This is a genomic window from Streptomyces monashensis (assembly GCF_001866665.1).
Taxonomy (GTDB): domain Bacteria; phylum Actinomycetota; class Actinomycetes; order Streptomycetales; family Streptomycetaceae; genus Streptomyces; species Streptomyces monashensis.
On the sequence record NZ_MLYO01000072.1, the window covers coordinates 57672 to 113408 of the forward strand.

Consider the following 55737-nt stretch of genomic DNA (forward strand, 5'->3'; position numbering starts at 1 on the left):
GAATCCGTAGTGGACGTGCCCGCTGCCGCCGGGACCGGTGGCGGGCGGGGTCGAGGCGTCGGTGAGCCAGTCCTTGATCTGGGTGGGTTCGGTGCCGCGGAAGGCGATGACGATCATCCGGTCACCGGCCATCGTGTACGCCTGGGTGTCCTGCAGCGGGAACGGCGGGGTGAACCGGGTCCGATGGTGCCGCACCCGATCGAAGCCCCACTTCGCGGCCTGCGCCTCGATGGTGGCCTCGTCCTTGTACGCGAGATCGGACGCGCGGGCGAGCCAGTAGGCGCGTTGCACGCTGTAGCCCGTCGAGGTCTGGTCGAAGGTGTCGGACATGGCCATGGGCGGGGCTCCTTGCGGGTGGGGGATGCGAGGGGTGTGGTGAGGGCCGGCCGCGGACGACCGGCGTGCCGAGCCTCAGCGGCCCCTCGCACGGACGTGCAACGCGCGGGCCGCGCGTGGGCCGAGCCACCGCTTGAGCCGGCGCAGCACCTCCAGTTGCCCGGCCGCCTTGTCGAGGCCGTAGTAGAGCTGCGGGGGGACGTACGGCAGGAGCGGTGAGTGGCGCTGGCCGAGCAGGGCGAACATCCGGTGCGGGGGCAGGTCGATGTAGCGCGGGAGGTTCTCGTACCAGCGGGCGCTGTAGCGGGCCGCGCTCTGGACGGACAGCAGCTCGGACAGGCGCCGGCGCTCGTAGGCGGTGAGCGCCTCGGGCAGAACGGGGTGCGTGCGCAGGGCGTCGGCGAGGCACATGGCGTCCTCCAGGGCGAGGGTGGTGCCGGCGCCGATGGAGTAGTGGGTGGTGTGGGCGGCATCGCCGAGCAGCACCAGGTTGCCGTGGTGCCAGGTGCGGTTGGTGAGGGTGCGGAAGTTCAGCCAGCCGGCGCCGGGGCGGCCGATGAGACCGTGGCCGTCGAGGACGTCCGCGAAGAGCTTCTCGAGCACCGCGAGCCCCTCGGCCTCGTCCATCCGGTCCAGGCCGAGACCGGTGAAGGTCTCCGGGGAGCATTCGACGACACAGGTGCTGTGCGCGTCGCTGTAGCCGTAGCCGTAGGCCCAGATCCAGCCGTGCGGAGTCTCGGCGAAGGTGAAGGTGAAGGCGTCGAAGACCTTGGTGGTGCCCAGCCAGATGTAGTGGTTGCGGCCCTCGGCGATCTCGGTGCCGAAGACCTCGGCGTGCCGGGTGCGCAGCGCGCTGTGCACGCCGTCGGCCGCGACGACGAGGTCGGCGTCCGCGGGCGGTTCGGTCAGTTCGCTCTCGTACTCCAGCCGTACGCCGAGCGCGCGGGCCCGCTCGGCGAGCAGGTCGAGCAGCCGGTGGCGGCCGATGCCGAAGCCCTCGTCGCCCTGGTGACGGGTTGTCAGATCCCGGACGTGGGCGACGCCGTCGCTCCAGCGGACCGAGGCGCGCTCGACCGCCCGCGCCACGTCGGGGTCGTGGTCCTGGAGCCGGTCGAGGAGGCCGCGCCAGTACGTCACGCCCCAGCCGTACGTCGACCCCTCGGGGTTGCGCTCATGGACGGTGATGTCGTGGGACGGGTCCTGCCGCTTGAGCAGGATGGCGAGACACAGGCCCGCGGGCCCGCCTCCGGCGCAGACGACCTTCACAGCCATACCCCTGCCTGACACTGAACGTGGTCGAACGGGACCGCAGGGTAGCAGTGCGACCAGGCCTTTCGATCGCGTCAGTTTGGCGTGGTGAGCAGCATCACTCGGACAGACGGAACCCGCGAAAGATCACCGGAAAGGCGGTCGGCGCGGCAAGGAATTCCCCGTTCCGGAGGAGATCGCCCGTCTGGCGCGACAAGATCAACTTCGTTCAACCCTGTACGACATATGGCCAATTGTCTGGATCATGGCCAACCGGTTCCGGGAGATTTCTCCCCGTACCCGCCCCCTCGATAGGCATGCGTCGTCACCACCGGAAGCACCCTTCAGGAGGACCCTCATGCCCGACATCAGCCGTCGCCGCGCGCTCACCGCCGCGGCAGCCCTGGCCGCGACGGCCACCGCCGCGACCCTCGCCGCACCCGCCGCCTCGGCCGCCGGCCACGAGCACCCCATGCCGATGCCTCGGCACCCCGAGAACTTCGACGAGGTCTACAAGGGCCGCCGAATACAGGGCCGCCCGATGAGCGGGGGCGGCCACCACGCCGAACACGGCGGCGGAGTCGAGGTGTTGGTCGACGGCGTCGAGCTGCACGTGATGCGGAACGCCGACGGCACCTGGATCAGCGTCGTCAGCCACTACGACCCGGTGGCCACCCCGCGCGCCGCGGCCCGCGCCGCGGTGGACGAGCTCCAGGGCGCCCCGCTGCTGCCCCTCCCCGCCAACTGACCCGCCCCCACAAGGACTTCCGGAGCAACGCGGACCATGACCGTACGCAAGAACCAGGCCACCCTGACCGCCGACGAGAAGAAGCGGTTCGTCGACGCCGTGCTCGCGCTCAAGCGCGGTGGGCGCTATGACGAATTCGTGCGCACGCACAACGAGTTCATCATGTCGGACACCGACACCGGCGAGCGGACCGGCCATCGCTCCCCGTCCTTCCTGCCCTGGCACCGCAGATTCCTGCTCGACTTCGAGCGGGCGCTCCAGTCGGTGGACTCCTCGGTCGCCCTGCCGTACTGGGACTGGAGCGCCGACCGCACCCCGCGCGCCTCGCTGTGGGCGCCGGACTTCCTCGGCGGCACCGGGCGCAGCTCGGACGGCCGGGTGATGGACGGCCCGTTCGCCGCGGCGGCCGGCAACTGGCCGCTGACCGTGCGGGTCGACGGCCGTACGTTCCTGCGCCGCTCGCTCGGCACGGGCGTGCGCGAGCTGCCGACCCGCGCGGAGGTGGAGTCGGTGCTGTCCATACCGACGTACGACATGGCGCCGTACAACAGTGCCTCGGACGGCTTCCGGAACAACCTGGAGGGGTGGCGCGGGGTCAATCTGCACAACCGGGTCCACGTCTGGGTCGGCGGGCAGATGGCCACCGGCGTCTCCCCCAACGACCCGGTGTTCTGGCTGCACCACGCCTACGTCGACAAGCTGTGGGCGCAGTGGCAGAGCCGGCACCCGGGCGCGGGCTATGTGCCGACCGGCGGGACGGCGGACGTCGTCGACCTGGACGAGACGATGAAGCCGTGGAACGACGTGCGCCCGGCGGACCTGCTGGACCACACGAAGTTCTACACCTTCGACAGCTGACGACCGGGTCCGGCCGACGGCGGCCGGTCAGGCCTCGGCGGTACGGCACTCCGGGTGGCCCCAGCCCTGTGCGTTCTTGGCGATGGACTCGCCTGCCGCGTAGGAGCGGCCGCACAGGCAGCGGCCGGGGAACTTCGCCTTGATCGTGCGCGAGGACGTGCCGGTGGCCGTCCCGCCGCCGGTGCGGCGGGGCGCCCTCTTGCGCGGGGCCGCGGCCTTCGGGGTGTCCGGCGAGGCCGGCGGCGCCGGGGAGCCGAGCGCGCTGCCGGCTTCCTCCTGCACGGAGGCCGCCTGGCTGGCCGCGCGGTCGGCGAAGTCGTTCAGCGGGTCGCCGTCGACCTGGTGGGCGGGCACGTAGCGGAACTCCACGGACCGGCCGTCGAGCAGCTCGTCGATGCGCACGACCAGGTCCTGGTTGGCGACCGGCTTGCCGGCGGCGGTCTTCCAGCCGTTGCGCTTCCAGCCGGGCAGCCAGGTGGTGACGGCCTTCATCGCGTACTGGGAGTCCATGCGGATCTCCAGCGGCACGTCCGGTGCGACCGCCGCGAGCAGCCGCTCCAGAGCGGTGAGTTCGGCGACGTTGTTGGTGGCCCGGCCGAGCGGGCCGGCCTCCCAGCGGGCGGGGGTCCGCTCGTCGTCGGAGACCACCCACGCCCATCCGGCCGGTCCGGGGTTTCCCTTCGAAGCCCCGTCGCACGCGGCCACCACACGTTCACGCATACGCACGATCATGCCATGGGTGCGTGGACCACCGCTCCGGCGCCTTCGGCCTCACACCTCCTTGACCGACGGCATCTGCCCTTCGGTGGTCGTGACGTCGATCACCGAGAAGTTCGCGCCCTGCGGATCGCTCAGCGCCGCGAACCGGCCGAAGGGGCTGCTCATCGGCCCGAAGCGGAGGACGGCGCCGAGCTTGACGGCGCGCTCGACCGCCCGGTCGCAGTCGTCCACGGTGAAGTAGACGTTGATGTACGAGGGCACCTCGGGCGGGAAGTCGTCGGTCATCTTCATCCGGCCGAGGACGGGGTCGCCGCCCACGTCGAACATCCGGTAGTCGACGGCGTGGTCCTCCATCTGCTTCATCCGGTAGGGAAAGACGGCGGACAGGAAGGTGTCGGCCTTCTCCGGTTCCCGCGTGAAGACCTCGGCCCAGCAGTAGGCGCCCGGGGTGCCGGTCGTCTCGAAGCCCTCGTGGCTGCCCGCCTGCCAGACGCCGAACACCGCTCCGCTGGGCTCCCGGGCCAGGCACATCGTGCCGAAGTCCCCGACCCGCATCGGTTCCATCAGCACCTCCCCGCCGTTGTCCCGGACCTTCTGCGCGGTGGCGGCGGCGTCCGGCACGGCGAAGTACAGGCACCACTGCGACTGCCCCTCCTGACCGGGCATGGGCGGGACGACGGCGGCCACCGCCCTGCCGTCCACAAAGGCCTGTGTGTAGTTGCCGTACTCCGACGACGACTCGCCGAAGGTCCAGCCGAGGACGTCGCCGTAGAAGCGCTTGGCTCCCTCGACGTCACTGAACATCGCGTCGGCCCAACAGGGCGTTCCCTCGGGTTGCACGGCCATGCTGACGACCCTCCTGGTGCGGTATGTCCGGACAGTCACGCTTGCCACCCCGCTGTTCACGCTAGCCATGCCGCCGTCGGCCCGCGCGCCGAGCGACCGGAGCCGGAGCTGGACCACGGGCATTCACGGACAGTCATGACATGGGCGCTCCAGGTCACCCTTGGGGGTGAACAGCGCGCGCGAAACCCGGCTGCGGAGGCGAGCGGAAGCATGCATTCAGCCGCACGCCGCAGGTTTGACACAAACGGCGGGTTTGCACAACCCGCGCGCGCAGCCGCCCCCTTTCACGCCTTACCCGGTGATCATCCGGCCTGTTTGGCTGGGCGTGCGCAACGCCACTGGCACACCACTGCTCCATCTCGTCACCCCCGTTCCGCCCTGCCTGGAGGGAAAGTGTCCACACCGGACAGCGCCACCGGTTCCGTCGTCGAAGAACCCGCCCCCGCACCGGACGGACAGCTCAGCAGTCTGAGCACCCGGGCGGCACGCCAGCTCACCACGACCACCAAGTCCGAACCCCAGATGCAGGCCATCACCTCCCGATGGCTGCTGAAGACGCTGCCGTGGGTGGACGTGAAGGGCGGCACCTACCGGGTCAACCGCCGTCTGCAGCTGCGCACCGGGCGCGGCCGGGTGCACTTCGAGCACAACGGCGCCGACGACATCCGGGTCGTCCCGGAGACCCTGACCGAACTGCCGGTCCTGCGCGGCTATCCCGACGGCGAGGTGCTGCGGGAGCTCGCGGGCCGCTTCCAGCCCCGCGAGGTGCGCGCCGGGCAGGTGCTGTTCGAGGCCGGCCAGCCGGTGACCGAGGCCTACCTGGTCGTGCACGGCCGGTTCACCCGCTACACCAACGGCAAGTACGGCGACGAGGAGATCACCGGGGTCGTCTCCGCCGGCGACCAGATGGGCGACGAGGCGGTCGGCCAGTCCGACCCGCTGTGGCTGTCCTCGGTGCGCGCCGACACCGCGGGCGTGGTGCTCTCGCTGCCCTGGACCGCCATCCAGGAGGTCACCCAGCGGGTGCCGTCCCTCGCCGCGCATCTGCAGGCGTACGTCGAGCAGCAGCGCATGCCCATGAACCGCAAGGGCGAGGCCGAGGTGCCGGTGCAGGCCGGCCACACCGGCGAGCCGACCCTTCGGGGCGGTTTCGTGGACTACGAACTCGCCCCGCGCGAATACGAGTTGTCGCTCACCCAGACCGTGCTGCGGGTGCACACCCGCATCGCCGACCTCTACAACGACCCGATGGACCAGACACAGCAGCAGCTGCGCCTGACGGTCGAGGAGATCCGCGAGCGCCAGGAGTGGGAGCTGGTCAACAACCGCCGGTTCGGACTCCTGCACAACGTCGACTACGGCCAGCGGATCAGCACCTTCACCGGCCCGCCGACCCCGGACGACATGGACGAGCTGCTGTCCATGCGGCGCAGGACCAAGGTGTTCCTCGCCCACCCGAAGGCGATCGCGGCGTTCTTCCGGCAGTGCAACCGGCGCGGTCTGGTGCCCGGCACCGCGAGCGTCGACGGGCACGAGGTGCCGGCCTGGCGCGGGGTGCCGATCTACCCGTGCAGCAAGATCCCGATCCGCGACGACCACACGACCAGCATCCTCGCGCTGCGCACCGGCGAGGCCGACCAGGGCGTCGTCGGCCTCTACCAGACGGGCATCCCGGACGAGTTCCAGCCCGGCCTGAACGTCCGCTTCATGGGCATCAACGAACAGGCCGTCATCAACTACCTGGTCACCGCCTACTACTCGATGGCCATCCTCGTCCCCGACGCGGCAGGGATCCTGGAGAACGTCCAGCTCGGCCGGACCGCCGACTGACGGCCTGGAGCGCGCCATGAACACACCCACCACCGCTTACACGCTGCCCGGGCCACCGAACCTCGCCCAGGCCCTGCGCCCGGTGCGGCGCACCGGAGTGATCCCCGGCCTGCACTGCCGACCGGCCGTGCCCGCCGACCCGGAGAAGGCCGCCGAGATCGACCGCCGGCTGGAGGAATGGGCCCGGGGGCTGGACCTGTTCCCCGAGTCCTGGACGGGCGACTTCTCCGGCTTCCAGTTCGGCCGGGCCGTCGTCCTGCAGCACCCGGGCGGCCTCGACCTGGACCGGCTCACCGCGGCGGGCAAGCTGTTGCTCGCCGAGAACATCGTGGACTCCTGCTACTGCGAGGAGGACGAGGGGCGGGGCGGATCGCGCAGCGGCCTCGGCGGCCCGCTGATCATCGCCCAGTCGGCGCTCGACCCGTACCACGGCATCCCGGAGCTGGAGGCCGAGTGGCGCGAGGGCATCGAGGCCGACGGCCCGCTGCGCTCTTACCACCACGCCCTCGCGGACTACGCCACCTTCGCCACACCCAGCCAGACCGGCCGGTTCGTGCACGACATGGCCCGGCTGCACATGGGCTATCTCGGCGAGGCCGCCTGGATGGAGGCCCGGTACATGCCACGGATCTGGGAGTACCTGGTGATGCGGCAGTTCAACAACTTCCGCCCCTGTCTGTCACTGGTCGACGCGGTGGACGGCTACGAACTGCCCGAGCAGGTCTACGCCCGCCCGGAGATCCAGCGGATCACGGCCCTCGCGTGCAACGCCACGACGATCGTGAACGACCTGTACTCCTTCACCAAGGAGCTGGCGAGCGATCCGGACCACCTCAATCTGCCGCAGGTGGTCGCCGCCAACGACCGGCGCGGGCTGAAGGCGGCCTATCTGAAGTCCGTCGAGATCCACAACCAGGTCATGGAGGCCTTCGAGGAGGAGTCGGCCGCGCTGTCGGCCACCTCGCCCGTGATCGCGCGCTACGCCGGGGGCCTGGCCGCCTGGGTCTCCGGCAACCACGAGTGGCACGCCACCAACACCCACCGCTACCACCTGCCCGACTACTGGTGATCCACGCGATCACCGGTCGTAGTCCGGCTGCACCGCAACGCTGTCATACGTGTCCAGAGGAGTTTTCGTTGACCACCGCCCCCGCCCGCACCACCACCGTTCCGGTCCCGACCCAGTCCATCTACCAGACCCGGGTCGCGGACTACTGGAACGCCGAGGAGAATCCGGTCAACCTCGAACTCGGCAGGATCGACGACCTGTACCACCATCACTACGGCATCGGTGAGGCCGACCGGTCGGTGCTGGAGGAGCCCGACCCGGAGCTGCGCAAGGAGCGCATCACCAGCGAGCTGCACCGGCTAGAGCACGCCCAGGCGGAGCTGCTGGCGTCCCACCTCGGCCCACTCACGCCCGCCGACCGGGTCTTCGACGCCGGCTGCGGCCGGGGCGGCGGCAGCATCGTCGCGAACCTGCGCCACGGCTGCCACGCCGACGGAGTCACCATCTCGGCCAAGCAGTGCGACTTCGCCAACGAGATGGCCCGCAAGCGGGGCGTCGACGACAAGGTGCGCTACCACCACCGCAACATGCTGGACACCGGCTTCGAGACGGGTGCGTACGCGGCCTCGTGGAACAACGAGTCCACGATGTACGTCGAGCTGGAGCTGCTGTTCGCCGAGCACGCCCGGCTGTTGCGCCGCGGCGGACGCTATGTGACGGTCACCGGCTGCTACAACGACACCTACGGCCGGGCCTCGCGCGAGGTGTCGCTGATCAACGCGCACTACATCTGCGACATCCACCCGAGGTCGGAGTACTTCCGCTCGATGGCGAAGAACCGGCTGGTGCCGGTCCATGTGGAGGACCTGACCGCGGCGACGATCCCGTACTGGGAGCTGCGCAAGCAGGCCGACCACCTGGTGACGGGCATCGAGGACGCGTTCCTGGACGCCTACCGCAATGGCAGCTTCCAGTACCTGCTGATCGTGGCCGACCGGGTCTGATCCCGAGGTCGAGGGGGGCGGGGTGCCGAGGTTCGCCTCGGCGCCCCGCCGGCCCGGTCGTACGGCAGTCGCCCTACTCCCCCGCGTACGCCTTCTCCAGGGCGGCGACGTCCAGCTTGCCCATGCTCATCATGGCGGTGGCGACGCGGGCCGCCTTCTGCGGGTCGGGGTCGCTCAGGAGGTCGGTCATCCGGTCGTAGACGACCTGCCAGGAGACGCCGTACCGGTCCTTGAGCCAGCCGCAGGGGCCGGGCTCGCCGCCGCCCTCGGTGAGCCCGGTCCAGTAGGAGTCGATCTCTTCCTGGTCGGCGCAGAGGATCTGGAAGGAGATCGACTCGTTGAACGTGAACTGGGGGCCGCCGTTGAGGGCGATGAACTTCTGGCCGTTGGCCGTGAACTCGACCACCAGCACCGATCCGGCCGGACCGGGCCCGGCCTCGGTGTGGCGGGTGACATGGCCGATGGACGAGTTCTTGAAGACCGACACGTAGAACTCGGCGGCCTCCTCGGCCTTGCCGTCGAACCAGAGACAGGTGGTGAAACCGTCGGTGGTCATGAGTACCTCCTGGGCGGGGAACGCGGTCATGAGTACCGACCGTTCCGCACGGCAGAACTCATCGGCCGCGGCGGAACCGGGTCAGGCCGCCAGGCAGAGCACGCCGGACGGGCGGTGCGGTACGGCGGCCGGGCGCCGCTGGACGCTGGTGCGCAGCGTGAGCTCGCCGTGTGCCAGGGACAGCAGGTCGCCGAGGCCCAGTCCGAGGGCGTGCGCGGCGGCCGCGAGGACCTCCGAGGAGGCCTCCTTGCGGCCGCGCTCGATCTCGGAGAGGTAGGGCAGCGAGATCCGGGCCGTGTCGGCAACGTCCTTCAGCGTGCGGTCCTGCGCCCGGCGCTCGCGCCGCAGCACCTCTCCGACCAGATCACGCCAGAGGGGCTCTTTGCCCTCCCCCGGTTCCGTCTCGGGCGCCTGCGGGCGGACGGGTGCGGGCCGCAGCGGGATCACTCGGGCTTCGTTGCTCACCTGGTTCGTCACCCACGTCAGCCTAGGAGGCGCAGGCCGCGGGGCAAGGGCTCGGCGTTGCGCCCTGAGGGAAACCGGCTCAGCGCCGGAGCACGAAGCGGGCACGCACCCGCTTGCCGACGGGGACGCGCTCGGCGGTGACCTCCACGGCCAGGGCGTCCACGATCTCCAGACCGTGCCGTCCGACGCGTGCCGGGTCCCTGGGGTAGCGGTGGGGCAGCGCGGAGCTGCTGTCGTAGACGCACACCGTGACCGCGCTGTCCGTGCCCTCCAGCTCCAGGATGTACGGGCCGTTGCTGTGCCGCTCGGCGTTGGTGACCAGCTCGCTCACGAGCAGGAGCAGTTCGCCGTCGGCGCCGCGGTCGGGCGCGGCGCACCACTCGGTCTTCAGCTGCTCCAGGAACCGGGCCGCGAAGGCCCGTGCCTCCGCTATGGAGCCGGGCTCACCGGTGTAGTGCTCGGCGCGCCGCAGCGGTTCCACGGGTACATCGAAACCAGTCGGTATCACGTCCCCGCCCACGTACTCGGTCATGCTGTCTCTCTCGAATGCCGGTCCGGCCTTTCGTCCGTTGCACCAGTCCTGCTACCCCGAGCCGGGCGCGGCAGTCCCCCGAAGCGTTCGCCGAGCGCGCACAGTGGCGATGCTCACCCTCCGGACGGGCTCGGGGACGGTGATGCCGGCCCGGCGGAGGGGGACGAGGAGGGCGACTCGGCCGGCGACGACTCCGCCGACGCGCCGGCGGAGGGCGGAGACGACGAAGGCGACGGTGACGGGGAGGCCGGCGGGGACGTACCCGGCGACGTGGGAGGCGAAGCGGGGGATGCGGGAGACGAGAGAGGGGCGGACGGCGAGGACGACGAGGACGACGAGGACGACGGAAGGGCACTCGACGGTGTCGGGGACGGGGTCGGGGTCGGTGTCGGGGTCGACGGGCTCGGCGTGCCCGGCGGGGACGGGCAGTGCTGCGCGCCGGGCGGGCACGACGGGGAGGGTGACGGGGAGGCCGGCGGGTTCCAGGGGTGCGGGTCCTTCGGCGGCGCGGTGTGCTGGTCGTGGTGCCAGCCCTGGTCGCCGTGCGGGCGGTGGATCCAGTCGTCGTGGTGGGGGTCGTAGAGCACGAAGACGTCGACCACCGTCGGTGCGGGCGTCACGACGACCACGTTCGAGGACCGGTACGCCGGCCAGCGCGGCCCCACCAGCCGGGGCGTGTTCTTCTCGGCGACCGGCGAGGTCAGCGGATTGCCGCAGGCACAGCGCACCCGGGGCACGCCGTGGCTGTCCACCAGCACGGCGGTGCCCGCCTGGAGCACGGACTGGTAGCTGGTGGCGGCGCCGTCGCGGTAGCCGTGGTTGGTGACGCGCGTGTCGACACGCAGCTGGACCGGGGTGAGCGAGCGCAGATAGCCGGGTACGCCGGACGGCGGGACACCGGCCACGGAGGCGAACGCCCTGGTCTTGGCCGAGTCCGCCTGGAGGGCTTTGACCTGCTGCCCGACGTCGCAGGCGGCGGCGTTCTGGGTGCCGCCGTACAGGCCGGGCGCCCCGCCCTGCACGCCCTGCACCGCGCCCGCCACAGCGGAGGGCGCGGCCGATGCGGAGGCGGGGGGCGGAACGGAACTCCGCTCGGCCGTCGATGCCGTGAAGGGATCCTGCCCGGCGCTGGCGGCCGGCTGGAGGAAGACCTCGCCGCGCTTCGCGGACGAGCCGCCACCCGAACGGGTGAAGACGACGGCGAGCACCACGGCGGCGGCCACGACGGCGCCGAGGGCGCTGAGGGCGCCGATGCGCGGTATCGACTTCCACCACGGCCCGTGCGGCTCCTCGGGCCCGTCGGCGCCGCCCGAGGGCCCGGCGGGCGGGCCGGAGGGCGGCTGGGAGGAGCCCGACAACGGGCCGGGGGGCGGTCCGGAAGGGCGGTCGGAGGACGGAGGTTCGACGCTCACGAGCACCTCTTCCCGGCGCGGTTCCGTTGGGTGCCTTCAGTTCGTTCAGCGGCACATTGAGCCCATTGTGTGTCGCAGAGTCGCGACGGTCGCAAGCCGACGGGCGGGACGCGCGGCCGCTGCTTAGCGTGAAGGGTGTGAGCCCTCCGACCGCCCCCGAGCGGCCCGTCGCCCGCCACGGCTGGGCACAGGCCCTCGGCACGGTGCTGACCGGACTGGCCGTCATGGCACTCGTGGCGGCACTCGGACTGTGGGCGGCCGGTGCGGCGGATCTGCCGGACGACGCGTTCCCGAGGGTGGTGGTCGCGACCCTGGTGACGGCCGTCGGCGGCAGCGTCGAACTGTCCGGCGACGCGGGGGTGCTGGCGGAGAGCCATGCCGGGCTGACCGTGATCCCGCTGTCGGTGACGCTCGTCGGCGCCCTGGTGATCGGGGCGGGCTTTCTGCGCCCGCTGCGGCACCGGGCGGTGGCCTCGGCCGCGGAACTGGCCGGCTGGGCGGCGCGGCTCGCGGTGCTGTGGCTGCTGGCGCTGATCGGGCTGGCCCTCGGTGCCCGGCAGACCTTCGCGGTCGACGTGGGCAGCGGCACTCTCAGCGATCTGGCCGGCCTGTTCAACGCCGCGCCGAAGGTCGGGTTCACCACGGACGTCCCGCTGACCGTGCTGTTCGGGCTGCTGTGGCTGGCCGGCGTGCTGCTGCTGGCGGTGCTGGTCGCGCGGGGGGCTCCGCTGCCGGGGCGGCTGCTGCGCTGCCAGGAGTCGGTACGCCCGGCGGCGCACGCGGTGGTCGTGCTGCTGCTCGGCTACGTCGTCGTCGGCCTCGTCATCGCGCTGATCACCGCGGCCAGCCGGGGGCACGTCGCCGCGACCCTTGCGCTGGTCCTGCTCGGCCTGCCCAACCTGGCCTGGCTTGCCCTCACCGTCGGTCTGGGCGCCACCTGGAACGGCCGCGTGGACGGCCCGTTCGGGCTGCCGGTGCCCCATGTCCTGGACGAGTTGCTGCGCACCCCGGGCGCATCGGAGCTGAATCTGCGTACGCTCACCGCCCACGACGGCCGCTGGTGGTGGCTGGCGGTCGTGGACGCGGTCCTGCTGCTGGCCGTCGCGTTCCGGATGGCGGTGCGCTCACCTGCCCGGATCCGGCTGTGGCAGCACGCCCTGCACCTGGCCGTCGCGCTGGCGCTGGCCGTGCTGATGATCTGCCTGACGGGCCGTGTCTCGGCGCACTACGGACTGTCCCTGCTCGGCATCGGCAACCTCGGCGGCGGGCTGTCCGGCGAGCTGTTCCTCGAGCCGCGGCTCTGGCAGGCGGTGGGCCTGGGCGCCCTGTGGGGCCTGGTGGCCGGGCTGCTGGGCGGGCTGCTGGCGCTGCCGGTGCGCCGGCGGGGCGAGGTCGGTGAGCCGCCCGCGTCATGAGCCGCTCCGCACGCCCACGTCGTTCACGTCATTCACGTCACCTCTTCGCTCACGTGGGGAACATCGGCTCGGCCCAGCGCGGGGGCCGTGGAGCGTCGGTGACCGTGCGGTCCGGGCCCGAGCGCGACTCCGTCTCGGCGGCCCGGGGGCCGTCGGCCGCAGGCTGCGCGGCGGTGACCGTGGCGGCCGCGGCGGCCCGCAGTGCGGCGACGAAGTCGAGGCAGGTGTCGTACCGCTCGGCCGGGCTCTTGGCGAGGGCCCGGGCGAAGACGGCGTCGACCGCCGGGGCGAGGCCGGGGCGGGCCGCGCTCGGCGGGGGTGGTTCGTCGTACTGGTGGGCCCACAGCAGCGCCATGTCGTCCTCGCGCCGGAAGGGCGGGCGGCCGGCGAGGGTCTCGTAGACGACGCAGGCGAGCCCGTAGACGTCGCAGCGGCCGTCGACGGGGCGGCCGGAGATCTGTTCGGGCGCGACGTAGTCGAGGGTGCCGACGAACTGGCCGACGCTGGTGAGACCGGTCAGAGACAGGGACTTCTTGGTGAGCCCGAAGTCGGTGAGGTACACGTGCTCGGGGTGGTCGCGGTCGGTGCCCTCGGCGATCAGGATGTTGCCGGGCTTGACGTCCCGGTGGACCAGGCCGTGTTCGTGGGCGGCGTCGAGGGCGGAGGCCACCTGTCCGGCGATGCGCACGGCGTCCGGCACCGGCAGCACGCCGTGCGCGTCCAGCAGATGGCGCAGGTCGCTGCCGGAGACGTACCGCATGGCGATGTAGAGCACCCCGTCCGTCTCGCCGGCGTCGTAGACGGGCACGATGTGCGGGTGGTCGATCGCGGCGGCCACCTGGGACTCGTGGGTGAACCGTTTGCGGAAGGTGTCGTTGCGGGCAAGTTCGGGCGCGAGCAGTTTCAGCGCGACCGTGCGGTCCAGGCGCAGGTCGTGGGCGCGGAAGACGACGGCCATGCCGCCGCGCCCGATCTCGCTCTCGACCCGGTAGTTCGCCACCGTCCGGCCGATCAGTTCCGCGGGCCGGCCGGAGAACAGGCTGGTCTCGCGGTCCATCAGGGCTCGCCGTCGGGCGTCACCAGCCGGGTCGGGGCGTGCCCGGGCCCGGTGTCGCCGGTGACCGCGCGGTCGGTGGCGTAGGTGGTCAGCCGGCGGCCGTCGCCGTACATCCAGCGGCTCTCCTCGGGGTCGTAGAGCCAGACGGCCTCGCCGTCGACGACGATCCCGATCCGCAGACCGCGGGTGCGGTCCGCGAAGTCCTCGCCGGCGAGGGAGCCGGCCGCCAGCTCGTCCACGGCCGAGCGGTAGGCGGCGAGGGCCTCGGCGGCGCGGGCCAGCAGGGGCCGGGGGTCTGCGGCGCCGGGCGGACCGTCGGCGACGGGCGGGTCCTCGGGTACGGCGACGAGCCCGCGCCCGTCGACCCAGGCGGCCCAGCCGTTGGCGCAGCCGATGTGCGCCCAGTCGCCGCGCCGCCCCAGGAGCTGGACCGGCAGCAGGGGGTCGAGGGGCACGGTGGGCCGGGCCGGGTCGGGGGCCTCCCAGGCGGGCATGCCGCGCGGCGGGACGACGTGCGTGGGCCGGAATCCGGGACCGGGCGCTCCGCTCATCGGGCGCCTCCTTCCGCGTGGGGGTCGTGCTGCTTCCGGATGCGGGGCGTCGTGCCGCACGTCCGCCCGCTGCTACTTCCGCATCACGGCCGGCTCCTGCCGGCGCAGCAGCCGGGCGACGGCGAGGCCGCACAGGGCGGACAGCACCAGCAGCATGGCCAGGTCGAGCAGCCAGACGCCCGGCGTGTGCCGGAAGAGCGGGTCGGCGGTCAGCTTGCCGGGGACGAGCCGGGACAGCCCGACCGTGCCGGCCATGGCGCCGAGCGCCCAGCGGGAGGGCACGAGCCAGGACAGCTGCTCCAGACCGGGCACGCCGTGGAGTGTGAGCAGGGCCCCGCAGAAGACGACCTGGACGATGGCGAGGAGCACCAGCAGCGGCATCGTCACCTCCTCCTTGCGCACCAGCGCGGAGACGAGCAGGCCGAGCATCATGGCGGTGAACGCGAGCAGGGCGACGGCCAGGGTGATCTCGGCGAGCGGCGGCAGCAGTACGCCCCTGCCGCCGGGGGCGTCGAGGTCGACGCCGAGCAGGGCGACCAGGGTCAGGACGACGGCCTGGGCGACGGTGACCGTGCCGAGGACCACGATCTTGGACAACAGGTACGCCGATCTGGGCAGGCCGACGGCGCGTTCCCGCCGGTAGACGGGGCGTTCCTTGACGAGTTCGCGCACCGCGTTCGCGGCGCCGGTCAGCACGGCACCGACACACAGGATGAGCAGGGCGTTCATCGCCGTGTCCGGGGTGAGGCGCCCGCCCGCCAGGGCACGGGCCATGGCGCCCATGACGAACGGCAGGGCGGTCATGACGACGAGGAAGGTGCGGTCGGCGCTCAGCACGGCCGTGTAGCGGCGGACCAGCGTGCCGAGCTGGGCGCCCCAGCCGCGTGGCCGGGGCGGCGGTGCCGGGCCGGCGGGGGCCGGTCCGGGGTGGTGGGGCTGGGTGGTGGCCTCGGTGACGTAGTGCCGGTGGAACGGCGATGCGCGGTACTGCCCGGCCCAGTCGCGGTCCGGTTCGCGGTCGAAGGCCTCGAAGGCCTCCGGCCACTGCTCGTGGCCGAGGAAGGCGAGGGCGTCGTCGGGCAGGCCGTAGTACGCCACTCTGCCGCCGGGGGCGAGGACCAGCAGGCGGTCGCAGCCGCCGAGGCTGAGCACGCTGTGGGTGACCACGACGACCGTGCGGCCGTCGTCGGCGAGGCCGCGCAGCATGGTCATCACCGAGCGGTCCATGCCGGGGTCGAGTCCGGAGGTCGGTTCGTCGAGAAAGAGCAGCGAGGGTTTGGTGAGCAGTTCCAGGGCGACGCTGACCCTCTTGCGCTGTCCGCCGGAGAGGCGGTGCACGGGCTGGTCGGCGCGGTGTTCGAGGCCGAGTTCCCGGATGACCTCGCTCACCCGGGCCTCTCGCTCGGCGGGGGCGGTGTCCTCGGGGAAGCGCAGTTCGGCGGCGTAGGTGAGGGCCGCGCGCACGGTGAGCTGGGGGTGCAGGATGTCGTCCTGCGGGACCAGACCGATGCGCCCGCGCAGTTCGGCGTAGTCGCGGTAGAGGTCGCGGCCGTCGTAGAGGACGGTGCCGCGGTCGGCGGGCCGCTGTCCGGTCAGGGCGTTCAGCAGCGTGGACTTGCCGGCGCCGCTCGGTCCGACCACGGCGAGCAGGCACTTCTCGCCCACCGGGAAGGACACGTGGTCGAGGAGCACCGTGCGCCCGCCGTCGACGGTGACGGTGAGTTCCTGCACGTCGAGGGAGACCTCGCCGGTGTCGACGTACTCCTGGAGTTCCGTGCCGACGACGCAGAACGCGGAGTGTCCGACGCCGATGATGTCGCCGGGGCCGACGCGGGCGCAGGTGACCGGCCGGCCGTTGAGGTACGTGCCGTTGTGGCTGTCCAGGTCGGCGATCTCGTACGTGCCGTCCGGGTGGGCGCGCAGTTCCGCGTGCCGGCGGGAGACGGTCAGGTCGTCCACCACGAGGTCGTTGTCGGGGGCCCGGCCGATGCGGACGGTGCGCGGGGGCAGCGGGCGGACGCTGGTGGGGCGGCGGAAGGTGCCGGTCAGTCGGGGCTGCGATACGGCGGAGGGGCGGTCGGGGGCGGGTTCCGGGGCGTCGGCGGGCACCGCGCGGGGGCCGTCGGCGGGACTGCCGAAGCGGATCTCGCTGCCGGGGCGGACGGCCCAGTGCTCGATCCTGCGGCCGTCGGCGTAGGTGCCGTTGGTGCTGTGCTGGTCGGCCAGGGTCCAGTGGTCCTGGTCGCAGCGCAGCACGGCGTGGTGCCACGAGACCCGGGCATCGTCGAAGACGATGTCGCTCAACGGGTCGCGTCCGACGTGGTAGTCGCGCCCCGGGCTCATCACCGTGGAGCCCGTGTCGGTCTCCAGGACGAGTTCGGACGCCGTCGGGGCGACCGGCCGCTCCGCCATGGCCAGAATTCTACCGATTCACCCCTCTATGAGCCTCCCGGCCCGCTTCGCTTCCCCGCTCAGGGCTCATGGACACGTGTCAGGCGACGGGCACGACGAGGGCGGGCAGGGTGCGCTGCATCCGGAGCGCGTCGACGGACTCGGCGAGCAGCTCGTACTCGGTGGTGTCGTCGCTGGCGGCGATCCGCACCAGCCGGCCGCCCGCCAGTTCGTCGGCCACCTGCTCCTGCCGGACGTCGTCGGCGCACCAGGCGCGCAGCAGCGTGGGCACGTCGGCGACCGTCTCGGCGACGGGCACCAGCGCGCCCACGGGGAAGGAGGAGTGCTCGGGGCTCGGGTCGAGCCGCTCGGCGATCCACGACGCCCGGTCGCGTAACCACCACAGGGCGAGGGCCAGTGTCGGCGCGCGATAGGTGCCGAGCGGTACGCCGACGCGCCGGCCGTCGCACATGCCGTACGCCGTGACATGGCACAGGAATTCGTCGTGCACGTCTCACTCCCCCGTCGCCTCGCTGGTGTGCCGGCCGAAGCCCCGCCTTCCCGTGCGGCTCCTGTGCGGTGAAGTGCTCCTGACGTTCGAGTATCGCCTCTCCCGAAACACTGTCACCATGTCTTTCCAGCCAGCCTGTTGGCATATTCGCCGCCCGTTCTGGCCGGAATGCACCGAGGTGCGCACGGCCCCGGCATGACCGGAGAGGTAATCGACCCGCCCCGGCGCCCTCCGGCATGGTGGTCCCACCGGATCGGCGAAACCCGGGATCCGGACCCGACCAGCACTGACGACCTCGATGGAGGCTGATTCACCATGTCCGTGAACACCGACCGTTACGAGACCGCGGCCGCCCGTTACTTCGAGGCCTGGAACGCCATCGAGCCGGAGGCGCTGAAGAAGGCGGTCGCCGCCGCGTGGACCACGGACGGCGGTTACACCGACCCGCTCGCCGACGTCCGCGGCCACGAGGGCGTCGCGGCCGTGATCACCGCCGCCCACGAGCAGTTCCCGGGGTTCGTCTTCCGCCCGCTCGGCACGGTGGACGGCCACCACGACACCGCGCGCTTCGGCTGGGAGCTGGTGGGCGAGGACGGTTCGGCGCCGGTCGCCGGGTTCGACGTGGTCACCCTGGACGAGGAGGGCCGCATCCGGCAGGTGCTGGGCTTCCTGGACCGGGTGCCGCAGGGCGCCTGACGCCTCGCGGCCGACGGCCTGCGCGAGGGGCTGTCCCTTCGGGCTGCTTCCCCCACACTGAGTGGCATGCATCTGCGCATCGAAGGCCACACCCTGCCCGGCCGCGCCTGCGGGCCCGGGCCGGACTTCCCGGGGGTCAGCGGGATCGAGGTGGCGGTCCAGCGCAAGGACCGGCCGGCCGAGCTGCTCGATCCGCAGCCCGGCGACGCCCCGACGGTGACGTGGACGCTTCCGTGCACGTTCGCCGCGGACGGCGGGCTGCGCGGCCCGTACGTGCACAACCGGCTCGGCGGACGCTTCGTCTACCTCTCCTGGGTCGGCAGGCAGCCGCAGGAGGAGGCGTCCCGGATGTTCCGGCGCGCCAAGCTGATGCTCGCGGACGTTCCGCCCGAGGTGCTCGCCGAGGCGCGGCGGCGCGGCACGCTGGTGGGCCGGCTCGCCCTCACCGACGCCAAGGGCCGTCCGCTGTGCGGGCGGGTGGCGCCCCCGGCGGTCGTGTGGAGCGCGGGCGAGCCGGCACACACGTGAGCTTCCGTCCCGCTGCCCCGCGGCGGGGCTAGGGCCTGTCGTCACATTCCCGTCGTCGCCCGAAGGGCGGCCTCGCGGCGTCCGGTGCGTGCTCTGGGGTCCCCCCGGCCGAAGGCTGGGGGGAGTGCCGGGCGGAAGTCCTCGTACCGGACGTACTCGGGCTTTCGCCCGGTGCGGCGAGTGGGGGTGCCCCCTCTGGGGGAGTGCAGGCGTCGTGGGGCAGACGGGAATGTGACGACAGGCCCTACGGACGGACGATCGCGTCGATCCGGGTCAGTTCCTCCGTGTCGAAGTCCAGGTTCCGGATCGCGCCGACGCTGTCCTCGACCTGCCGCGCGCTGCTCGCGCCGACCAGCGCGGAGGTGACCCGGCCGCCGCGCAGCACCCAGGCCAGAGCGAGCTGGGCCAGGGTCTGGCCGCGGGACTTCGCGATCTCGTCCAGGGCGCGCAGCCGCGCGACGAGGTCCTCGGTCACGGCGTCGGAGTTCAGGAAGGGGCTGTCGCTCGCGGCGCGCGAGTCCTCGGGGATACCGTCGAGGTAGCGGCCGGTGAGCAGGCCCTGCTCCAGCGGGGAGTAGGCGATGGAACCGACCTGGAGTTCGTCCAGGGCGTCGAGCAGGCCCTGGTCCTCGGGACGCCGGTCCAGCATCGAGTAGCGCGGCTGGTGGATGAGGAGCGGGGTGCCGAGGCCGGCCAGGATGCGGGCGGCCTCGCGGGTCTGCTCGGCGGAGTAGTTGGAGACACCGACGTAGAGCGCCTTGCCCTGCCGCACCGCCGAGTGCAGGGCGCCCATCGTCTCCTCCAGCGGAGTGTCCGGGTCGGGGCGGTGCGAGTAGAAGACGTCGACGTACTCCAGGCCCATCCGCTTGAGACTCTGGTCGAGCGAGGAGAGCAGGTACTTGCGCGAGCCCCATTCGCCGTACGGGCCGGGCCACATGAGGTAGCCGGCCTTGGTGGAGATCACCAGCTCGTCGCGGTACGGCGCGAAGTCGGCCGCCAGGGCCTCACCGAGCGCGGACTCGGCGGCGCCGGGCGGCGGGCCGTAGTTGTTGGCGAGGTCGAAGTGGGTGATGCCCAGGTCGAAGGCGCGGCGCAGGATGGCGCGCTGGGTCTCGACGGGCCGGTCCGGGCCGAAGTTGTGCCACAGGCCGAGGGACAGCGCGGGGAGCTTGAGCCCGCTGCGTCCGGTGCGCCGGTAGGGCATGTCGTCGTAGCGGTCGGGGTGTGCGGTGTGCAACGCGACTCCAGAGGGGTGGGCACAGGGTCTGCCAGGGCCACTCTCGCGCGCACCGCACGCAGCGGTCCAACAGGAGAATCCGATGGAATTGTGCGGCTAGGCTTCTCAATCATGGAACTGCGCCATCTCCAGCACTTCGTCGCGGTCGCCGAGGACCAGCACTTCACCCGGGCCGCCGAGCGCCTGATGGTGTCGCAGTCGGGGCTGTCCGCCTCGATCCGGGCGCTGGAGCGGGAGCTGCGGGCGCCGCTGTTCGTGCGGACCACGCGCCGGGTGACGCTCACCGAGGCGGGCCGGGCGCTGCTGGCGGAGGCCGAGCGGATCCTGGCGCAGGTGCGCTCGGCGCACGAGGCGGTGGCGGCGGTGCAGGGCGTGCTGCGCGGCACACTGGCGCTCGGCACCGAGCAGTGCATCGCCGGGGTGCACGTGGCACGGCTGCTGGCGGGCTTCCGGGGACGGCATCCGGACGTGGAGATCCGGCTGCGGCAGGCGGGCTCGGGCGCGCTGGCCGAGGAGGTCGCGGCCGGGCGGCTGGACCTGGCCTTCGCCTACCGCACGCAGGCGGACTCCGATCAGCTGCGCTCGGTGGCGCTGACGGGCGAGCCGATGACCGTGCTGTGCCATCCGGGCCACCGGCTGGCGTCGACGGGCGCGGCGCTCACGCCGGAGGACCTGGCCGGGGAGGTCTTCGTCGACTTCCATCCGGACTGGGGCCCGCGCCGTACGACCGACGCCGCGTTCGCCGCCGCGGGCGTACGGCGCACGGTCGCGCTGGAGGTCAACGACGTGCACAGCCTGCTGGACCTGGTGGACGAGAACCTGGGGATCGCGGTCGTGCCCCGGCACTTCCGGCACAAGCGGCCCGCGCTCACGGCGCTCCCGCTGAAGGGCGCGGACGAAGCGGCGTACGAGACGGTCGCCCTGCTGCCGCCGGACCGCGCCACCAGCCCCGCCGCCCGCGCGCTGGTCGCTCTCCTCGAAACGGGAGGCGGGACAGGGGGGTTCGCACCACCCCGGGAGGGGTCCCGGGCCTCCTGATCCGGGCGGCCCGCCGCAGCGCGGCTCGGCGGGGCTCGCGGCGGGGGCGCGCTCGTGGGCACGGGCACCGCAACGAGCGCCGTACCGACAGGCACCGCAAGAGAGTTGACACCACGTCACTATCTCTTTCAGAAGGAGTCGTTCGCCCCGGTCACCGAGGAACGAGGACTTCGCCTGCACCACACACGTCGTCCCGCACCGGGGGCGGATCCTCGCGCTCCAGGAGAGCGGCCCGCCGCCGTACGAACTCGACGGCGAACCGGGCACGGTGGGCACGCACGACTTCCGGGGCACGCTGCGGGGCGCCTTCGCGGCGTACGCCAAGTACGACGCGGTGGCGGGTGCGCCGATGATGCACGACTTCGCGCTGACCGGGCGGTACGTCGTCGTCTTCGACCTGCCGGTCACCTTCGACGCGGCGGCGGCCGACCGCGGCGCACCGGTGCCGTGCGTCCGGAACCGGAAGCACCCGACCCGGGTGGGCGTCATGCCGCGTACGGGCGGCCCGGTGCGCTGGTTCGGCATCGATCCGGTCTCCTGCTCGCACACCCTCAACGCCTATGACGAGGGTGGGTCCGCGTGGTGATCGACGTGATGGCCTGTCCGGCGCCCTTCCACGTCGCCGGGCGCGGCTCGGACGGGCCGTACGACGCGCGTACGGCCAGGCTGGAGCGCTGGACCGCCGGCCTGCGCCTCGGGCGGGTGCGGCAGCGGGTGCTGGACGACCGGCCGCAGGAGTTCCCGCGGGCCAACGAGGCGCTGGTGGCGCGGCGGCACCGCTACGGCTGCACGGCGGCGGCCGCCGGGATGACCGCCGCGTATCTGACGCCGGACGGTGGCACCCCGCCCGACGACGCCTTCTCCGACGCGCTCGTCCAGCACGGCCTGCTGCGCGGCACGACCCAGGTGCACCGGCTGCCGAGGGGCGCTGCGGCGGGCGAGGCCGTGTTCGTCCCGCGCGATCCGGACGACCCGCGGGCGGCCGAGGACGACGGGTACGCCCTCGCCCACGTCCACGATCCGGACCAGGGCCCGGCCGACCCGGTGATCCTCGCGGCGCAGGACGTCACCGGCGAGCCGGTGGCGCGGATCCACCTGCCGGGGCGGGTGCCGCTGGGCTTCCACGGAAGCTGGATTCCGCACGCGTGAGGGCGGCGGATGCGCGATCGTGGACCGTATGCATGCCAAGGACATCCTCATCGACGGCTACGGCCGCATCCAGGAAGAAGTCCACGCCGCCCTCGACGGCCTCGGACCGGACGAGCTGAACCACCGCCCGGCGACCGCCGCCAACTCCATCGCCTGGCTGGTCTGGCACCTGACCCGGGTCCAGGACGACCACGTCGCCGGCGCCTTCGACCTGGAGCAGGTCTGGCTCGCCGACGGCTGGGAGAAACGCTTCGGTCTCGGCCTGCCGCCCCGCGACCACGGCTACGGGCACACCCCGGCCCAGGTCGCCAAGGTGCGGGTCGACTCCGCGGACCTGCTGACCGGCTATTACGACGCCGTCCACGAGCAGACCCTCGGGGCGCTCAAGGGGCTCGCCGCCAAGGATCTGGAGCGGGTCGTGGACGAGGGCTGGGATCCCCCGGTGACGCTGGGGGTCCGCCTGGTGAGCGTCCTGTCCGACGATCTCCAGCACGTCGGACAGGCCGCCTACCTCAGGGGGCTGCTTCAGAGCGCGGCCGCGTAACCCGGCAGGACCACGTCCTCGATGAGGGCCACGCGCTCGTCGAACGGGATGAACGCGCTCTTGAGGGCGTTCACGGTGACCGTGCGCAGGTCCTCGAGAGTCCAGCCGGCCTCCTCGACCAGCAGGGACATCTCCCGGGTCATCGTCGTCCCCGACACCAGCCGGTTGTCGGTGTTGAGGGTGACCCGGAAGCCGAGGTCCTTCAGGGCCGTGATGGGGTGCTCGGCTATCGAGGTGGCGCAGCCGGTCTGGAGGTTGGAGGTGGGGCACATCTCCAGCGCGATCCGGCGGTCGCGCACCCAGGAGGCGAGTCGGCCGAGCTTGCCGGCCGCGAGGTCGGGGATGTCCTCGGTGAGGCGGACGCCGTGGCCGATGCGCTGGGCGCCGCACACCTGGACGGCCTGGTGGATGCTGGGCAGGCCGTGCGCCTCGCCGGCGTGGATGGTGAACGGCACGTTCTCGCGGCGCAGGTGCTCGAAGGCGGCCAGGTGGTCGGCGGGCGGGAAGCCGTCCTCGGCGCCCGCGATGTCGAAGCCGACGACCCCGGCGTCGCGGTAGGCGACGGCCAGGTCGGCGGCCTCGCGGACCCGGTCGAACATCCGCATCCCGCACAGCAGGGTGCCGACCCGGACGGGGGTGCCGGCGGCGGCCGCCTTGGCCATGCCGGCGGCGAGGCCCTCCTGGACGGTCTCCACGACCTCGGCGAGCGACAGCCCGCCCTTGGTGTTCAGCTCGGGGGCGTAGCGCACCTCGGCGTAGACGACACCGTCGGCGGCGAGGTCCAGCACGTACTCCTCGGCGGTGCGCAGCAGGCCCTCGCGGGTCTGCATGACGGCGAGGGTGTGCTCGAAGGTGGCGATGTAGCGGACCAGGTCACCGGAGTTGGCGGCCTCGAAGTACCAGGCGGCCAGCTCGTCGGGGTCGGTGGTGGGCAGGGTGTGACCGATCTCCGCCGCGAGTTCGACGACGGTGGCGGGGCGCAGGCCGCCGTCGAGGTGGTCGTGCAGCACGGCCTTGGGGAGCCGGCGGAGGGTCTCGGTGTCGATGCGGGGCACGGTCATGGCAGGGCGTTCCTCGGCGAGTGGTTCAGCGGTGATCAGGTGGTGGGCTGGAGCAGGTCCCAGCGGTTGCCGTACAGGTCCTGGAAGACGGCGACGGTGCCGTACGGCTCGTGCCGCGGGTCCTCCAGGAAGGTCACTCCGGCCGCGGTCATGCGGGCGTGGTCGCGGGCGAAGTCGTCGGTGTGCAGGAAGAAGCCGACCCGGCCGCCGGTCTGGTCGCCGACGCGGGCCCGCTGGTCCTCGCCCTTGGCGCGGGCGAGCAGCAGACCGGTGCCGGCTCCGGCACCGCCGGGCTCCACGACGACCCAGCGGGATCCGTCGGGGCGCGGGGCGTCCTCGGCGAGTCGGAAGCCGAGGGCCTCGGTGTAGAAGCGGATGGCCTCGTCGTAGTCGTCGACGACGAGGGTGACCAGGGCGACGCGGCGCATCGGGACCTTCCGGCGGGGGGTGGTTAGCGGGTGAGGTTATACGTAAAACTTCGTGGGCGCCAGTCCCGTTCTACGCGCGTTGCGGCGCAGTGTTCCCCGTATGTTGCCGCCGGGCTGCCGCGGGGTCTCTGTCGGCCGGTGGTCCGGGTCAGGGCGTCTCGTCGCCCTGGGCGATCTCCACACGGTGGTGGAAGTCGGCCATTCCGGCGACCGAGGCCACGCAGGAGACGGCGGTGCAGGCGAGGAGGAGGGCCGCGATCGTACGGCCCGTACGCGGGGCACGCGGGGCGGCCAGCAGGGCCTGGACGCGCTGCGGTACGGGACCGGAGGTCGCGGCGGCCACGAACTCGGGGCGCTCGGTGCGCGCGGAGTGCCCGGCGAGGGCCGCGCGGGCGATGGCGCGGGCGGTCAGCTTCCGGTCGCCGACCCGGGCCGCCGCGGCCTCGTCGGCGGCCCGCTCGGCGGCGAGGCGGATCGACTCGCGGACGGGGCGCAGGGCCGGGTGGCAGTGCGCGGCGAGTTCGGCGGCGGCGAGGAAGTAGTGGTGGCCGCCGTCGTTGTGCGCCCGCTCGTGCGCGAACAGCGCCTCGCGCTCGGGACCGTCCAGGCTGCGCAGCATCGCGGTGGTGACGACGATGCGGTGCGGGCGGCCCGGCAGCGCGTAGGCGTCCGGGCGGGACGAGTCCACCACGCACAGGTCGCCCGCGGCGGGGCCGCGCCGGGCCTGCGTGCGCGCGACGCGGAAGGCGCGGGTCTGCCGGAGCACGGACCGGACCAGGGTCCAGCCGCACACGGCGAGCACGCCGACGGAGGTCGCGGCGGCCGGCAGGACGACGAGGTCCGAGGCGGTGTGCAGCGGGCGGACCAGTTCGCCGAGCGCGGCGAAGCGCGGCACCTTGAACAGCCCGATCAGGACGAACGAGCCGAGCGCGGCGAGCGAGCAGCCGGCGAGGACGACGGCACAGACGGTGACGGCCCACAGCGCGACGACCGGGGTCAGCCGGCCCAGCGCCCGGCGGGCCAGGGCCGGCAGGGCGAAGGGCAGCAGCAGGGGCAGCAGGAGCAGTGCGGTCATCGTTCGTCGGGTTCGAGCAGGTCCCGCAGGACACGTTCGTCGTCGGGGCTGAGCTGGGCGACGAACCGGGCGAGCACGGTCTCGCGGTCGGTGTCGCGGTCCAGCTCGCTGTGCATGCGGCGCGCGGTGAGCCCCTGGGCGTCCTGCACGTCCCTGACCGGGACGTAGGCGAATCCGCGCCCCTGGCGGTACCGCTCCACGACCCCCTTGTCGTGCAGCCGGGTGAGGATCGTCGTCACGGTCGTCCGCGCCAGGTCCGCGCCGAGGCGCGACTGGACCTGGCCGGGCGTCTGCGGCCCTCCGGCGGCCCACAGCGTGGCCATGACACTCGCCTCGAGTTCACCGGCCGGCCGGCGCTCGTCCTTCGCCTCGGTCATGGAACGTTCCTCACCCCGTCTACGTATGCGGCCAGGGAATCCGTCTACACGATGGTAGTCAACCCCGCCCCCGTACGGCCCGGGCGCCCGCCTCGTCCCTTACCCGCACAAGACGGGCGGGCCCGGGGCGGCCGGGCGGATCCCCCTGCCATGCCGGCTCGCCCCGGTATTGCGCTCATGTCAGCTCGCGCCGGTGTGCAGGGCGTCCAGCCGCGCCAGCTCGTCCGCCGTCAGGCGCAGCGCCCCCGCCGCCACGTTCTCCGTGAGGTGGTCGGGGTTGCCCGTGCCGGGGATGGCGAGGACGTGCGGGCCCTGGTGGAGGGTCCAGGCGATGCGGATCTGGGCGGGGGTCGCTCCGTGGGCGCGGGCGATGGCGCGCACCTCCTCGGCGTGGGAGTCGGCCGCCGCGTGGGCACCCGCCTCTCCGGCGACGGCGTAGAAGGGGACGAACGCGATGCCGTGCTCGCCGCACAGGCGGAGCATCTCGTCGTCGACGGGGTCGGGCCGGTCCAGCGCGTAGCGGTTCTGGACGCTGACCACCGGGGCGATCTCCAGGGCCTCGGTGAGGTGGCGCGGTTCGACGCCGGAGATGCCGAGGTGGCGGACGAGTCCGGCCGTGCGCAGTTCGGCGAGGGCGCCGAAGTGCTCGGCGACGGACTCCTGGCGCATCCGGCGCAGATAGACGAGGTCGAGGTGGTCACGGCCGAGCTGGCGCAGGTTCTCCTCGACGTGGCCGCGCAGTTGGTCGGGGCGGGCCGAGGTGCCCCACTCTCCGTAGTAGTCGCGGAAGGGTCCGACCTTGGTGGCGATGACCAGGTCGTCGGCGTACGGCGCGAGGGCGGTGTTGATGAGCTCGTTCGCGGAGCGGGTGGCCGAGAAGTAGAAGGCGGCGGTGTCGATGTGGTTCACGCCGAGCTCCACGGCCCGGCGCAGTACGGACAGGGAGCGCTCCCGGACGCTGGGAGTGCCCAGGTGGAACGCGGCGCTGCCCGTCAGCCGCATGGCTCCGAAGCCGATGCGGTGGACGGGCAGATCGCCGAGCCGGACGGTGCCGGAGGCCTCCGCGGTGATCGTTTCAGCAGTCATCCGGCGGAGTGTCGCACATCCGGCCGTCCACGCAAGCGAATTCGGTAGGGCGCCGCCCCGGGGCCGTCTCAGCCGAGCGGCTTGTCCAGGACCGCCTTGCGGTGGCTGAACGTCTCGATGGAGTAGCGGCCGTGGTAGTTGCCCATGCCGCTCTCCCCCACGCCGCCGAACGGCAGGTCGGAGACGGTGAGATGGGCGAGGGGCAGGCCGTAGCCGAGGCCGCCGGAGGAGGTCTCGGCGGCGATGCGCCCGCGCGTGCGCTCGGACTCGCTGAAGACGTACAGCGCGAGCGGCTTGTCGCGGTCGTTGATGAAGGCGATCGCCTCGTCCAGGCCGGACACGGTGACGATCGGCAGGATCGGGCCGAAGATCTCCTCCTGCATGACCGCCGACGCCGGGTCGACGTCCGCGAGGACGGTCGGGGCGATGTACTTGGCCGTACGGTCGCTCACGCCGCCCACCGCCACCCGGCCCGAGCCGAGCAGCCCCGACAGCCGGTCGAAGTGGCGCTCGTTGACGATGCGGCCGTACTCCGGGGACTTCGCGGGGTCGGTGCCGAACAGCGCCTCGACCGCCCGCACCAGCCTGGGCTCCAGGGCGGCGGCGGTCTCCGGGTCGGTCAGCACGTAGTCGGGGGCGACGCAGGTCTGTCCGGCGTTGAGGAACTTGCCGCGGGCGAGCCGGTCCGCGACCACGTCCAGGTCGGCGTCGCGGTCCACGAACACCGGGGACTTGCCGCCGAGTTCGAGGGTGACCGGGGTGAGGTGCTCGGCGGCGGCGCGCATCACGATGCGGCCGACGGTGCCGTTGCCGGTGTAGAAGATGCGGTCGAAGCGCTCGGCCAGCAGGGCCGTGGTCTCCGGGACGCCGCCTTCCACCACGGCGACCGCGTCGGTGTCGAGGTAGGCCGGGATCAGCTCGGCGAGGGCGGCCGAGGTGGCCGGGGCCAGCTCGCTCGGCTTGACGACCACCGCGTTGCCGGAGGCCAGCGCGCCGACCATGGGGGCGAGCAGCAGCTGTGCCGGGTAGTTCCAGGGGGCGATGACGAGGACGACGCCCAGCGGGTCGTACTGCGTCCAGGCCGTCGCGTCGGCGCCGAGGTGGGCCGGGACGGGCGCGGGCTCGGGGCGCAGCCAGTCGGCGAGGTGGTCCAGGGTGTGGTCGATCTCGCGGATCGTGAAGTCGATCTCGGTGCGATAGGCCTCGGTGGCGCTCTTGCCGAGGTCGGCGTGGAGGGCGGCGGCGAGGTCGGCGCCGCGTTCCGTGAGCATCGCGCGCACGCGGCGCAGCTGCTCGGTGCGCCAGTCGACGGGCTTGGTGCGGCCGGTGGCGAAGGTGGCGCGCAGCCGGGCCACGGTGTCGGCGGGCTGCTCGATGGCGGGGTGGTTCACGGATGCCTCGCTGGTGGTGCCGGGCGGTTACGGCCCGAGCCTAGGACTCAATGGATGCAGTTGCCAACCTTTCAGGTCCTCAAGTTAATTCCTCCAGACAGAAGTGATCACGCTCACACGCCCAGGCCATCCCCGCGCCACTCCGGATACGCCCGTCCCGATCGGCCCCCGCCCACGGATCGCCCGGAAAAGTCCGGAACAATCCTCGCCATGACCACCACCGCGCATCCGCTCGTCACCCGCGCCCGCCGGCTCGCCGCCGAGCTGCTCGTCCCCGAGGCCGAGCGGGTGGACCAGGAGGGGGTGCCCGCGAGCCACATCGCGGCGGTGAAGCGGTCTGCGCGCACTGGCGGCCGGCTGGGGCACGCGAGCGGGCGTCAGCGTCGTCGCCGTGCCCCCTGGGCCACCGCATGCGTGAGGACCGTGGCGGCCGCGGCGAAGCCGAGGCCCTGGGCCAGGTCGCGAGGCCGGGCGGGGCGCAGGACGCCGGAGCGGCGCAGCCGGCCGCGGGCCCAGACGGTGAAGGGCAGGACGACCAGGGGGGTGGTCGCCGAGCCCGGGGTGTAGCCGCGCATGGTCGCCGCCTGTGCCAGATGGACCAGGCCGTGCAGGCCGAAGGCGTTGAGCGCGGTCTGGTACACGGCGGAACGGCCCCCGGTCCGGTGGCCGTCGGCGACCGCGGCGGCCAGCACGGCCGCCATCGCGGCGACCGCCGTGCGGAACTCACGCGCGTCCACGGCCTCCAGCCGCCGCCACGCCGCCTCCGGCACCCGGGGGAACCGCTTGCGCAGCTCGGGCACCCGCGTGCGCACCCAGCGCGGCACCATGACCAGTTCCTCGGTGTCGTGCAGCGCCCAGGCGGCCAGCAGGCCCCACGTGACGGCGGCGGAGACGTCGTTCTGTTCCCTTGTCATGAACCAGCAGTCTGCCAGGGGCAGTTGGTCCGGTCGGTCAGCCGGTGAACGGCACCTGCGCGGAGGGAACGGACGCGCGGCCGTCGGGGTGTGTCCACAGCCCCTGGGCGGCCAGCCGGGGCAGCACGCCCTCGCCGAACCAGTACGCCTCCTCCAGGTGCGGATAGCCGGAGAGGACGAACTCGTCGATGCCGAGCGCGTGGTACTCCTTGATCCGCTCCGCGACCTCGTCGTGGCTGCCGACCAGGGCCGTGCCCGCGCCGCCGCGCACCAGGCCGATGCCGGCCCACAGGTTCGGGTGGATCTCCAGGCTGTCCCGGCTGCCGCCGTGCAGCGCGAGCATGCGCTGCTGGCCCTCGGACTCGCTGCGCGCGAGCCCCGCCTGCACGGCCCGGACGGTCTCCGGGTCGAAGCCGTCGAGCAGCCGGTCCGCCTCCGCCCAGGCCTCGGCGGCGGTGTCCCGGGTGATGACGTGCAGGCGGATGCCGAAGCGCGGGGTACGGCCGTGCTCGGCGGCCAGCGCGCGGATCCAGGCGACCTTCCCGGCGACCTGGGCGGGTGGCTCGCCCCAGGTCAGGTACACATCGGCGTACTTGGCCGCGACCTCTCCGGCGGCGGACGAGGAGCCGCCGAAGTACACCTCGGGCACGGGGTCGGGCAGCCGGCTGAGCTTCGCTTCCTCGACGCGCAGGAACTCGCCGTCCAGGTCCACGCTCTTGCCGTCCCACAACTGCCGCACGATGTGCAGGAATTCGCCGGTACGACGGTAGCGGGCGTCCTTGTCGAGGAAGTCGCCATAGGCGCGCTGTTCATGGCTCTCGCCGCCGGTGACGACGTTGAGCAGCAGCCGCCCGCCGCTCTGCCGCTGGAAGGTGGACGCCATCTGCGCGGCGAGCGTCGGCGAGACGGAGCCGGGCCGGAAGGCGACCAGGAACTTCAGCCGCTCCGAGTTCTGGCTGACCATGGCGGTGGTCAGCCACGCGTCCTCGCACCAGGCGCCGGTCGGGGTGAGCGCGGCGGCGAAGCCGAGCTGCTCGGCGGCCCGGGCGATCTGGCTCAGGTAGGCGACCGTGGGCGGCCGGTCCTGACCCGACGCGGTCGCCGGGGTGCCGTGACCGCCGCCGACGACATGGCGGCTGTCGCCGTTGGTGGGCAGGAACCAGTGGAAGGTGAGGGACACGTGGGTCTCCGTTCTCGGGTGTCCGTCGCAGCGGGCCACGGCCCGTCGGAACGGGCCGTGCCGGGGCCGTCTTCGGCCAGGGCTCGGGGAAGAGGAACGTCCGCTGCTGTCGGCTCCCCTGACGTCGCATCACATCGGCGTGGGCGAAGTGGATGTGCGGGATCCGGGCAAGGCTCGCGTCGGCCGTGCCGAGCAGTCGGAAGACCCCGCGAGGCCGGCTGCGGCGACATCGGTGCCGCCACGGCCGGCGGGCACGGTGACGGCGAGCAGCCCGGAGCGGGACAGCCGGTCCGGTTCATCCCGGGCCAGGCGCCGCTCGGTGTCGCCGGCCATGACGTGTGCGCCGGTCATGGGACGGCTCAGCTCGCCGCCGCCAGCAGCGGGGTCCGGCCGAGGGCGGCGGAGAACTGGTCCACCACCTGCCCGAGCGCCTCGGCGGTGGCCGGGGCCACGGCCAGCGAGCCGTCCTCGCGCACGGTGATGTCCTTGTCGAGGGTGAACCAGCCCTGGACGATGTGGGCGGCGCCCATGGAGTTCAGCACCGGGCGCAGCGCGTAGTCGATGGCGAGGACATGGGCGGTGGAGCCACCGGTGGCCAGCGGCAGCACGGTCTTGCCGGTGAGCGCGTACTGCGGGAGCAGGTCGAGGAGCGCTTTGAGTACGCCGGAGTACGACGCCTTGTAGATGGGCGTGCCGATCAGGACGCCGTCGGCACGGGCGAACTGTTCGGCGGCCCGGACGATGGCCGGGTGACGCACGTCGGCGCCGAGCAGGGCCTCGGCCGGAAGGGTGCGGACGTCGAGCGCGATCACCTCGTGCCCGTGGGCGGTCAGCCGCTGGTCCAGGTGGCGCAGCAGGCGGCCGGTACGGGAGGTGGCGGAAGGGCTGCCGGAGACGGACAGGACGGTGGCCATGGATGCCTCGTTTCTGGGTGCGCCGGGCGCCCGTGCGCGGACGGGTGCCCGGAAGGAAGGCGGTCAGGAGTGGCCGTGGAGGCCGAACTCCGGTGCGCTGCGGCGCCGGTAGCGCTCGTCGTGCCGGCACTCGGCGCCGCAGCCGGCCACGTACCGGACCTGACTCAGGGCGTGGTCGAACCCGTTGTCCTCCCGGTGGGCGAATCGCAGGGGCGCTGCGGGCATGCGGAACTCCTGGTGCGTCGTGCTTTCGGGCACGCCGAATTCAGGCGCGCACACGATTCCCGCAAAAGGCGCGGGCGCACCTCAACGAATGTGCGGGCATGGTGAATTCAGGCGAGAAAGAGGAGAGGGGAAAAGAGAGAGCGCGGCGGATCGCAGAGGGAGATCAGGCCGCGGCGCGACAGGAGGCGCTGGAGACGCGCGCGAGGTCGACATGGCGTCGCCGCGTGAGGTCCAGTCGCATCGTCATGCCGTCGATCGTGGCAGCCGGGGGCGACGGCCGTCAAGGAGAACCCGACCGGTCTCGTATCGCGGACCATTGAATTTCACGAGGGTGTGACAGGAAAACCCTTGAACCGGATCCATCCGGCCCCGCATTCGGCGGCGGTGCGCACCGAACAGCTGGAAAATACATGGAACTGCTGCCGCACATCGTGAACGTGCTGGAGGCGGTGGACCGACTGCGGGCGGCGGCCGGCGAGCAACGCCGCATCAGCCGCACGGTGCGGGTCGGCACGGTCAGCGCGGCGACCGTGCCGCTGCTCGTCCCCGTCCTGCGCGTGTTCCGGGCCGCGCATCCTTTCCCCCGGGTCGAGGTGGTCGGCCCGTACTGCCGGACTTCAGCGTCGGCGGCGACCCGCTGGAGCGCTCCGGCGTCCCCGCCTGCCGACCGCTGACCGACGACACGACCAGGGTGCTGCTGACACTCCAGCGCCGCCGCGCGGAGTCGGTACCGCGGTCGGCCCGCGACCTGCACGCAGCTTTCGTCCGGCGGGCGCGGGGACTGCCGGCGGGGTGACCGGCGGAGCACGGCCGAGTCGTCGAAACGCGCGGCGGCCTTCTCCGGCGAGGTGCGAGCGACCGGCGGAGCGGCTTCCGGAGTATCGCCGTCGCCCCGACTTCCCGGCGTGGCGAGCGCCGTCGGACAGCGACTCCCCCGCGCCCGTCTCCGGCGCGCTGCGCCGCCCTCGCGCCGCTTCCCGGGCCACGTCCTCCCGGGCCCGGACGGACCCTCGTCCGCCCCGCCGCCCGCGCCGTGGCCCGCGCCCGCGACCTCGTCCTCGGAGCCGCGCCATGACCGTCCCGATCGTCCTGTTCACCTCCGATCCGCGACTGCACCCCCACCCGCCGCTGCGGGCCGCGACCGCCCAGGGCCGCCAGGTCGTTCCGTTGTTCGTGCGCGATCGGGGCGTGCCGGACACCGGGTTCGCGGTGCCCAACCGGCTGGCGTTCCCCGCCGACTGTCTGCGGGACCTGGACGCCGGGCCGCGCGAGCGCGGCGGGCGCCTGGTGGTGCGCTCCGGCGACGTCGTCGAGGAGGTGTGCGCGCCGGAGGCGGCGGCCGGTGCCGACGAGGTGCACATGGCGGCCGAAGTGAGCGGGTACGCCCAGCGCCGCGAGCGCCGGCTGCGGCGCGCGCCGGAGGCGGACGGGAGGGGGCTGCCCGTACACGACACGCCGGCCCAGGCGGTCGCGCCCGGCGCGGTGACGCCGGCCGCCTCGGGCCATTTCGCGCTCCTCACACCGTACTTCCGCCGCTGGGCGGCGCGGCGGCTGGGCGACCCGCCCGGTGCGCCGCGCGCGGTGTCCGTCCCGGACGGCATCGCCTCCGGGGAGTTCCCCTCCCGTAGCGGGCTGTCGGGTGTCGCCCCATCCGCACGTCGGCACGCGCTCCCCCGTCGAACTCGCCCACCGTGCGCGGAAGGCGGGCGGCCCCGGCGCGGAGGCGTTCGTCCGGCAGTTCGCCTGGCGGGACTTCCACCGTCAGGTACCGGCCGCGCGGCCCGCCACGGCGGACGCCGACTGCCGCACGCGGCACGACGACTGGTGGTCCGAGCACACCGCCCGCGCGGACACCGCGGCCTGGCGAGAGGGCCGTACCGGCTGTCCGATGATCGACGCGGCGATGCGCCGACTGCGCCACGAGCCGGATGCGCAACCGTGGGCACCCGCCGACGGCGAGCTGCCCGACGAAGACGCCGTACGTCGACTGGGGCGTGGGAGTACGGCACTTCCCGTCTCCCAGAGCAGGCGGCACGATCCCGACGGCGCGTACGTCCGGCGCCGGGTGCCCGAACTGGCCGGTGTCGCAGGAGCCGAGGTGCACGAGCCGTGGCGACCGCGCGGCCGGGACCGGGCGGAACTCGGAGGCCTCCCGGACGCGATCGCCGACCTCACCGACGGTCCGGCCCGCTTCCGTCGGGGCCGGGCGCCGCCCCGGGACGGAGACAGGCCGCAGAGACCTACACATAAAGCCGAAATAAGGGCAAAATGGAAGGAGGCGGTGCTCACCTCACACCGCGCCAGACACGGCCTGGCCTGCGAAGTCAAAGGAGACGAGTCATGGCCAACCTGCACAGGGGTGATATGACGACCCACCCCGATGTCTCCGAAATGCGGGAACGCTACGCCCGCATGCTCGGTGGTCGCGATGTGGCGCTCGTGGACGGGCCGGTCTTCCTGCTCGGCCTCTACTGCGCGGCATCCCCGTGGATCGTGCACTACACGACGAGCCAGCCCGCACTCGTGGCCCACAACCTGATCATGGGCATAGCGATAGGCCTGCTGGCTCTCGGCTTCACCCGGGCCCCCGAGCGGATGTACGGCCTCAGCTACGCCATGTGCGCCCTGGGCATCTGGATGATCATCGCCCCCTGGATCGTGGGCACGGGCCCCGACCGGGGCGTGATCATCAACAACGTCGTCATCGGCGCAGTGGCACTCGTGCTCGGACTGGTCTGCGCCGGTACGGCGGCAAGGAGCGCACCCAGGCCGTAGCAGCAGGCGCGAGCGACACGAGAGAGCGAGCGGACACCGAGGGACGAGGAGGAACAGCCGACCGGATGGGGCCGGTCCGCCGGGCGGGCCGGCCCCATCGCGTGCGCTCAGCGGCTCGGCACCAGCCACGGCTCCTGCGGCAGCGTGCGCCCGGTCTCCAGCAGCGACTTGAGGTTGGACAGCACCGCCGGCCAGCCGGCGCCGACCTGCGCGCGCTCCTCCTCGTCGCCGAGGTCCTCGTGGACCACGGTCAGCCGGACGATGTCCTCGTACGGCTGGATCTCGAAGGTGACCCGGGAGTGCCGGTCCTCGCGGTCCTCGTCGGCGGGCGCGGCCCAGGTGGTGACCAGCCGGGCCGGCGGCTCGCTCTCGACGACGCGGCCGACGACGTCCTCGACGCCGGAACCGTCGGTGCGCACGTGCGCCCAGCGGGAGCCGGGACGCCAGTCGGACTCGTTGCGGTGGCCCCAGTAGGCGGCCGTCAGGTCGGCGTCGGTGAGCGCCTCCCAGACCTTCTCGGGGGTGCTCGCGATGTAGGTGACGTACACGAAGCTGGGCTTGTCGGTCATGGCTTCCTCGGCTCGTCGCTTCAGGGCGCCGAGCGCGCTCAGGCGCGGGCGCTCGAACTTCTCGATCCACCGCTCCTGGATCTCGTGGAGCGGCACGGGGTTGAGGTAGTGCAGCTTCTCCCGCCCCCGCCGCACCGTGCTGATCAGGTTCGCGGCCTCCAGGACGGCCAGATGCTGGGTGACCGACTGGCGCGTCATGACGATGCGCTCGCACAACTCGCCCAGGGTCTGGCCGTTGTTCTCGTGGAGCCGGTCCAGCAGACGCCGACGCGTGTCGTCGGCCAGCGCCTTGAAGACCTTGTCCATCCCGGTGTCGCCCTCTGATCGCACACTCAACGTTATGCAGGCAATTACTTGCATGTCAAGATGACCAGTGGATCCCCAGGCACAACCTTGGAATCTCCTGCGAATTCACCTGTTCAACGATGGATTATGAGGCGATTCGAGGGGAACGTTACGAACATCTGTTACATGACGTATGGGTGACCTTGATGGACGGTCCGTAGCGTCGAAGACACACCGACGAACGAAACCGACCGAAGGACAGTTCACCGATGCGTGCACGTCGCACCCTGCGCACCACCCTCGTCGCCGCCGGCGCCACCGCCGTCCTGGCCGCCTCGGCCTCCGGCGCGTTCGCCGCCGCGGCCCCGCACTCGGCGCCCGTCGCCCACGGCGCGGCCCACCACCACTGCAACGACAAGCGGGTCCTCGTCAAGACGGTCCGGCTCGCGGACAAGGTCTCCGTCGCCAAGGTCTACAAGACCGGCAAGCACCACCAGCACTTCGAGGCGGAGATCTGGGCGAAGGGCACCAGGTTCGGGACCCTCGTGGCCAAGGGCAAGCCCGCCCACGGCGAGAACAACGGCCTCCACGTCACGCTGCAGCCGAACGGCAAGGTGACGTCCTGGGTCGAGCGGGCCAAGCCGAAGCCCAAGCCGCAGCCCGTCGCCCAGCGGATCCTCGTCTCCATCACCACGCTGGCCGACGACACCTCGGTCGGCAAGGTCTACAAGCTCGGCCCCAACCACTACGAGGCCGACATCTACGCCGACGGCCACAAGCTCGACACCCTGGCCGCCAAGGGCCGCGCCGCCCACGGCGAGGACAACGGCCTGCACGTGGTCCTCAAGCCGGACGGCCGGCTGATCTCGTGGGTCGAGGACGCGTCGGACCACGCACAGGGCCGGTAACCAGGCCCGGTTCCGGGCGATCCGGGCCCGGTGACCAGGCCCGGCTCAGCCGGTCACGGCGAACGAGATCCACACATCCGGGGGAAGTCCCGGCCGGTCCGGCACCGGCCGGGGCTCACGTGTCCAGTCGTCCCCGGCCATGTCCCGGGCGACATGCGCCCAGAACCGTGCGGCGGCCGGGTTCCCGTCCTGGAAGGGGATCTCCCAGTTCCCGGGGTGCCGGCGCAGCACGTCCCGTACGGCCCGCGTGCCGATTCCGAGCCGCCGCGCACCGCGCACGACGAAGAAGGCGTTCAGCACCCGCACCGGCGTGTCCAGCGCACGCACGAACGCGAAGCCGGCCGGACGCCGGCCGGTGAGGAAGAGGTACGGCGCCCAGCCCGGCCGGGTGAAGGCGTGTCCGACCCGCTCGTTGCGGAAGGTGCCGTCGACCCCGGGCAGCGTGCCGCGGAACTCGGACAGGTCGTGATGGAACATCAGCCACAGCCGTTCGACGGTGGGCCGGTCTTCGGGGGTCGCGGGGCGGACGGTCACGTCCGCCGAGAAAGTGTGGGTCATAGAACGAAAGCCTCCCCGGTGGACATCACGTCCGGTCCGGGGAGGCTCACTAAGACTGGTGCAACTCTAGCCCGTCCCAAGGGTGTTGTGCCACTCAACTCGGGTCGGCCGAGCTCGGTTCGAGGACCTTGTACTCCTCGGTGACCTCCTTCGCGCCGAACGGCCACACCCTCTCCAGCCGGGCCCACACGACGAAGGCGACGCAGCCGAGGGCCAGCCAGGCCAGTGACCACTCGATGGGGTGGCGGCCCGGGGAGTTCTTGTCGGCATAGCCGTAGATCACGCACCAGCCGACGAACGCGACGATGCTCGGCAGCGGGTAGAGCCACATCCGGTACGGGCGACGCAGGTCCGGCTGCCGTCTGCGCACAACGGTCAGCGCGATGATCTGGGCGAGCGCCTGGACGATCACCATGACCGTGGTGAGCAACTGGATCAGGGTCGCAAGGTCGGTGTGCCGCCCGATCAGAAAGCCGACGGCGGTGATCACACCCATGGTGGCCAGGCCCAGCATCGGGAAGCGGTGCCGGGGGTGCAGCCGCTCGTAGGGGCGGAAGAAGACGCGGTCGCGGGCGGCGTCGTAGGGGACGCGGGAACCGCCGAGCAGGCCGGTGAAGACCGAGGCGAAGGCGGTGACGAGGATCAGCACGGTCACCACGTCGGCGGCGCCCTTGCCCCAGGTCTCCTCCAGCACCGCCGAGGCCACCGACGTCGAGGCGATGTCGTGCGGGTCGGTCATCCGGTGCCAGTCGATCACCCCGAGTGTGCCGATCTGGAGCAGCAGATAGATCGCCATGATGCCGAGGATGGAGAAGAGGATGGAGCGCGGGAGGTTCCGGCCCGGGTCCTTGATCTCGGCGCCCATGTACGCGGTGGTGTTGTAGCCCAGGTAGTCGTAGATGCCGATGGTCAGGCCCGCGGCGAAGCCGAGCCAGAAGTGGTTGCTCGTCAGGTCGAAGGCGCCGGACGGGTAGGTGAAGGCCCGGTGCGGGCTGAAGTCGCCGGCCGCGGCGACGATCACCAGGACGACCGAGGCGATCATCACGGTCCACATGACCGCGGTGATCCGGGCGATGTGTTCGATACCGCGCCACAGGAGCAGCACGACCAGGACGATCACGCCGAGACCGATCAGATCGCCCGCCGTCTGCCCGAGGCCGGGGTCCAGATAGCCCAGGTACTGCACGAAACCGACCACACCGGTCGACATGATCAGCGGGATGAAGAGCATCGCCGTCCACACGAACAAGAACGGCATCAGCCGTCCGGTGCGGTACTGGAAGGCCTGGCGCAGATAGACGTAACTCCCGCCGGAGCCGGGCATCGAGGCGCCCAGCTCCGCCCAGACCAGTCCGTCGCACAGCGCGAGGACCGCGCCCGCCACGAAGCCGATGACCGCCTGCGGTCCGCCGAACGCGGCGACCATGAGCGGGATCGTCACGAACGGGCCGATGCCGCACATCTGGCTCATGTTGATGGCCGTGGCCTGGAACAGGCCGACACGGCGGACGAAACCGCCCGGGGGCGGCGGGCTACCGGACATGGGGACTCCTGACGCGACGGGCGCGCGGCCCGCGTATCTGCGCGACGACTCCGCCCGGGCCGGGCTGACTGGGCGATAAAGTTAAGGAGCCTTACTAGCTGCGTCAAGTAGGCGTGAAGAATGCACGAGAATGGTGCGATGGCCGGGAGCGATGTCGTGGAGCAGCAGGAACAGCCCTGGAACCGCCGACGGCTGCGCAGCACCAACGAGCGGCTGCTGCTGGACCGGCTGCGCGCCCAGGGCGCCGCCTCGCGCGCCCAACTGGCCCGCGAGACCGGCCTGTCGAAGCCGACGGTCTCCAGTGCGCTGGCGTCGCTCGCCGACGCCGGCCTGGTGCACGAGGTCGGCACCCACGCCCCGGAGCGCGGCCGCACCGCCGTGCTCTACGCTCCCGATCCCGCCGCAGGGCACGCGCTCGGCATCGACATCGGCCGGGGCTGGCTGCGGGTGGCGGTCGCCGATCTGGACGGCACGGTCGTCGCCCGCTGCGACGTACGCAACCGCGCCCGCACCTCCGGCGCGCTGGCCGACCTGGTCGTGGGCACCGCCCGCCAGGCGATCGCGGGCTCCGGGGTGAATCCGGCCGAGGTGGTGCACGGGGTGGTCGGCACGCCGGGCGTCTACGACGAGAGGCAGCGGCGCGTGCGGTACGCGATGCATCTGCCGGGCTGGGGCCGCGCGGGGCTCGTCGACCGGATGCGCGAGGAACTGGGCGTGCCGCTGGAGGTGCACAACGACGCCAACCTCGCCGCGCTCGGCGAGTACACGTACGGTGTCGGCACCGGCAGCCGGCTGTTCGCGTACATCCTCATCGGCACCGGCCTCGGCATGGGCGTGGTCAGCGAGGGGCGGCTGTTCACGGGGGCGCGCGGACTGGCCGGCGAGATCGGGTTCCTGCCCTGGCCGGGCCGGCACAAGCCGGAGCGGCTGGAGGACGCGGTGTCCGGGGTGGCCGTGGTGGAGGCCGCCCGGCAGTTCGGGATGAGCGGGCAGCTCACGGCGAAGGCCGTCTTCGACGCGGCCCGGCAGGGCAATCCGGCGGCCGGGAAGGCGGTGGAGCTGGAGGCCGAGCGGATCGCGCACACCGTGGCGGCGGCCGCCGCCGTGCTCGACCCGGACCTGGTGGTGCTCGGTGGCGGGGTCGGTCACAGCGTCGACCTGCTGCTGCGGCCGGTCCAGGAGCAGGTGCGCGGCCTCACCCCGCTGCGCCCGCGCATCGCCCCGAGCCGGCTCGGCGAGGACGCGGTGCTGCTGGGCGCGGTGGCCACAGCGCTGGACACGGCCCGGGACCTGGTGTTCGAGCGCAGGGCGACCGGCACCCCCTAGACGCTCGCCCCGTCGCGACGCCCTGCACGCTCCCCCAGCCTTCGGCCGGGGGTGCCCCCACCCGCCCCACCGGCCGAAAGCCCGAGTACGTCCAGTACGAGGGCTTCCGGCCGGCACTCCCCCAGCCTTCGGCCGGGGGGACCCCAGAGCACGCACCGGACGCCGCTCCTCGACGGGCCGACGTTGCCTGCCGCGGCACCAGTCATCCGACCGGCCGACCGGTCGAAGTCCCGCTCCGGCCACGGTCATTGACACACCCCGTGCGGCGCCCTAGCGTGAGCCAAGTTAGTAAAGTTTCCTAACTTTACGAGCCCTGGAGACCGCCGTGTTCCCTCGCCCTGTCCCCTCGGCACGCCGGTACGCCGTCACCGCGCTGGTCCTCGGCCTGCTCGGCGGCTCGCCGACGAGCGGCGCCTGGGCCGGCGCCCGGCAGCAGCCGCCACCGGGCCCGGTCACGCGCATCGCCTCGGCGGCCGGCACCGGCACCGCGCTCACCGGCTGCGCCATCCAGTCCTCGGCGAAGGTGACCGACTCCGCCGCCGCGGTCTCCTCCCCCGGCTATCCGGCGACGGGCTGGTATCCGGCGGGCCCCCGCTCCACGGTGCTGGCCGCGCTGCTCGCCGACGGCGTCTACGCCGACCCGTTCTTCTCCACCAACCAGCAGAAGATCCCGACAGCCGACTTCCAGGTCCCCTGGTGGTACCGCGCCGACTTCACCGTCCAGGACACCACCCGGCGCACCTATCTCGACTTCAGCGGAGTCGTCTCGGCGGCCGACGTGTACGTGGACGGCCACCGGGTCGCGAGCGCCGAGGACGTCACCGGTGCCTACACGCACCACGAACTGGACGTCACCTCGCTGGTGAAGTCCGGCACCAACACGGTCGCCTTCCGCATCCGGCCCAACGACCCGGCCAGGGACCTCACGACGGGCTGGATCGACTGGCTCCAGCCACCGCCCGACCGGAACATGGGGATCGTCCGGGACGTCCTGGTGCGCAGGGGCGGCCCGGTCGCGCTGCGCGACGCACACGTGGACACCAGGCTGGCCGTGCCGTCGCTGGCCACCGCCGACCTGACGGTGACGGCACGGGCCCGCAACGACACCGGCGCCCCGGTCACGGCCGACGTCACCGGCACCCTCGGCACGACCACCTTCACCCGCCGGGTCCCGCTCGCCGCGCACGAGACGAAGACCGTCACCTTCTCCCCCGCCGACACCCCGGGCCTGCACCTGACCACGCCGAAGGTGTGGTGGCCGGCCGGAATGGGCGGGCAGCCGCTGTACGCCCTCGGCCTCACCGCGTCCGTCGCCGGTACGACGTCGGACACCGTGCACCAGAGCTTCGGCATCCGCGACGTCCGGGCACCGCTGAACTCCGACGGCGCCCGCCGGTACCGGATCAACGGCCGCCCGCTGCTGATCAAGGGCGGCGGCTGGTCGCCCGACGAGTTCCTGCGCTGGGACAGCCGCTACGTCGAGGACCGGCTGAAGTACGCCGTCGACCTCGGCCTGAACACCATCCGCCTCGAAGGGCACCTGGAACCGGACGAGTTCTTCGACCTGGCCGACCGCTACGGCGTGCTCACCCTCCCGGGCTGGGAGTGCTGCGACAAGTGGGAGGGCAACGTCAACGGCTCCGCCGAGCCCGGGGAGCCGTGGACCGAGGCCGACTACCCGGTGGCGAGGGCGTCCATGGCCGCAGAGGCCGCCCGGCTGCGCGACCACCCCAGCGTGATCTCCTTCCTGATCGGCAGCGACTTCGCACCCGACGCGAGGATCGAGAAGACCTATCTGGACGCCCTGAAGGCGGCCGACTGGCCGGACCCCGTCGTCGCCGCCGCCTCGGACAACTCCTCGCCGCAGCTGGGCCGTTCGGGCCTGAAGATGACCGGGCCGTACGACTGGGTGCCGCCCGGCTACTGGTACGCCAAGCGCGAGGGCGGGGCCACCGGCTTCAACTCCGAGACCAGCGCGGGCCCGAGCATCCCCACCCTCGACACCCTGCGCCGCATGCTCACCCCGGCCGAGCTCGACACCCTCTGGCAGGATCCGGGCGCCAAGCAGTACCACCGCTCGCCGTCCCCCGTCTTCGGCACGCTGAAGATCTACGACAACGCCCTCACCGGCCGCTACGGCGCCCCGAAGAGCCTCGCCGACTACGTCCGCAAGGCCCAGCTGGCCCAGTACGAGGACGTCCGCGCCCAGTTCGAGGCGTACGAGCGCAATGCGACGGACTTCTCGAAGCCCGCGACCGGGGTGATCCACTGGATGTTCAACAGTGGCTGGACGTCCCTGCACTGGCAGTTGACGGATCGCTGTCTCGACCAGGGCGGCGCCTACTTCGGCGCGAAGAAGGCGAACGAGCCGCTGCACATCCAGTACGGCTACGACAACCGCCAGGTCGCCGTCGTGAACAACCGGCACGACGCCGCGCACGGACTCACCGCACGGGCCGCCCTCTTCGACCCCGACGGCACCCGGAGGTACGCCGCGTCGGTGCGCGACGTCTCGGTGAACGGCGACGGCGCCCACACGACCCCGCTGACGCTCCCGGCCTCGGTGAGCGGACTGGCGCGGACGTACCTGCTCCGCCTGGACCTGACGGACGCCGCCGGCAGGGAGGTCAGCCGGAACGTGTACTGGCTCTCCACCCGGCCCGACACCCTCGACTGGTCCGGCACCACCTGGTACTACACGCCGACGACGAGCTACGCCGACCTCACGGGGCTCGCTTCGATGGCGCAGGTGCCGGTGTCGGCGACGGCGGCCACGACCGCCTCGGACGGGACCTCGACCACGAAGGTCACCCTGCGCACCACCGGGAGCGGGCCGACACCGGCCCTGCTGGCGGACGTCCACCTCGTGGACGCGCAGGGCAGGCCGGTGCTTCCGGTGCGCTGGTCGGACAACGAGGTGAGTCTGTGGCCGGGCGAGTCGGTGACGCTGACGGCCACCTACCGGACGGCCGATCTGCACGGCTCGGCTCCGGGTGTGCGGGTCTCCGGCTGGAACACGCCGGAGCAGACGATTCCGGCGGGATGAGGGGGGAGGGAACAACGCGGTACGGGGGCGGTCCCCAACGGCCCGCCCCCGTACCGCTGTCGGCTCAGGCGACGTCGAGCGCGGTGTCGTCGACGACGAACGAGGTCTGGTACTTGGAGCCCTCGGTGCCGGTGAACTTCAGGGTAACGGTCTGCCCGGCGTAGCCGCTGAGGTCGAAGCTGCGCTGGGTGTAGCCGGAGGCCGCGTTCAGGTTCGAGTACGTGGCCAGGGTGCCGAGGACCGTGCCGGAGCTGTTCAGCACCTGGACCTTGAGGGTGTCGTAGGCGGTGCTGGTGGTGGTCTCGGCCGTGTCGATGTGCAGGTAGAAGCTGAGCTTGGCCGAGGTGCAGCCGGACGGGACGCTCACCGACTGCGCGAGGGTGTCGGTGGTGGCGGTGCCGTTGCCGTCGAGCCAGGCGTAGTACGAGCCCGAACGGGCGGCCTCACCGCTGGAGTTGGTGATGACGCCGCTGGAGGCGCTCCAGACGGAGTTGCCCGACTCGAAGCCGTTGTTGCCGAGGAGCTGGCCGGCGGTGCAGGTGCCGGTGCCGCCGCCCCCGGTGCCGCCGCCTCCGCCGCCGCTGGTGCCCGCACCGGCCAGCCAGGCGGTGGCGTTGAGGGCGAGGGCCGCGTTGGTGGCGCTGGAGTCGTTCCAGCCGTCGTACAGGGTGTTGCCGGGCTGGCCGGTGCCGTCGTCGATCGGCGAGCTGTCGCCCCAGTACGCGACGCGGCCGCTGCCGAAGGTGCTGGTGAGGAAGAAGGCGCCGGTGTTGCCGGAGTAACCGGTGCGGTAGAGCAGGCCCTTGACCGAGGAGTTGTCGGCGGGCTTGAGTGTGGCGGTGGTGCCGTTGGCGATCAGGCTCTTGGTGACGGTGCCGAAGGAGCCGTGCAACACCGGGTCGGTGCTGTCGCTGATCGCCGCCGGGTGGTCGGAGCTGATGTTGAGCGAGTCGATCGAGAAGCCGAACGGGTCGGTGGAGTCGACGCTGTTGTTGGTCATCAGGTCGTTGAGGATCTGGACCGAGTCGTAGCCGTCGTTGTTGCGGTCCGAGCCGGTGTGGTCGGAGATCATGAACAGCCCGCCGCCGTTCTTCACGAAGTTCATGATCGCCGTCTTCTCGGCGCTCGTGAACAGCGTGTTGGGCTCCGGCAGGACCAGCGTGTCGAAGTTCGACAGGTCGAGCGAGGACGAGCCGCCGTAGCTGAGACCGGAGCCGCTCGGCAGCGTCTTCAGGCTGTAGTCGCCGGTCTTCTGGAGCGCCACGCCCCAGGAGGACAGGGCGCCGGTCCAGTCCGTCTCGGCGGACGGGGAGGAGTTCTCACCGAGCGGGTCGGGCTGGCTGGTGGAGATGATCCAGTCGGCGTTGCCGGCCGTCTCGGCGTGGGCGTTGTCGAACAGGACGCGGTGCGTGGTGGCCGCGTGGGCGGGAGTGCTGCCGCTGCCGACCTGGACGGCGGCCCCGGTGAGGAGCAGCCCGAAACCGGCCAGGGCGGTGGCGACTCTGCGGCGGGATCTCTTGGATCCAGGCATCCGGCGAACCTCCGTTGAGGGGTGGGGAGTGGCGGTGGGGGACGCCAAATCTGCGCGCGTAGAACCTGATTGAGGGTTCTACACGCGTGGACTGTTTGAAAGGTACATGGCATGACAGCCCGGTGAACAGAAAGTCCCGGCAATGAACCGGTGGACGCCTCCCCGCCCCTGCACGGCAGGGACGCGCTCAACTCCCGTACAGATACGGGGTGGTGGTGCTCAGTGCGTGGAAGCCGAGGCGCTGGAGGATCGGGCGGCTCATCGGGGAGGCGTCGACCTGCAGAAACCGGTAGCCGTGGGCGGCGGCGACCCGGGCGCGATGGGCGACCAGGGCACGGTAGAGCCCCCGGCCGCGCCAGGCCTCGACGGTGCCGCCACCCCACAGTCCGGCGAACGCGGTGCCGGGCACCAGCTCCATGCGGCCCGCGCTGACCGGCTCGTCCCCGGCGAGCGCGGCCACGGCGACGACCGTACCGGGATCGGCGGCCAGCCGCGCGAGCAGCTGGTGGCGCAGCCGCGTGCCGTCGGTACCGAAGGCCTTCTCGTGCACGTCCACGACGAGAGCGATCCCGGCCTCGTCGACGGCCTCCACGAGCCGGACACCGGCCGGCGGTTCGGCGTCCAGGGCGAGCCGGGCGGTCTCGGCGACGAGCAGCGTCTCCTCGGGCTCGGCCTGGAACCCGGCGGCGGTGAGCCGGTCGCCCAGGTCGGCCGGCCGGTCGTGGCCGTAGAGCTTCCACTCGAAGTCGCGGCCCAGGGAGGTGAAGTGGGCGATCTGGTCGCGGACCGCCCGGTCGGCGCCGGTCTCGTCCAGGTCGCTCCAGAGCACGCCGTTCCAGCCCTGGGCGTCGGCGATCTGCCGCACGACCGCGCCGGCCCGTTCGACCCGGACGCCGGGGCCGTCGGGGCGCGCCCGCTCGCGCACGTCCCGGTCGTAGAGCGCGAGCACCTCTGTGTGATCCATGCACCCAGCTGAACAGGTCGGCTCCGGCCGGGCAACGGAATAAGCCGTACGACGGCCCGGTCCGGCCGTGTGGCGCGCTGTTGCCCCGGAGGCAGAGCCGCTGGCCGGACCGGTCCCGGTGGCCGTAGCGTGCGCCGCCGGAGATCATGCCGTCAGGAGGTCGGTGGACGATGGTGAAGGACAGTGAGCTGCGGCATCCCCGCCGCTGTGTGGAGCTGGCCGGCGAGGCACTGGAGAACGGTGACGAGCCGTTCGGGTCGGTGCTCGTGGCGGCGGACGGCACAGTGCTGGCCGAGGACCGCAACCGGGTGGCCGGCGGGGACCACACCCGGCATCCCGAGTTCGAGCCGGCCCGCTGGTCGGCCACGCATCTGACGGCCGAGGAGCGCGCGGGCGCCACCGTCTACACCTCCGGCGAGCACTGCCCGATGTGCGCGGCCGCGCATGCGTGGGTGGGGCTCGGCCGCATCGTGTACGTCGCCTCGTCCGCCCAGCTCACCACGTGGCTCGGGGAGTGGGGCGCGCCGCAGGCGCCGGTGCGGCCGCTGCCCGTCCAGGAGGTCGCGCCCGGCGTGGCCGTGGCGGGACCGGTGCCGGAGCTGGTGGACGCTGTGCGCGAGCTCCACCGGCGCCGATTCCGGTCGTAACCGCCCCGTGAATCAACCGAGTTCGAGGGTGGTGACGCCGAACACGCGGTGCCGGGCGTGGTCGCGGACCGGCCCGGTGTACATCCGGGCGGTCTCGAAGGAGGCGCGGAATCCGGCCTCTTCGGCGAGCGCGGCACCGGCCTGGCTCGGCTCGGGCACGTCGATGGCCACCTCGTGTCCGGCGGCCTCCGCGGTGAGGGCGGTGAACAGGGCCCGGGCGTCCTCCGCGGTGTCGGCGAACAACGGGCCGATGCGCAGGCTGTCGTGGCCCGGTCGGAGCACCCCGTACCCGGTCGGACGCCCGCCGTCGTGGCGGACGAAGGCCCGGTGGCCGGGGCCGGTGAGCCACTCGGTGAGGAAGCGGGGCCGGTCGGCCGGGTAGCAGACACTGTCGTAGGCGAGGAGCGCGGCGAGATCGCCGGGGCCGGCCGGGCGGACGTCCCGGGGCGCCTCGCCCTGGGGCGCGATGCCGGTGAACCGGATGGTGCGGTGGGCGAGTTCGAACCCGGACTGGCGGTAGTTGTCCTGCTGGGCGACGACTCCGTCCAGGCCGACGGTGCGGCTCCCGGCGTGCGCCAGGGCGGTCTTCCAGGTGGTGAGGCCGTGGCCGTGGCCGCGCAGGTCGGGGCGGACCAGGTAGCAGCCCAGGAAGGCGTACTCCTGGCCGTAGTTGACGACCGAGATGGCCGACACCGGCTCCCCGTCGATCCGGCCGAGGAAGAACCCTTCGGGATCCTGCGCGAAGAACGCGGGCCCGTCGGACACGCCGGGGTTCCAGCCCTCCGCCGCCGCCCATGCGGCGATCATCGGCCAGTCGTCGAGTGTGGCCTGCGTGACGACGAGGTCGTGGGGGGCCGCAGGGGTCATCGGTGCGCTCCATTTCCGTCGGGACCGGACTGCCGTGCCGCATCCTTCCGGATCGGCGGGAGCCGCGCCATGGCAAGATCAGCCGTTGCGGAACCGCGCACCGCGCGCAGCAGCGCGGGTGCCGTCGCGACGACGAACAGTCCGAAGAGAGTGATCGGCAGCAGCCCCACCGGCCGCAGCAGCGCGGCGGGATGCGCCGTCACCCAGGACCGGTTGGCGTACCAGTTGGCGAGGACGTCCAGCGTCATCACCGCCACCGCGAGCCGGACGCCGGCAGGCCGTGCCCGGAGGGTCAGGACGGCGGCGAGCGGATCGAGGGCGACCAGGGCGATGAAGAACACCTGCAACGGCAGCGGGCCGAAGCCGGCGTAGGCGTGCGGTCCGCCGCGCGCCAGGTCGGCGACGTGGGCACCGGTCCCTTCCAGGAACCCGCCGGCGTAGAGCAGGAGAGCCGCCCGCGCCCGGCGCGGCAGCGCCCGCCATCGCCCGCGTATGCCGTCCGTCACCGGGACAACGTACTGCACGCCGATCAAGCCCCACCGGGCCGGCGTCCGGTGGGGCCTTCGCCGGGTGCCGGGACGTCAGCGGGCGCGGCCCGGGCGGAAACGACGGTAGAGGACCGCACCGCCGAGCAGGAGCGCGGCGCTGCCCACGGCGGCGGGGAGGGTCGCGTCGGCGCCGGTGTGGGCCAGCGCGGACACCGACGGCTCCGGCACGGGTGCGGGCGGGACGGTGCGGTGCCGCACCGGCGCCGGAGGCGGGGTGTGCGGATGCCGCGGGGTGCGGGGGTGGCCGACGGAGCCGTTGACGGAGGTGTTGCCGACGGCCGGGTTGCCGATGCCGACCACGTTGACGCTGTTGCCGCTGATGTTCACCGGCAGATCGACGGGGAGCTGGACGCCATTGCCGGAGAGCACCCCGGGCGAGTCATGGGCGGCGCCGTGGGCGGCGGCTCCGCCGGACGCGGCCGCGCGGCCCTCTGGGTGGCCGCCGGTGTTGGCGCAGCGGTTGCCCATCGCGGGGTTGAGCAGTCCCACCACGTCGACGGTGTTGCCGCACACGTTCACCGGCAGATCGACGGGGAGCTGGACGCCGTTGCCGGAGACCAGCCCGGGCGAGCCGGCCGCGGTGCCGGCGGCGGCGCTGCTGTCGGCCGCGAAGGCGGCGGACACCGGAAGCGCCACGGCCATCGCTCCGGAGGCGGTGACAAGGGCGATCACACCGTTTCGGGTAGCCCGTCTCATAGGTTCCCTGCCTTCCAGACATCGTCGCGGGCAGTCGCCCGCACCCCGTAAAACGCAGGTGAACCATCCGAGTTATGGCTTATCGGTCTTTCACCCCGTCGAGCGACACAGTTATCGAACCGCGCGTAAAGCCGCTCAATGATCAACAACAGGGAATATAAACCGCGAATGGTACGGCGCCGGCGGGCTCCCCGCACGCCCGGAGGCGGGCGCTCCGCAGCCCGCTTATGGTGATCCGAGGGCGCCGTCCCCCGGTCCGCCACAGGCGTCCCGGGAGGCGATCGATGCAGGCCAAGCCGACCACACGGGCCGCCGTGCGGCGCTGCGCGGGGGCCGGAGTCCTCGCCCTGGCGCTGCTCGGGGCAGGACTGCCGGCGGCCGCCGCCGACCGGCCGCAGCCCGACCTGTCCCGGTTCTACCGGCAGAAGCCGGCGTGGTCGTCCTGCGGGAGCCCGGACATGCCGAAGGACCTCCAGTGCACCGCGGTCGCCGTCCCGCTCGACTACGCCCGTCCGCGCTCGGGAACCCTCGACATAGCCCTGGCCCGCTACCGGGCGACCGGCACCTCACACGGCTCGGTGCTGCTGAACTTCGGCGGCCCCGGCGGTGCCGGGATCAGTGAACTCGCCTCGGACGGACGGGAGTTCATGGATCTGACCAACGGCTACGACGTGGTCACCTTCGACCCGCGCGGCGTCGGCCGCTCCTCCCCCGTCAGCTGCGGCGAGGGCGCCGACGAGGCCTCGGCCCTGCCGGACGACAGCGCCGGCCTCGACCATCCCCGGGAGCTGCTGCGGCAGTTGAAGCTGGCCGCCGCCGAGTGCGCCCGGCACTCCGGCCCGGTGCTCGCCCACATAGGCACCGTGGATGCCGCCCGCGACCTGGACGTCATCCGCCAGGCCCTCGGCGACAAGAAGCTCAACTACCTGGGCTTCTCCTACGGGACCCGGCTCGGCGCGGTCTACGCGGCGGAGTTCCCGCACAGGGTCGGCCGGTTCGCCCTCGACGGTGTGGACACCCTGACGGAGCCGCTGTCCGAGCAGGGGGTGGCCGGAGCCGAGGGACAGCAGACCGCGCTGGACGATTTCCTGGACTGGTGTACGACGGACGTCGCCTGCCCGTTCGGCCAGGACCGGCGCTCCGCCGGGGAGCAGATCGTGCGGCTGGTGCACTCGCTCGACGCGCACCCGGTCCCGACGGACCTCGGCGGCAGCCTCTCCGGACAGGACCTGGTGGGCGCCGTCGGGCAGGGCCTTTACAGCAAGGAGCTGTGGCCGTCGTTGGAGCGGGCGCTGGCCTCGCTGACGCAGGAGGGCGACACCCGGGGCGTGCTGGCCTTCGCCACCGGCGGCTCCAGCCTGTCCGTGCGGTCCGGCACGGCGACGGCGGACGCCTCCGGCGGGCACCACGAGAAGGGCGGCGTCGTCGGTCCGCAGGACGTCCCGACGGACAACCTGATGGCCGCGCTGATGGCGATCAACTGCGCGGACGATCCCGACCGGCCCGACGCGAACCGGATCCTCGCGGACCTCAAGGACCTGCTGGCCCGGTACGAGCAGGCCTCCCCGGTCTTCGGCCGCTACCGGCTGGCCCAGCTGCTCATGTGCTACGGCCGTCCCAGGGGCACCGACTTCGTCCGCGACCGGGTCAAGAACGTCGACACCGGCGACATGCTGCTCGTGGGCACGCGCGGCGACCCGGCGACGCCGTACCGGTGGACCGTGGAGACGGCCGCGCGGCTGGGGTCGTCGGCGGTGGTGCTGGACAACAAGGGCGACGGCCACACCGGGTACACCTCCTCCACGTGCGTGCACGAGAAAGTCGACGACTTCCTGCTGTACGGCTCCCTGCCGCCGAGCGGCAGCTCCTGCCCGGCCGACGGGAAGGACTGGAGCGACACCACGGCCCCCGACGACTGACGACGGGTGAGGCGCGACCGGGTGTACGGCGCGCATCCGGTGCAACCTTCCGCCGGCACCGGGCGTCACCCGGGGCAGGCACGCCCCGGCCGCCCGCACCCCGCGCCCCGCGCCCCCCATGTGACCGCGACGGGAGAGACCGTCATGCGCATCCGCGCGGCCCTCGCCGTACCCGCCGCCGAGTCGTCGCTGACGGTCCGGGCGAGGGCCGCACCACGGCCGGCCGGCCGTGGTGCGCGTCGGCGCCACCAACCGCGGCACGCGCGCGTGTGCCGTCGACCGGGTGCCCACGACGGCCTTCGGGGAGCTGGACGGGGCGGCTGCGCCGGTGCCGGCGGGCGGCACCGGCGACCACCCGCTCGCGGCGGGCGGGAGCGCCTACGCGGACGTGCGCATCGTCCGTGACCCGGCGGCCCCGGAGGCCCGCCGGACGGACGGCATCACCGTGGCCGCCTCGGCCGCGCACGCGGGCCGCACCTTCACCGCCGGCCGGTTCGGCACCGGGAGGCGGGTCCTGGTGTGGGAGCCGGTGACGACGTGGTGGCAGCCGACGGCGGCGGCCGCGGACCGGGCCATCGGTCTCAGCTGAGCACCAGCTCCGGCGCGTAGGTGTCCAGCCACAGCGCGAAGTCCAGCGTGCGCTCCAGACCGCGCCGCTCCGTCTGGGTGCTGACCGGGGTGTCACGCTCGGCCGCCGCCCGGACCCGCTCCCGGTCGAGCAGGTCGAAGACGGGGTGCGAGGGCCGGGAGAGCAGGTCCTTGACCTGCTCGCGCAGCGCGACGGCGTACAGCGGGTCCTGGGTGGAGGGGTACGGGCTCTTCACGCGGTCGTACACCGAGCGCGGCAGGACGTCCGCGGACGCCTCCCGCAGCAGGCTCTTCTCCCGGCCGTCGAAGGACTTCACGGCCCAGGGCGCGTTGTAGACGTACTCGACCAGGCGGTGGTCGCAGAACGGCACCCGGACCTCCAGGCCCACGGCCATGCTCATCCGGTCCTTGCGGTCGAGCAGGATGCGCACGAATCGGGTCAGGTGCAGATGGCTGATCTGCCGCATCCGGTACTCGAAGTCGCTCTCGCCGTCCAGCCGGTCGATCGTGGCGACGGCCGTACGGTAGCCGTCGGCGATGTAGCTCTCCAGGTCGAGGGACTTGGCCAGGTCGGTGCGCAGGACGTCGCTGTCGTCGCCGAAGTGCCGTCCGAAGTGGACCAGCCAGGGGAAGGTGTCGGTGCGGCGCACGTCCTCGTCGAAGAACTGGAGGTAGCCGCCGAAGACCTCGTCCGCGGACTCGCCGGACAGGGCGACGGTGGACTTCTCGCGGATGGCGCGGAAGAGCAGCAGCAGCGAGGAGTCCATGTCGCCGAGGCCGGACGGCAGATCGCGGGCACGGATCACCTGCTCGCGTACGGCGGGGTCGGCGAGGGACTGGGAGTCGAGCACGATGTCCTGGTGGTCCGTCTTCGCGAGCCGGGCCACGTCGTGCACGAAGGGGGTGTCGGGGGTGCCGCGCAGTTCGTCGGCGATGAAGTTGTCGGTCTGGCCGACGAAGTCGACGGCGAAGCTGCGTACCTGCTCGCCCTGTTCGGCGAGTTGGCGGGCGGCGATCGCGGTCATCGCGGAGGAGTCGAGGCCGCCGGAGAGCAGGGTGCAGCGCGGCACGTCGGCGACGAGCTGGCGGCGCACGATGTCGTCGAGCAGGGAGCGGACGGTGGCGATGGAGGCGGCGCGGTCGTCGGTGTGCGCGAGGGTCCGCAGCCGCCAGTAGACGCGCGTGCCGATGCCGGTGCGGTCGACGGTGACGACGGTGCCGGGTTCGACCTCGCGCATGCCGTCCCAGATCGCGTGTCCGGGCGTCTTGACCATGACGAACAGCTCGCGCAGGCCGTCCAGTGTGACCCGGCGGCGAGCCAGCGGGTTGGCGAGGATCGCCTTGGGCTCGGAGCCGAACAGGACGCCGTCGGCGGTGGGGTAGTAGTAGAACGGCTTGATGCCCATGCGGTCGCGGATCATCACGAGCTTGTCGTGACGACCGTCCCAGACGGCGAACGCGTACATGCCGTTGAGGCGTTCGGCGACCTGGTCGCCCCATTCGAGGTAGCCGTGCAGGACGACCTCGGTGTCGGAGTCGGTGGTGAACCGGTGCCCGCGGCCTTCGAGTTCGCGGCGCAGCTCGGTGAAGTTGTAGGCCTCCCCCGAGTAGACCATGGCGAGGTTCCCCTGGGGGGTCGACAGGGACATGGGCTGCCGGCCGCCGGGAAGGTCGATGATCGCAAGACGGCGGTGGCCCAGGGCGGCCGGGCCCTCGGTCCAGGTGCCGCGGTCGTCCGGGCCCCGGCAGGCCATCGTCTCGGTCATTGCATCCAATGTGGTGGCCTCGGTGGCCAGATCACGATCGAAGGAGACCCATCCGGTGATGCCGCACATGTGCTACCTCCTGCCTCCGGTTCGCACCAGATCACCGCGCTCACCTGCACTGTCTTTACGAGAGCCGGATTCCGGTCGAAGAACCAGTTGTATCGAGCACCTACATGTCGAGCGTCCGTCAGTTGCCCGAGGCAGTCAATGTGGGCGTAACGTGGGCGACCCCCTCACCCCATCGTTTCGGCCGCTTTTTGCTCGCGCGAAATCCGGTGGAGCCGGTCCTGCCGGGCCACGGCCGCCACGAACCGGCCACGAGCAAAAACTTCACCATGATTGCGGCGTCGCGGCACGGCGGGAGATCCCGGCGGGTGAGCGCCCGCAACGCCCCGGCCGCCCGGCCGGAGCCGTCCTCGCCGAGCGCGGCGCGCGGACCTGCGTCGAAGCGGTCGGCCTCCGGCCCGGCGGCGGCCGACGCCGCGGCAGCGGCCCGGTCAACTCCGGCACCACGGCGCGGAGTCCACCGGAGTGGGCACGCCTGTCGAGCAGACCGGCGGCGGTGAGCCGGTGCGGAGCGCGCTGCCGCCGGACTCGCGCAGGCCCAGGTCACCGGCGAGGTCCCGGGATGATCCCAGCCGCTCGCGTACCGCGTACAGCGCACCGAGCCACGCCGTGGCGACGCCGGCGGCCGGCACCTCGGGTCCGCGACCGCGGACCGAGCGGGGCGAACAGGTGCCGGCCGGGGCTCGGACATGAGCCGATGCCGACAGCGGCGCGCCACGCACGCGGCCGTCGGCGACGGCCGGTCGGCGTTCGAACCCGGCATCCGGGAGGAAGTGCTCCGGCAGCACGGATCGCCCGCCCCGCGGAGGGCCCGGCCACGCGTCCGACGGCGCGCAGCCCGCGCCCCGGGCGGCGCGGCCGGGTCCCGGCTGATCACCGCCGGGTACGCACCACCTGCCGGAACGGGCGGGGCGCAGCCGGGTCGTGTGCCGCCGCGGCCTCTCCGCGGTCGACGACGACACGACGTCGCCAGGCTCGGGGAATACCCCTTGTCCCTGCCAGCTTGCCCCGAATGCCCCGTACGTGAATCGGCCCTATCGTGCTGTCATGGAGCACGCACTGAGTCCCGCGACCCTGGCCGAACTGCGGCGCCCGCGTCCCTACCCGGCGGTGTCCGTGCTGACCCCGACACACCGCCGCGAACCGGAGAACGGGCAGGACCCCGTCCGGCTGCGCAACGTCCTCACCGAGGCACGCAAACGCCTGGAGGCCGACCCCGCCGTCACCCGTGAACGACGCAACGACGTCGAGGCCCAGCTCGACCGGGCCCTGTCCGAGGTCGACCTCGCGCACGCCGAGGACGGCCTGGTGATCTTCGCCGCCCCGGGCGAGCACCAGGTGTGGTCCCTGGCCCGCACCGTCCCCGAGCGGGTGGTGCTCTCGGACACCTTCCTCACCCGCAACCTGGTCGCCGCGCACGCGGCCGAGCGGCCGTTCTGGGTGCTGTCGGTCTCGGCGGACCGCGTCACCCTCTGGAGCGGCGGTGAGGACCGTGTGGTGGCCGACGAGTCCGGGGGCTTCCCGCTGGAACGCCGGGAGCCGAACTTCGACCCCGAGCGCCAGGAGCAGATCGGCGACACGCCGAGCGCCTACCGCGACGAGAGCACCCGCAAGTTCCTGCGCGAGGCGGACACCGCCATGGCCGCGCTCCTGCGCGAGCAGCCCCGGCCGCTGTACGTCACCGGTGAGCAGGCGGCACTGTCCCTGCTGGACGAGGCCGGCAGCGTGGCCAGGAACGCCGTGCAGGTCCCGCACGGCGGCCTCGCGCACGCCGGGCCCGAGTCCGTGTGGCAGGCGCTGCGGCCGGTGCTGGAGGCCGAGGCCCGCAAGGACACCACGTCCGTCATGGGCGAGCTGACCGCCGCACACGGTCACAAGACCTACGCGGCCGGTCTGGACGAGCTGTGGCAGAGCGCCCGCGAGGGCCGGGTACGGCTGCTCGCCGTCGAGGAGAACTTCCGGGCGACCGTCAACGACCTCGGCGACCATCTGGTTCCGGCCAGGCCCGGCGACCTGGAGGCCCGCGAGGACATCGTCGACGAGATCGTCGAGCAGTGCCTGGAGACCGGCGCCGATGTCCGCTTCGTACCCGACGGCGCCCTGGGCGAGGCCGACGGGATCGCGGGCGTGCTGCGGTACTGAACCACTCCCCCGGCGGCGCTCCCTGCGCGGCGTACGCTTCGGCGAGATCGTCGGCGTAAGGGAGCGCGCGCATGGGTGACCTGCTGGGTGTGGCGGTACTGGGTGCGGGGCACATGGGGGCCGATCACATACGACGGCTCGATCAAGTGGTGAGTGGCGCCAGGGTCGCGGCCGTGGCCGACCCGGACGTCGAGCGGGCGAAGGAGGCGGTGGCCGGCCTCGCCGGAGTGAGCGTGCACACGGACACGGAGGCCGCGCTCGGCGCGCCCGGTGTCGCCGCCGTGCTCATCGCCTCCCCCGGCCCGGCGCACGAGGAGGCGCTGCTCGCCGCGTTCGCCCGGGGCCTGCCGGTGCTGTGCGAGAAGCCCATGGTCCCGGACTCCGGCGGCGCGCTGCGGATCGTGGAGGCCGAGGCCCGGCTGGGCCGCCGGCTGACGCAGATCGGCTTCATGCGCCGCCACGACGCCGAGTACCGGCGGCTGAAGGCGCTGCTGGACGGCGGCAGCCTCGGCCGGCCGCTGATGCTGCACTGCACCCACCGCAATGTCTCCTCGCCGCCCGGATTCACCAGCGCGATGCTGGTGAACAGCTCGGTCTCGCACGAGATCGACGCGGCCCGCTGGCTGCTCGGGCAGGAGCTGACGGCGGTGACCGTGCTGCGGCCCACGCCCTCCTCGGGCGCCCCGGCCGGCCTGCTCGACCCGCAGTTCGTGCTGTTCGAGACCGACCGCGGCGCGCTGGTGGACGTCGAGGTCTTCGTGAACTGCGGCTTCGGCTACCAGGTGCGCTGCGAGGCCGTGTGCGAGCGGGGCAGCGCCCGGATCGGCGCCGAGCACACCCTGGTGGTCACCACCGGCGGCGCCGCCCGCGAGGAGGTGGCGCAGGACTACCTCGTGCGCTTCGCCGCCGCCTACGACCGCGAGGTGCAGGCATGGGTCGACGCCACCCGGCGCGGCGAGGTCACCGGCGCGAGCGCCTGGGACGGCTACGCGGCCTCCGCCGTCGCCGAGGCGGGGGTCCGGGCGCTGGAGCACGGCGGCCGGGTGGCCGTCGCCCTCGCCCCGCGCCCGGACCTGTACGCCACCCGCGCCGAGGTCAGCCGCTGACGCTCGCGGCGCCCGTCTCCAGGTGCCCGGTGAGCCGGCGCGACCAGGTCCCGTCGGAGTCCACGGTCACCGTGAAGTCGTACCAGCCGTTCTGGTACGCGACGGCGTTGAAGAAGTCCTCCGTCGAGGCGCCGGCGGCGACGGTGTAGGTCCAGGGGCCGTCGCCGCGGTAGTGGTTCGAGGTGATGGTGAACCTCACCGACGACGACCCGGAGTTGGTCATCCCGATGTAGAGCGCGAGCTTGCCGGTGCCGGGCTCGACGGCGTAACGGGCGCGCACCTCGGCCGACTTGCCCGCCTTCGTGGCGTCCCCCTGGAAGCGGCGCAGGAAGCGGTTGGGGCCGACCATGGTCAGGTCGTACTGTCCGCCCCCGAAGCCGGTCCCGATGTTGAAGAAGTCGGAGGCGGTGCCGCCCGCGTCGACCGTGTACGGGTACGGCGTGGTGTCGCGGTAGGCGTTCGGGTGGATGGAGAAGTGGGCGGCGCGGGAGGCCGGGGTGCCCTGGTTGGTCATGGTGAACCAGGCGAGGGTCTTGCCGGCCGCGTCGAACTCCA

General features: G+C 72.5%; 56 protein-coding genes and 2 pseudogenes (2 of these 58 running past the window's edge). 23 read left to right on the top strand and 35 right to left on the bottom strand.

Going from position 1 to position 55737, the window contains the following annotated elements; all coding sequences use genetic code 11:
* Together BIV23_RS36395 and BIV23_RS36400 are read right to left on the bottom strand one after the other, a co-directional pair.
* On the bottom strand, window positions 1-336 hold the 5' end (the start) of the coding sequence (locus BIV23_RS36395; RefSeq protein ID WP_177240160.1) for a lipase family protein. The gene continues 486 nt to the left of window position 1, outside the view; 336 of the gene's 822 nt are visible here — the first part of the coding sequence; its start codon is at window positions 334-336; the stop codon falls past the left edge of the window.
* Between the two features lie 75 nt (window positions 337-411).
* Complete coding sequence (locus BIV23_RS36400) at window positions 412-1608, bottom strand: FAD-dependent monooxygenase (RefSeq protein WP_071385242.1); 1197 nt, start codon at window positions 1606-1608, stop codon at window positions 412-414.
* Window positions 1609-1942: 334 nt separating this feature from the next.
* Here BIV23_RS36400 and melC1 point away from each other — a divergent pair, with 334 nt between their 5' ends.
* Both melC1 and melC2 read left to right on the top strand, forming a co-directional pair.
* On the top strand, window positions 1943-2332 hold the full coding sequence (gene melC1, locus BIV23_RS36405; protein WP_071385243.1) for an apotyrosinase chaperone MelC1: 390 nt from the start codon (window positions 1943-1945) through the stop codon (window positions 2330-2332).
* Window positions 2333-2368: 36 nt separating this feature from the next.
* Entirely contained in the window at window positions 2369-3190 is an 822-nt protein-coding gene (melC2, locus tag BIV23_RS36410) for a tyrosinase MelC2 (RefSeq protein ID WP_071385244.1), read from the top strand.
* Window positions 3191-3217: 27 nt separating this feature from the next.
* Here melC2 and BIV23_RS36415 read toward each other — a convergent pair whose 3' ends face one another.
* Together BIV23_RS36415 and BIV23_RS36420 are read right to left on the bottom strand one after the other, a co-directional pair.
* Window positions 3218-3922, bottom strand: a complete 705-nt coding sequence (locus BIV23_RS36415) for a ribonuclease H family protein (protein ID WP_071385245.1) — start codon at window positions 3920-3922, stop codon at window positions 3218-3220.
* Between the two features lie 39 nt (window positions 3923-3961).
* Entirely contained in the window at window positions 3962-4756 is a 795-nt protein-coding gene (locus tag BIV23_RS36420; RefSeq protein ID WP_071385246.1) for a VOC family protein, read from the bottom strand.
* Between the two features lie 393 nt (window positions 4757-5149).
* On the opposite strand from BIV23_RS36420, the gene BIV23_RS36425 reads away from it, so the two are divergent.
* From BIV23_RS36425 to BIV23_RS36435, 3 genes are all read left to right on the top strand, one after another.
* On the top strand, window positions 5150-6586 hold the full coding sequence (locus tag BIV23_RS36425; protein ID WP_071385247.1) for a family 2B encapsulin nanocompartment shell protein: 1437 nt from the start codon (window positions 5150-5152) through the stop codon (window positions 6584-6586).
* A 16-nt stretch (window positions 6587-6602) separates the two neighbouring features.
* Entirely contained in the window at window positions 6603-7655 is a 1053-nt protein-coding gene (locus BIV23_RS36430; RefSeq protein ID WP_071385248.1) for a family 2 encapsulin nanocompartment cargo protein terpene cyclase, read from the top strand.
* 68 nt (window positions 7656-7723) lie between these two features.
* On the top strand, window positions 7724-8599 hold the full coding sequence (locus tag BIV23_RS36435) for a geranyl diphosphate 2-C-methyltransferase (protein ID WP_071385249.1): 876 nt from the start codon (window positions 7724-7726) through the stop codon (window positions 8597-8599).
* A 73-nt stretch (window positions 8600-8672) separates the two neighbouring features.
* Here BIV23_RS36435 and BIV23_RS36440 read toward each other — a convergent pair whose 3' ends face one another.
* The 4 genes from BIV23_RS36440 to BIV23_RS36455 form a co-directional block, all read right to left on the bottom strand.
* Window positions 8673-9155: a VOC family protein gene (locus BIV23_RS36440; RefSeq protein ID WP_071385382.1), complete on the bottom strand. Its 483-nt coding sequence runs from the start codon at window positions 9153-9155 to the stop codon at window positions 8673-8675.
* A gap of 81 nt (window positions 9156-9236) precedes the next feature.
* Window positions 9237-9632 (bottom strand): helix-turn-helix domain-containing protein, encoded by a 396-nt coding sequence (locus BIV23_RS36445; RefSeq protein WP_071385250.1) that lies wholly within the window; start codon window positions 9630-9632, stop codon window positions 9237-9239.
* Between the two features lie 67 nt (window positions 9633-9699).
* Window positions 9700-10152, bottom strand: coding sequence for an ATP-binding protein (locus tag BIV23_RS36450; protein ID WP_071385251.1), 453 nt, complete (start codon window positions 10150-10152; stop codon window positions 9700-9702).
* A 113-nt stretch (window positions 10153-10265) separates the two neighbouring features.
* Window positions 10266-11564, bottom strand: coding sequence for a DUF6777 domain-containing protein (locus BIV23_RS36455; RefSeq protein WP_107471377.1), 1299 nt, complete (start codon window positions 11562-11564; stop codon window positions 10266-10268).
* 137 nt (window positions 11565-11701) lie between these two features.
* Between BIV23_RS36455 and BIV23_RS36460 the strand changes: the two genes are divergently transcribed.
* The gene (locus BIV23_RS36460; protein WP_071385252.1) at window positions 11702-12979 is read left to right on the top strand and encodes a streptophobe family protein; all 1278 of its coding nucleotides are present in this window, start codon (window positions 11702-11704) and stop codon (window positions 12977-12979) included.
* A 49-nt stretch (window positions 12980-13028) separates the two neighbouring features.
* Here BIV23_RS36460 and BIV23_RS36465 read toward each other — a convergent pair whose 3' ends face one another.
* From BIV23_RS36465 to BIV23_RS36480, 4 genes are all read right to left on the bottom strand, one after another.
* On the bottom strand, window positions 13029-14036 hold the full coding sequence (locus tag BIV23_RS36465; protein ID WP_071385253.1) for a serine/threonine-protein kinase: 1008 nt from the start codon (window positions 14034-14036) through the stop codon (window positions 13029-13031).
* The gene (locus tag BIV23_RS36470) at window positions 14036-14587 is read right to left on the bottom strand and encodes a hypothetical protein (RefSeq protein WP_071385254.1); all 552 of its coding nucleotides are present in this window, start codon (window positions 14585-14587) and stop codon (window positions 14036-14038) included. The genes BIV23_RS36465 and BIV23_RS36470 overlap by 1 nt, the downstream gene beginning before the upstream one ends.
* A 72-nt stretch (window positions 14588-14659) precedes the next feature.
* Window positions 14660-16999, bottom strand: a complete 2340-nt coding sequence (locus BIV23_RS36475) for an ABC transporter ATP-binding protein/permease (protein WP_071385255.1) — start codon at window positions 16997-16999, stop codon at window positions 14660-14662.
* A 79-nt stretch (window positions 17000-17078) separates the two neighbouring features.
* Window positions 17079-17489 (bottom strand): hypothetical protein, encoded by a 411-nt coding sequence (locus BIV23_RS36480; protein WP_071385256.1) that lies wholly within the window; start codon window positions 17487-17489, stop codon window positions 17079-17081.
* A 315-nt stretch (window positions 17490-17804) separates the two neighbouring features.
* On the opposite strand from BIV23_RS36480, the gene BIV23_RS36485 reads away from it, so the two are divergent.
* Both BIV23_RS36485 and BIV23_RS36490 read left to right on the top strand, forming a co-directional pair.
* On the top strand, window positions 17805-18185 hold the full coding sequence (locus BIV23_RS36485) for a nuclear transport factor 2 family protein (RefSeq protein WP_071385257.1): 381 nt from the start codon (window positions 17805-17807) through the stop codon (window positions 18183-18185).
* A 66-nt stretch (window positions 18186-18251) separates the two neighbouring features.
* Window positions 18252-18713, top strand: a complete 462-nt coding sequence (locus BIV23_RS36490; RefSeq protein ID WP_071385258.1) for a DUF5990 family protein — start codon at window positions 18252-18254, stop codon at window positions 18711-18713.
* A 244-nt stretch (window positions 18714-18957) separates the two neighbouring features.
* Here BIV23_RS36490 and mgrA read toward each other — a convergent pair whose 3' ends face one another.
* Window positions 18958-19950, bottom strand: coding sequence for an L-glyceraldehyde 3-phosphate reductase (gene mgrA, locus BIV23_RS36495; RefSeq protein ID WP_071385259.1), 993 nt, complete (start codon window positions 19948-19950; stop codon window positions 18958-18960).
* 111 nt (window positions 19951-20061) lie between these two features.
* On the opposite strand from mgrA, the gene BIV23_RS36500 reads away from it, so the two are divergent.
* The 4 genes from BIV23_RS36500 (at window position 20062) to BIV23_RS36515 (ending at window position 22681) form a co-directional block, all read left to right on the top strand.
* Window positions 20062-20988: a LysR family transcriptional regulator gene (locus BIV23_RS36500; RefSeq protein ID WP_071385260.1), complete on the top strand. Its 927-nt coding sequence runs from the start codon at window positions 20062-20064 to the stop codon at window positions 20986-20988.
* Window positions 20989-21256: 268 nt separating this feature from the next.
* Window positions 21257-21574, top strand: coding sequence for a carotenoid oxygenase family protein (locus BIV23_RS53685; RefSeq protein WP_071385261.1), 318 nt, complete (start codon window positions 21257-21259; stop codon window positions 21572-21574).
* Window positions 21568-22137 carry a carotenoid oxygenase family protein gene (locus tag BIV23_RS53690; RefSeq protein ID WP_071385262.1) on the top strand — a complete coding sequence of 190 codons (570 nt, stop codon included), beginning with the start codon at window positions 21568-21570 and terminating at the stop codon, window positions 22135-22137. The genes BIV23_RS53685 and BIV23_RS53690 overlap by 7 nt, the downstream gene beginning before the upstream one ends.
* Before the next feature lie 28 nt (window positions 22138-22165).
* The gene (locus BIV23_RS36515; protein WP_071385263.1) at window positions 22166-22681 is read left to right on the top strand and encodes a mycothiol transferase; all 516 of its coding nucleotides are present in this window, start codon (window positions 22166-22168) and stop codon (window positions 22679-22681) included.
* Here the strand turns inward: BIV23_RS36515 and BIV23_RS36520 are convergent.
* The 11 genes from BIV23_RS36520 to BIV23_RS54145 all read right to left on the bottom strand — a co-directional run bounded on the left by BIV23_RS36520 (window position 22663) and on the right by BIV23_RS54145 (window position 31579).
* Window positions 22663-23742, bottom strand: a complete 1080-nt coding sequence (locus tag BIV23_RS36520; protein WP_071385264.1) for an adenosine deaminase — start codon at window positions 23740-23742, stop codon at window positions 22663-22665. The two genes, BIV23_RS36515 and BIV23_RS36520, sit on opposite strands and share 19 nt — an antisense overlap.
* Before the next feature lie 35 nt (window positions 23743-23777).
* Window positions 23778-24170, bottom strand: coding sequence for a VOC family protein (locus BIV23_RS36525; protein WP_071385265.1), 393 nt, complete (start codon window positions 24168-24170; stop codon window positions 23778-23780).
* A gap of 148 nt (window positions 24171-24318) precedes the next feature.
* Complete coding sequence (locus BIV23_RS36530) at window positions 24319-25245, bottom strand: M48 family metalloprotease (RefSeq protein ID WP_071385266.1); 927 nt, start codon at window positions 25243-25245, stop codon at window positions 24319-24321.
* Entirely contained in the window at window positions 25242-25622 is a 381-nt protein-coding gene (locus BIV23_RS36535) for a BlaI/MecI/CopY family transcriptional regulator (RefSeq protein WP_071376243.1), read from the bottom strand. The genes BIV23_RS36530 and BIV23_RS36535 overlap by 4 nt, the downstream gene beginning before the upstream one ends.
* 180 nt (window positions 25623-25802) lie before the next feature.
* Window positions 25803-26708: an aldo/keto reductase gene (locus tag BIV23_RS36540; RefSeq protein WP_071385267.1), complete on the bottom strand. Its 906-nt coding sequence runs from the start codon at window positions 26706-26708 to the stop codon at window positions 25803-25805.
* A 68-nt stretch (window positions 26709-26776) separates the two neighbouring features.
* Complete coding sequence (locus BIV23_RS36545) at window positions 26777-28099, bottom strand: aldehyde dehydrogenase family protein (RefSeq protein WP_071385268.1); 1323 nt, start codon at window positions 28097-28099, stop codon at window positions 26777-26779.
* Between the two features lie 377 nt (window positions 28100-28476).
* Window positions 28477-29013, bottom strand: a complete 537-nt coding sequence (locus BIV23_RS36550) for an HXXEE domain-containing protein (RefSeq protein WP_071385269.1) — start codon at window positions 29011-29013, stop codon at window positions 28477-28479.
* A gap of 37 nt (window positions 29014-29050) precedes the next feature.
* Window positions 29051-30193: an LLM class flavin-dependent oxidoreductase gene (locus BIV23_RS36555; RefSeq protein WP_071385270.1), complete on the bottom strand. Its 1143-nt coding sequence runs from the start codon at window positions 30191-30193 to the stop codon at window positions 29051-29053.
* Window positions 30194-30552: 359 nt separating this feature from the next.
* On the bottom strand, window positions 30553-31107 hold the full coding sequence (gene ssuE, locus BIV23_RS36565) for an NADPH-dependent FMN reductase (RefSeq protein WP_071385272.1): 555 nt from the start codon (window positions 31105-31107) through the stop codon (window positions 30553-30555).
* A 63-nt stretch (window positions 31108-31170) separates the two neighbouring features.
* The gene (locus tag BIV23_RS50800) at window positions 31171-31332 is read right to left on the bottom strand and encodes a hypothetical protein (RefSeq protein ID WP_177240161.1); all 162 of its coding nucleotides are present in this window, start codon (window positions 31330-31332) and stop codon (window positions 31171-31173) included.
* A 163-nt stretch (window positions 31333-31495) separates the two neighbouring features.
* Window positions 31496-31579 carry a putative leader peptide gene (locus tag BIV23_RS54145; RefSeq protein ID WP_350710819.1) on the bottom strand — a complete coding sequence of 28 codons (84 nt, stop codon included), beginning with the start codon at window positions 31577-31579 and terminating at the stop codon, window positions 31496-31498.
* Between the two features lie 166 nt (window positions 31580-31745).
* Here BIV23_RS54145 and BIV23_RS36570 point away from each other — a divergent pair.
* From BIV23_RS36570 to BIV23_RS36575, 3 genes and pseudogenes are all read left to right on the top strand, one after another.
* Window positions 31746-32128: pseudogene (locus tag BIV23_RS36570) on the top strand (hypothetical protein); the annotation flags it as partial.
* Between the two features lie 275 nt (window positions 32129-32403).
* Window positions 32404-33700: pseudogene (locus tag BIV23_RS47480) on the top strand (FAD-binding domain-containing protein).
* Window positions 33673-34107, top strand: coding sequence for an SPW repeat protein (locus BIV23_RS36575; protein ID WP_071385274.1), 435 nt, complete (start codon window positions 33673-33675; stop codon window positions 34105-34107). Before BIV23_RS47480 ends, BIV23_RS36575 begins: the two are co-directional and overlap by 28 nt.
* Before the next feature lie 107 nt (window positions 34108-34214).
* Here BIV23_RS36575 and BIV23_RS36580 read toward each other — a convergent pair whose 3' ends face one another.
* Window positions 34215-34982: an ArsR/SmtB family transcription factor gene (locus BIV23_RS36580; RefSeq protein WP_071385275.1), complete on the bottom strand. Its 768-nt coding sequence runs from the start codon at window positions 34980-34982 to the stop codon at window positions 34215-34217.
* Window positions 34983-35230: 248 nt separating this feature from the next.
* On the opposite strand from BIV23_RS36580, the gene BIV23_RS36585 reads away from it, so the two are divergent.
* Window positions 35231-35869, top strand: a complete 639-nt coding sequence (locus tag BIV23_RS36585) for a hypothetical protein (protein WP_071385276.1) — start codon at window positions 35231-35233, stop codon at window positions 35867-35869.
* A gap of 45 nt (window positions 35870-35914) precedes the next feature.
* Here BIV23_RS36585 and BIV23_RS36590 read toward each other — a convergent pair whose 3' ends face one another.
* Together BIV23_RS36590 and BIV23_RS36595 are read right to left on the bottom strand one after the other, a co-directional pair.
* Complete coding sequence (locus BIV23_RS36590) at window positions 35915-36427, bottom strand: GNAT family N-acetyltransferase (protein ID WP_071385277.1); 513 nt, start codon at window positions 36425-36427, stop codon at window positions 35915-35917.
* 94 nt (window positions 36428-36521) lie between these two features.
* Entirely contained in the window at window positions 36522-37970 is a 1449-nt protein-coding gene (locus BIV23_RS36595; RefSeq protein WP_079173634.1) for an APC family permease, read from the bottom strand.
* Window positions 37971-38108: 138 nt separating this feature from the next.
* Between BIV23_RS36595 and BIV23_RS36600 the strand changes: the two genes are divergently transcribed.
* Window positions 38109-39296, top strand: a complete 1188-nt coding sequence (locus tag BIV23_RS36600; RefSeq protein WP_071385278.1) for an ROK family transcriptional regulator — start codon at window positions 38109-38111, stop codon at window positions 39294-39296.
* A 325-nt stretch (window positions 39297-39621) separates the two neighbouring features.
* Complete coding sequence (locus BIV23_RS36605) at window positions 39622-42342, top strand: glycoside hydrolase family 2 protein (protein ID WP_071385279.1); 2721 nt, start codon at window positions 39622-39624, stop codon at window positions 42340-42342.
* 64 nt (window positions 42343-42406) lie between these two features.
* Here BIV23_RS36605 and BIV23_RS36610 read toward each other — a convergent pair whose 3' ends face one another.
* A complete protein-coding gene (locus BIV23_RS36610; RefSeq protein WP_071385280.1) occupies window positions 42407-43873 on the bottom strand; it encodes a M6 family metallopeptidase in 1467 nt (488 codons plus the stop codon).
* A 187-nt stretch (window positions 43874-44060) separates the two neighbouring features.
* Window positions 44061-44837 carry a GNAT family N-acetyltransferase gene (locus BIV23_RS36615; RefSeq protein WP_071385281.1) on the bottom strand — a complete coding sequence of 259 codons (777 nt, stop codon included), beginning with the start codon at window positions 44835-44837 and terminating at the stop codon, window positions 44061-44063.
* A 170-nt stretch (window positions 44838-45007) separates the two neighbouring features.
* Between BIV23_RS36615 and BIV23_RS36620 the strand changes: the two genes are divergently transcribed.
* Window positions 45008-45484, top strand: coding sequence for a nucleoside deaminase (locus BIV23_RS36620; protein WP_071385282.1), 477 nt, complete (start codon window positions 45008-45010; stop codon window positions 45482-45484).
* Between the two features lie 12 nt (window positions 45485-45496).
* On the opposite strand, the gene BIV23_RS36625 is transcribed toward BIV23_RS36620, so the two are convergent.
* The 3 genes from BIV23_RS36625 to BIV23_RS36635 all read right to left on the bottom strand — a co-directional run bounded on the left by BIV23_RS36625 (window position 45497) and on the right by BIV23_RS36635 (window position 47571).
* Window positions 45497-46351 (bottom strand): GNAT family N-acetyltransferase, encoded by an 855-nt coding sequence (locus BIV23_RS36625; RefSeq protein WP_071385283.1) that lies wholly within the window; start codon window positions 46349-46351, stop codon window positions 45497-45499.
* Window positions 46348-46857 carry a hypothetical protein gene (locus BIV23_RS36630; RefSeq protein ID WP_245790824.1) on the bottom strand — a complete coding sequence of 170 codons (510 nt, stop codon included), beginning with the start codon at window positions 46855-46857 and terminating at the stop codon, window positions 46348-46350. Before BIV23_RS36630 ends, BIV23_RS36625 begins: the two co-directional genes overlap by 4 nt.
* Window positions 46858-46932: 75 nt before the next feature.
* Window positions 46933-47571, bottom strand: a complete 639-nt coding sequence (locus BIV23_RS36635) for a chaplin (protein WP_071385285.1) — start codon at window positions 47569-47571, stop codon at window positions 46933-46935.
* A 308-nt stretch (window positions 47572-47879) separates the two neighbouring features.
* On the opposite strand from BIV23_RS36635, the gene BIV23_RS36640 reads away from it, so the two are divergent.
* Together BIV23_RS36640 and BIV23_RS36645 are read left to right on the top strand one after the other, a co-directional pair.
* A complete protein-coding gene (locus BIV23_RS36640; protein ID WP_071385286.1) occupies window positions 47880-49514 on the top strand; it encodes an alpha/beta hydrolase in 1635 nt (544 codons plus the stop codon).
* Window positions 49515-49797: 283 nt separating this feature from the next.
* A complete protein-coding gene (locus tag BIV23_RS36645; protein ID WP_245790825.1) occupies window positions 49798-50103 on the top strand; it encodes a hypothetical protein in 306 nt (101 codons plus the stop codon).
* Here the strand turns inward: BIV23_RS36645 and asnB are convergent.
* Entirely contained in the window at window positions 50096-51937 is a 1842-nt protein-coding gene (asnB, locus tag BIV23_RS36650) for an asparagine synthase (glutamine-hydrolyzing) (RefSeq protein ID WP_071385287.1), read from the bottom strand. The genes BIV23_RS36645 and asnB overlap by 8 nt on opposite strands.
* A gap of 428 nt (window positions 51938-52365) precedes the next feature.
* A complete protein-coding gene (locus BIV23_RS49900; protein ID WP_143079186.1) occupies window positions 52366-52566 on the bottom strand; it encodes a hypothetical protein in 201 nt (66 codons plus the stop codon).
* A 415-nt stretch (window positions 52567-52981) separates the two neighbouring features.
* On the opposite strand from BIV23_RS49900, the gene BIV23_RS36660 reads away from it, so the two are divergent.
* Entirely contained in the window at window positions 52982-54076 is a 1095-nt protein-coding gene (locus tag BIV23_RS36660) for a baeRF3 domain-containing protein (protein ID WP_071385289.1), read from the top strand.
* A 71-nt stretch (window positions 54077-54147) separates the two neighbouring features.
* Window positions 54148-55182: a Gfo/Idh/MocA family protein gene (locus tag BIV23_RS36665; RefSeq protein ID WP_079173635.1), complete on the top strand. Its 1035-nt coding sequence runs from the start codon at window positions 54148-54150 to the stop codon at window positions 55180-55182.
* Here the strand turns inward: BIV23_RS36665 and BIV23_RS36670 are convergent.
* A protein-coding gene (locus tag BIV23_RS36670) for a phosphocholine-specific phospholipase C (RefSeq protein ID WP_071385290.1) crosses the window boundary here: on the bottom strand, window positions 55172-55737 show its 3' end. The gene runs 1468 nt beyond the window's last position; the window shows 566 of its 2034 coding nt (coding positions 1469-2034); its start codon lies beyond the right edge, outside the window; the stop codon is at window positions 55172-55174. The two genes, BIV23_RS36665 and BIV23_RS36670, sit on opposite strands and share 11 nt — an antisense overlap.

Bases quoted from the DNA above. Each gene is read 5' to 3' on its own strand.
- BIV23_RS36430 (WP_071385248.1), top strand. From the start codon at position 6,603: ATGAACACACCCACCACCGCTTACACGCTGCCCGGGCCACCGAACCTC.
- melC2 (WP_071385244.1), top strand. From the start codon at position 2,369: ATGACCGTACGCAAGAACCAGGCCACCCTGACCGCCGACGAGAAGAAG.
- BIV23_RS36415 (WP_071385245.1), bottom strand. From the start codon at position 3,922: ATGATCGTGCGTATGCGTGAACGTGTGGTGGCCGCGTGCGACGGGGCT.
- BIV23_RS36590 (WP_071385277.1), bottom strand. From the start codon at position 36,427: ATGACCCACACTTTCTCGGCGGACGTGACCGTCCGCCCCGCGACCCCC.
- BIV23_RS36490 (WP_071385258.1), top strand. From the start codon at position 18,252: ATGCATCTGCGCATCGAAGGCCACACCCTGCCCGGCCGCGCCTGCGGG.
- BIV23_RS50800 (WP_177240161.1), bottom strand. From the start codon at position 31,332: ATGCCCGCAGCGCCCCTGCGATTCGCCCACCGGGAGGACAACGGGTTC.
- BIV23_RS36465 (WP_071385253.1), bottom strand. From the start codon at position 14,036: ATGGACCGCGAGACCAGCCTGTTCTCCGGCCGGCCCGCGGAACTGATC.
- BIV23_RS36540 (WP_071385267.1), bottom strand. From the start codon at position 26,708: ATGACTGCTGAAACGATCACCGCGGAGGCCTCCGGCACCGTCCGGCTC.
- ssuE (WP_071385272.1), bottom strand. From the start codon at position 31,107: ATGGCCACCGTCCTGTCCGTCTCCGGCAGCCCTTCCGCCACCTCCCGT.
- BIV23_RS36475 (WP_071385255.1), bottom strand. From the start codon at position 16,999: ATGGCGGAGCGGCCGGTCGCCCCGACGGCGTCCGAACTCGTCCTGGAG.
- BIV23_RS36440 (WP_071385382.1), bottom strand. From the start codon at position 9,155: ATGACCACCGACGGTTTCACCACCTGTCTCTGGTTCGACGGCAAGGCC.
- BIV23_RS36450 (WP_071385251.1), bottom strand. From the start codon at position 10,152: ATGACCGAGTACGTGGGCGGGGACGTGATACCGACTGGTTTCGATGTA.
- BIV23_RS36615 (WP_071385281.1), bottom strand. From the start codon at position 44,837: ATGGATCACACAGAGGTGCTCGCGCTCTACGACCGGGACGTGCGCGAG.
- asnB (WP_071385287.1), bottom strand. From the start codon at position 51,937: ATGTGCGGCATCACCGGATGGGTCTCCTTCGATCGTGATCTGGCCACC.
- BIV23_RS36665 (WP_079173635.1), top strand. From the start codon at position 54,148: ATGGGTGACCTGCTGGGTGTGGCGGTACTGGGTGCGGGGCACATGGGG.
- BIV23_RS36585 (WP_071385276.1), top strand. From the start codon at position 35,231: ATGCGTGCACGTCGCACCCTGCGCACCACCCTCGTCGCCGCCGGCGCC.
- BIV23_RS36530 (WP_071385266.1), bottom strand. From the start codon at position 25,245: ATGACCGCACTGCTCCTGCTGCCCCTGCTGCTGCCCTTCGCCCTGCCG.
- BIV23_RS36525 (WP_071385265.1), bottom strand. From the start codon at position 24,170: ATGCGCCGCGTCGCCCTGGTCACCCTCGTCGTCGACGACTACGACGAG.
- BIV23_RS36400 (WP_071385242.1), bottom strand. From the start codon at position 1,608: ATGGCTGTGAAGGTCGTCTGCGCCGGAGGCGGGCCCGCGGGCCTGTGT.
- BIV23_RS54145 (WP_350710819.1), bottom strand. From the start codon at position 31,579: ATGACGATGCGACTGGACCTCACGCGGCGACGCCATGTCGACCTCGCG.
- BIV23_RS36625 (WP_071385283.1), bottom strand. From the start codon at position 46,351: ATGACCCCTGCGGCCCCCCACGACCTCGTCGTCACGCAGGCCACACTC.
- BIV23_RS36515 (WP_071385263.1), top strand. From the start codon at position 22,166: ATGCATGCCAAGGACATCCTCATCGACGGCTACGGCCGCATCCAGGAA.
- BIV23_RS36485 (WP_071385257.1), top strand. From the start codon at position 17,805: ATGTCCGTGAACACCGACCGTTACGAGACCGCGGCCGCCCGTTACTTC.
- BIV23_RS36640 (WP_071385286.1), top strand. From the start codon at position 47,880: ATGCAGGCCAAGCCGACCACACGGGCCGCCGTGCGGCGCTGCGCGGGG.
- BIV23_RS36660 (WP_071385289.1), top strand. From the start codon at position 52,982: ATGGAGCACGCACTGAGTCCCGCGACCCTGGCCGAACTGCGGCGCCCG.
- BIV23_RS36575 (WP_071385274.1), top strand. From the start codon at position 33,673: ATGGCCAACCTGCACAGGGGTGATATGACGACCCACCCCGATGTCTCC.
- BIV23_RS36520 (WP_071385264.1), bottom strand. From the start codon at position 23,742: ATGACCGTGCCCCGCATCGACACCGAGACCCTCCGCCGGCTCCCCAAG.
- BIV23_RS36500 (WP_071385260.1), top strand. From the start codon at position 20,062: ATGGAACTGCGCCATCTCCAGCACTTCGTCGCGGTCGCCGAGGACCAG.
- BIV23_RS36620 (WP_071385282.1), top strand. From the start codon at position 45,008: ATGGTGAAGGACAGTGAGCTGCGGCATCCCCGCCGCTGTGTGGAGCTG.
- BIV23_RS36420 (WP_071385246.1), bottom strand. From the start codon at position 4,756: ATGGCCGTGCAACCCGAGGGAACGCCCTGTTGGGCCGACGCGATGTTC.
- melC1 (WP_071385243.1), top strand. From the start codon at position 1,943: ATGCCCGACATCAGCCGTCGCCGCGCGCTCACCGCCGCGGCAGCCCTG.
- BIV23_RS36535 (WP_071376243.1), bottom strand. From the start codon at position 25,622: ATGACCGAGGCGAAGGACGAGCGCCGGCCGGCCGGTGAACTCGAGGCG.
- BIV23_RS36610 (WP_071385280.1), bottom strand. From the start codon at position 43,873: ATGCCTGGATCCAAGAGATCCCGCCGCAGAGTCGCCACCGCCCTGGCC.
- BIV23_RS36600 (WP_071385278.1), top strand. From the start codon at position 38,109: ATGGCCGGGAGCGATGTCGTGGAGCAGCAGGAACAGCCCTGGAACCGC.
- BIV23_RS36550 (WP_071385269.1), bottom strand. From the start codon at position 29,013: ATGACAAGGGAACAGAACGACGTCTCCGCCGCCGTCACGTGGGGCCTG.
- BIV23_RS36595 (WP_079173634.1), bottom strand. From the start codon at position 37,970: ATGTCCGGTAGCCCGCCGCCCCCGGGCGGTTTCGTCCGCCGTGTCGGC.
- BIV23_RS36580 (WP_071385275.1), bottom strand. From the start codon at position 34,982: ATGGACAAGGTCTTCAAGGCGCTGGCCGACGACACGCGTCGGCGTCTG.
- BIV23_RS36470 (WP_071385254.1), bottom strand. From the start codon at position 14,587: ATGAGCGGAGCGCCCGGTCCCGGATTCCGGCCCACGCACGTCGTCCCG.